Genomic DNA, 57,671 nt, shown 5'->3' on the forward strand with positions numbered 1-57,671 from the left:
GTGCGCAAGGGAATTTTGCTACACCGGGCCATCGATTCCTTTACTGATGAACATGCTGCTACCCGGGAAGCCAAAAACATTTTTAAATCCCATTACAGGTTATATAGTTCAGCTTTTATCGACGTATCGTACGATCACTTTCTGGCCAACGACAGCCAACAATTTAACGACGATTCCTCTTTGTCTGAGTTTTCCCGGCAGGTCTACATCTCCCTGGAAAAATACGTGGATGTTTCCCCCGAACCATTCAAAAAGATGTTTCCTTATATGAAACGGCACGACTGGTTATATAACTACCGTACCCGGCAGGGTATTGAGCGAAGTTTTGAGGGGGTGGTTCACCGGGCGGCTTATTTAACCGATAGCCAAACGGCCTTTAAATTATTTGAAGAAAACTACAACAAGCTGCAGCAATACTATATAGATTTCTTTCCGTCCCTGCACCAGTTTGCCTTTGACACCCTGCAAAGGATGTAAACGGCGTCTCCCCACTTACCCCAATTAAAATATCTTTAAAAGTGCTGCCCCTCCACAGGATTTTCTTACGTCAAAACGTTTAATGATAATAAATATGTTTTAGGGGAATCCATCTAACTTTTATTTTTGCCGATTATTTACCTGCATAGGGGATCTCCTGAACTAAATAGTCTTATTAAAACAATACGAAGATGAAGCAGCTGGTGGTGTTATTTTTTGCCGTAACCATAATCAATACAACCGTAGAAGCACAATTTAAAGCGCCTGCCCTGGACAAATCGCCCATGGACATGAGCTATTTCCCGGCCAATTTCCCTATTCTGAAGATCCAGAATAAAGCCATAGACCCACTGATGTGCCGGGTATGTTACAGCAGGCCGCAAAAAAACGGCCGGAATGTATTTGGGGATTTGATAGAATATGGCAAGGTTTGGCGCCTGGGCGCTAACGAAGCCACTGAAATTGAACTGTATAAAGATGTAAAAATTAATAACGACCGGCTGAAAAAAGGCCGGTACAGTATGTACGCCATCCCGTTCCAGGACAAGTGGACCCTGATCTTCAACAGGGAAACCGATATTTGGGGCGCATTTCAATATGACGAAAAAAAGGATGTGCTGCGTACCGATGTTAAACTGGAAAAACAACAAGACCCAATTGAGGCTTTTACCCTGGTTTTTGATAAAACCGATTCCGGCGCCAATATGATAATGGCCTGGGACGATGTGAAAGCCACCTTGCCTATAACCTTTATAAAATAAAATAATGTATCAAACCAGGCAACTTATAAAACTTTGCTGTTTACTCTGGATCATCGCTTTGACAATTGGTTGCGACGGGCCCTCCACTTCGGGCAATAATTCCGTAACGATCAATCCCAATACGTCAGCCAACCAACCAACTGAAAAAGATCTGCAACCGGGGCTCGATAAATCTCCTATGGATATGAGCTATTATCCGGTTGATTATCCCAAATTAAAAATGACCGGTTCCATCAGCGAACCGCCAATTGCACGCGTTATTTACAGCAGGCCACAAAAAAATAACCGGCTCATCTTTGGAGACCTCATAAAATATGGGGCTGTTTGGCGCCTGGGCGCTAATGAGGCCACTGAAATTGAATTCTTCAGGGATGTAACCATTTCCGACAAAAGGGTTTCAAAAGGCCGCTATGTTATTTACTGTATTCCCCAGGAAAATAACTGGAAACTGGTGCTGAACACCGACCTGTACACCTGGGGCCTGAAGATCGATTCTACCAAGGACGAATACAAATTTTCCATCCCCGTTTCCAAAACCCGCTTCCCTTACGAGCTGTTTACCATGGAGTTTGAAAAGGCAGGCAAGGGCATGCAACTGAATATGGAATGGGATAGTGTAAAAGCAAGCTTGCCGATTACGTGGTAATTGTTATCTTGTTGCCATGTGTGGTATCGCAGGTATTTTAACCAATCAATCCGGTCTGCTATCTGTACAACGCCTGGCGAAAATGACGGAGGCCCTGGTTCACCGTGGCCCCGATGGTGAAGGACACTGGATCAACGATAACCACACCACCGGCTTTGGCCATCGCCGCCTGTCGATCATTGACCTCAGCTCCACAGGTGCGCAGCCCATGCATTACCTTAAGCGGTATACCATTATTCACAATGGGGAGATATACAACTACCTGGAAGTAAGAGATACCCTGCTTCAAAAAGGCTATCAATTTCATAGTCAGTCCGACACAGAAGTAATAATGGCCGCGTATGATTGTTACCGGTCAAACTGCCTGCAATACTTTGATGGCATGTTCGCCTTTGCCATTTGGGACGAACAGGAACAAACCCTGTTTGCCGCCCGGGACCGGTTTGGCGAAAAACCATTCTATTATTATTTCGATGATAACCAGTTTGTATTTGCCAGTGAAATGAAGGCCTTGTGGGCGGTGGGTATTGAAAAACAGATCAATGAAAAAATGTTTTTCAATTATTTCACCCTGGGGTATACACAAAACCCGGCTACTGCAGAAGAAACCTTTTATACGGGCATCAATAAACTGCCTGCCCGCTCATTTATTGAATATCACTTACCCAATCGCCGGCTTACCCGTTCACTGTACTGGAACATAGATGTTGATTATACGGAGGAAGCAATAACCGATGAACAGGCTATCAGACAGTTCAACAACCTGTTCACCCAATCAGTGCAAAGAAGATTGCGCAGCGATGTGCCTGTGGGCACTTCCTTAAGCGGCGGGCTTGACAGCTCCTGCGTGCTGGCCACCATTCAAACAATGGCGCCCCGGCAATACGATACATTTTCCGCCATCTTTCCCGGCTTCAAACAGGACGAATCGGGCTGGATAAAAAAAGTAGCCGATCACTTTGCCACGCACAACCATGCGGTTCAACCCAATGCCGACCGGGTTATTCATGATTTTGAAAAAATATGTTATCACCAGGAAGAACCCTTTCAATCGGCCAGCATCATGGCGCAATTCTATGTGTATGAACTGGCCCGCCAGCACGGCGTTACCGTGTTGCTCGATGGGCAGGGCGCCGATGAAATACTGGCCGGCTATCATAAGTATTATCACTGGTACTGGCAGCAATTGTTCAGGGATAATAAAAACAGGCTGCACCACGAGTTGAACCATGCACGCTCATTGGGTATTACAGAACCCTGGGGCTTAAAAAACAAGCTGGCGGCGGCCATGCCCACCTATGCCGGCTGGTATCTGCGCCGCCAACGGTCGCGCCAACAGCTACGCCTGCACGATCTGAGCACTTCTTTTGTTGATGAATATGGCGAATCGTATTACGACATTGCCCATTTTGACGAGCTGAACAACATTCTTTATTACAACACCTTTGTAAACGGGCTGGAAGAATTACTTCGGTATGCCGACAGAAACGCCATGGCCCATGGCATTGAAGTGAGGCTTCCCTTTTTATCTCATGAGCTGGTGCAATTATTATTTGCTATTCCCGCACGCTTTAAAATGCGGGATGGTTACACCAAATGGCTGCTGCGTAAAAGCATGGAGGAGAAATTACCGGCCGGACTGGCCTGGCGAACTGATAAGATCGGGTTTGAACCGCCGCAGCAGCAATGGATGCATGATGCGCGGTTACAGGAATACATCCACGAATCAAAGCGCACACTCGTAAAACAGGGTATGCTGAAAGCACAGGCGCTACATAAAAAAATTCAGCCGCAGGAAGCTCATGCGGCTGATAATTACGACTGGCGCTATTTAGTGGCCGGTCAGTTACTGCGTTGAAATTTATAAAAACACCTTGAGCGTATAGCATGCTTTCACATAACCAATCCCTCAAGGTGTACACCAATTCTTCTACTATACTTTTTTGTACTTTTCAACTACCTGGCTGTTGCCCTCGGCATCAACCTTTAAGGTATACCAGCTGGTATTGTCTTCCAGCTTGATGTAATAAGCAAGGTTACCACCTACGGTAACTTCAGTTACTCCAAACAATTTCTTTTTGGAATTCTCCTGGCTTACTTTATTCAAAATGTGCAATGGCAGTAGTTGCGGGTTGTAGTAACGAAGGGAGCTGACCATATTCCCTTCCTTGTCGTAATTTACCTTAGCCCTGATGCCACCGCTTACAAAGCTAACGGCAAAGTATTTGGGAAATTCTTCCCAGCGCACTTCTGTGGCGGTGCTAAAGGTTTCATTGAATGCTTTCAGAACTCTCTCGTTCGGATCAAATGGACTAAATGCATACGTGCTGCAGGCTATCAGCGCAGCGGTGAGAATGGCTATCACTTTTTTCATGGCTTATATACTTTTAAAATGCGTGATTGATGAATCAAAAGTATAATGAACGAAAGCTGAAGTCAAGACAATTGGTACCGGCGGAGGGGTCATGACAAGATATACGAACATCTTCGCACATTTTGCATAGATCAGTAGATTCCCTACCGCCTGCAACGCAGGCCCATTAACGGTTTGCAGAATGTTTCACTTAATTTCAACCCCCAGGTTAAGCTTCTGTTAAACTGGAGGACCAGGATTAAATGGCACAAGGTTTAAAGTTCAGGATGTCTTAATCTTATCGGAATTTCCGAAATTCAAGGCTTGAGCCTTGATACTTGTGTCTTGTGCCCTGACTCTTGTATCTTGTGCCTAATATCCATACATTAAATCATTTATTCACAAGGAGAAATTATGAAAGCAGGAACTAAATTCATTCATGCCGGCGCTGAACCTGATCCATCAACCGGGGCTATCATGACGCCTATTTACCAAACCAGCACCTATGTACAGGAAGCACCTGGAAAAAATAAAGGATTTGAATATGCCCGCTCCCAAAACCCTACCCGGTTTGCCCTGGAAGAGGCCCTGGCGGTAATAGAAAACGGGAAATTCGGACTGGCATTCAGCAGTGGCGTGGCCGCTACCGATGCTGTAATAAAATTGTTACAGCCTGGTGATGAAGTTATTGCAGCCAATGACATGTATGGAGGCACTTACCGCCTGTTCACCAAAATATTTGAAAAGTTTGGCATTAAGTTCCATTACGTGAACATGCAGGAGGCAGAGAATATAAAGTCTTATATAAATAAGAACACAAAGCTTATCTGGACGGAGACGCCCACCAACCCACTGATAAATATTGTTGACATTGCAGCAGTGGCAGCTATTGCCAAAGCAAACAATATATTGTTGTGTGTAGATAATACTTTTGCGTCTCCCTATTTGCAAAACCCGATCGACCTGGGCGCAGACATTGTGATGCACTCTGCTACCAAATACCTGGGTGGCCATAGCGATGTTATTCAGGGTGCACTGGTTATGAATGATCAGGCCCTTCGTGATCAGTTATACTTTATACAAAAAAGCTGTGGCGCGGTACCAGGCCCCATGGATTGCTTTTTGGTCTTACGCGGTATTAAAACCCTGCATGTGCGCATGCAACGCCATTGTGAGAATGGAGAAAAGATAGCACACTTCTTACGCAATCATCCTAAAGTAGGCCATGTATACTGGTGCGGCTTTACCGATCACCCAAGTTATGCCATTGCCAAAAAACAAATGCGTGGCTTTGGCGGCATGATCAGCTTTACCTTAAAAGACGACAGCGTGGAGACGGCTAAGAAATTATTATCCTCTACCAAAGTGTTTGCACTGGCCGAAAGCCTGGGTGGAGTGGAGTCCTTGATCAATCATCCAGCAACCATGACGCATGCGTCCATACCACGCGAAGAACGCATCAAGAACGGTCTGAGCGATTCATTGATAAGATTGAGCGTGGGTATTGAAGACGCAGAGGACCTGATAGATGATCTCAACGCAGCGATAGGATAAATGATGAACGGTAACTAATCTACTTATTAATGTATGAAACAGCCATCTTTAAAAGACTTTCTGAATCGTAAAGCGGAGGAGTACAACCAACCTTCGTTTATTAAAGATGACCCTGTTTCCATACCGCATTTATTTACTCAACAGGCCGACATAGAGATTGCCGGATTTTTTGCTGCTGTATTTGCCTGGGGCAACCGCACTACCATTATAAAAAAATCACGTGAACTGATGCAGGCGATGGAGATGGCGCCGCATCAGTTCATGTTGCATCATACCGACAACGATCTGAAAAAACTGTTGTCGTTCAAACACCGCACGTTCAACACTACCGACCTGTTGTATTTTATTGAGTTCTTACAATTCCATTATTCAAAACATGCCAGTCTTGAAAGCGCTTTCACGCTTGGCCTGGATAAAAATGATGACACCACTGAAAATGGATTGTCCCGTTTTCATCACTACTTTTTTTCGCTGGAACATGTACCGCCCCGCACCCGCAAACACATTGCAACGCCTGAAAAAAATTCAACCTGCAAACGGCTGAACATGTTCCTGCGCTGGATGGTGCGCCCCAATGATGGTGGTGTTGATTTTGGCATTTGGAAAAATATTTCACCCGCACAATTGATCTGTCCCATCGACCTGCACGTGGCCCGGGTAGCCAAACGGTTTAACCTGTTGCCAAGAAAACAGATCGACTGGCAGGCAGCCATCGAGCTTACTACTCACTTGCGCAAGCTGGATCCCAATGATCCGGTGAAATATGATTTTGCCCTGTTTGGCCTGGGTGTGGTGGAGAAATTCTAATAGGCAAGGATGACTCACCCTTATTTAACTCCAAACTTTCTTATGTTATAAATAAAGCTTAACAGAAAGTATTGCTGCAATACCTGCGTTTGCCTGTCTTCAATAAAGGTTTGCGTAATGGTACGCGATACGCCCGCATTCTGTTTTAAAATATCGTATACAGCCAGCCGTAACATAGCCTCTTGCTTTCTAAACAATAATACATTGGCAGCCGCGCTCCACATGGTAACGCTTTTATTAAAGCCTGGCGCTATCTGGCTGTTGTAATTGTATTGCAGGTTATTTTCCAGTATCAGCCATTTGGGTTCGTTCCAGAAGGCGCTTAATGAAAATGTTTTGGTATTGAACGATGCGTCCTGCACCGACTGACCGGTGTAATGGGTTTTATTAAACCGGATGCTATAGGTGGGCATAATGCTCAGCACCTGTTTATACGTAAAATTCAGTCCCACGGACTCCGAAAGACTGTACGAATTGGAGGTTACAGGTTCCAGGTTGCTGAAAGTTTTATTGCGGCTATAATAGCCATTGCTACCCAGGTTCATTCGCAGCACTACCTCCCTTCTCTTCCAGGTTTTGCTGTACTGCAGGTTCCCCGACGTTCCATAGTTTCCATTTACATTCACCGGCTGACTGTACTGTTTCCCCACATCATCGAACCAGGTTTGGGTAATGATCTGGTTTTGCGTGCTGTTAAACCCAAAACCGGCAAACCAGTAGCTGTTCCCTTTTGATTCGCGTACCTGCATGTTTATGTTATGAAAAAATGAAGGCCGCAGATCGGGATTACCCAACTGTACATACAAGGGGTTGCTGTTATCGGGTACCGGTTGTAATTGTTGAATGGATGGCTGCTGGCTTCGGCCATTGTAATAAACAGCTACACTGCCGGTTTTACTGAAATTGTATCCCACGTTGGCAGAAGGCGTAAAGTTCAAATAATACTGATGCAGCAGATTCCCTGAAGTAATGGTAAGATTATCCTGCGTTAAGAACTGCACCCCTGAGCCAATAGCTGCGCGGTATTTATCCTTGTTAAAAGTAAAGGTTACATCAGGCGTATGCGTTATATTGGTATTACTATAAGCATTGGTGAAGGCGGTGTCTTCCAGGTCGTATTTACCGGTAACCGCATTAAACCGGTTGGTGAGCTTATCTGAATAATTATAATTCTTCGAATAATTATAGCGGAATATGGCGCTGATATACTTATTCACCGGTTCGGCATAGGTAGCAGTAAAATTCAGCATTTTGCCAGTGTTACTGCCGGTGCTTCGTTGATTTACCAGGTCGGTGCTATCAACCAGGTTGTTCTTGTAAAAATCATTTTGCCCTATATTATCACTCAGCGAGGTCTGATCGTTATAATTATAATTCAACCCAAGGGTTAGGCCCCGGCCCTGTTTGCGAAAGCGATGACTGATAAAGAGTTCGCCACTGATATCTTTGCCATTGCCTTTTGTACTATACGTATTCCCGCTGGTATTTATCAGATCGCCGTTTTCTGCTTTTGAATTGGCCACCTTGCCGTTTACCGAATTACTTATATTGGTATTTACATTTGAAGTAATGTGAACTTCAGTCAGCGTATCGATATTGTAAGATGCATTCAGCGTGAAGCGATGATTGCTGTAATCATTCACATTGTTGTCATCGGCATTATACCAGAAAGAAGTATCGGGTAAAATGTTTTTCCGTTGTGATCTTGAAAAGTTATCCGTATGGCTGTTGTTATAAAAATAACTACCGTTCAATTTTATCTGGCGGCCAATGTTATCACTAAAGTTCAAACCACCCGAAGCAGCGCGGGTAAGGCCGCCCCCGCCCCCATCGAGCGTACTTTGGCTGGTTGAAATATTAAAATCACTGCCTGAAATACTTCCGCGATTGGTATTATTGGCGTTCCCGATAATGCTGAACTGTTTAGTGCCATTAAAGAAATTCACCATGCCGCCCCCTTCATACCGGTCATTGGTGCCATAACCGGCGCTCAATCTTCCAAACCATCCTTTCTGCGCTTCCTTTCGCAGCGTAAGGTTTATCGCAAGGTCTTCATTGCCATTACTGGTTTTATTAAAGCGCGATTCCCTGCTTTTATTATCAACCACCTGAAGTTTATCAATGACATCTTTGGGCAGGTTCTTCAATGCGATCTTGGGATCGCCGCCAAAGAATTCCCGGCCATCAACCATCAGCTTCGATACCTTTTTGCCATTGATGGTAATGTTCCCGTCCTTATCAACTTCCACCCCGGGCAATTGCTTTAACAGGTCTTCGATCATGGCATTGGGCATGGTCTTAAAGGACGATACATTGAACTCCAACGTATCGGGCTTTACCGATACCGGCGGTCTGAGTGCCCTGACAGTGACTGCTTTTAATTCATTGTATGATTTAATCAACAGAATGGTATCGAGCACCAGTACTTTGGCGTCAGGCTTCAGACTAACCGCCATGGTAAACGTTTCGTATCCGCGGTTAGTAATAACAAGCGTACAGGAAGTGCTTACCGGAACGTCTTCGATGGTAAATTCGCCTTTTTGGGTGGTGAGCGCATGATTAACAAGGGAAGAATCTTTGGCTAAGTAAACGGCCACTGAAGAGGACTCGAGCGATCGACGGCTAAATGAGTCTACAACCGTACCTTTGATAACCCCATAATGGGTTCGCTGTGCCTGAATACAGGTACTAACCAATAAAAAGCATACAATTATCCCAGCACTCCAACGCATATCCTTCGAATAAGGTTAAAATGTTACTGTAGTGTGAGGGTCAATGAATGCTTTGAGTATCCACCATTCGCTCCTGGTGCATCCCGTTGTAAAAATAGTCAATTGACGCCACAAGAATAAAACCGCCTGTAAAAATTTATTCGGGTGACTAACGGGGTGCTGGTATTGCAGGATAATTTTATAATATAAAATGTACTTATTTACATATTTATGCAAATGCCTGAAGATAATATCTCTTTAGTAAAAGCGCAGCTGAGCGGGGATTTTAACCTTCCTGTTACAAATGATAAAGAACAGCTGGTAAATTCCCTGGCGGAAGGCATAAATCAGTTGATACAAACTGATTTTACGCGGCTTATCAACATATTATACCGGATAGATATTTCGGAAAAAACCCTGAAAGAAACCCTGGAAAAGCGGGCTGATGAGGATGCCGGCCTTTTGATTGCCCGGCTGATAATAGAACGGCTGCTCCAAAAACAGGAAATGCGGGCAAAATTCAAAACCCGGGACAATATTCCGGATGACGATAAATGGTGAATAATTCCTAAGTTCGCTCTATGAACCTGATAGAGGTAGCCAATTGGCAGCAGGCTCGTGAATTTATCGACCTGCCCAAAAGACTATATAAAAACGATCCGCACTGGATTTGTCCGTTGGATAGTGATGTGGAAGCAATTTTCGACCCTTCCCGTAATGTTTTTTTTTCCCATGGCCTTTGTAACCGCTGGTTACTGGCCGATAAGGATGGCCAGCTAATTGGCCGTGTAGCCGCCTTTATAAATTACGAAAAATCACATAAGAACCCCCAACCAACCGGCGGGGTGGGTTTTTTTGAATGTATACAGGACAAAAATGCCGCCTTTTTACTACTCGATACTGCCAAAGCCTGGCTGAAAAGCAAAGGCATGGAGGCCATGGACGGCCCTATTAATTTTGGGGAGAACGATAAATACTGGGGACTGCTCATCCACGGGTTTAAACCACCCAGCCTGGGCATGAATTACAACCCACCTTATTATAAAGAGTTTTTTGAATCATATGGTTTTACCAAACTATATGATCAGCTCACGAACTTTTTAGACGCCACTACGCCCCTGCCCGAGCGGTTTACCAAGATTGCCGACTGGGTAATGAAAAAGCCAGATTATAGCTTCCGGCACTTTGATAAATCGAAGTTTGACCAGTATGCTGCCGATTTTCGCGAGATCTATAACGATGCGTGGAGTAATTTCGAAAACTTCACACCTATTGAAATGGGCACCATCAAGGAGTCGTTCAGGCAAATGAAGGCAATTATGGATGAAAGGATCATCTGGTTCGCCTATTATAAAAATGAGCCCATTGCCGTAGTGCTTTGTTTACCCGATGTAAACCAGATCTTAAAACACGTACATGGCAAACTAAACCTGTGGGGTAAACTAAAATTCTTCTGGTACTCAAAAACCCAGCGGGTCGAAAGGCTGCGCATCATCATTATGGGTTGCAAGAAAAAGTTCCAGAACCATGGTATTGAATCAGCGCTTATTCGCTGTTTGCAGCTGGAGGTATTGCCGCGTAATACCATTACCGGGGTTGAACTGGCCTGGGTAGGCGACTTTAACGACAAAATGATCGCCCTGCATGAGGCTACAGGCGCCAGGCAGGATAAAATACATCGCACTTACCGATATATATTCAAGTAAAAAGTTGACCAGTTGACCAGTTAACCAGTTGATGAGTTAACTGGTCAACCGGTTAACTTTTAAACATTAAGTCTCTTACCTTCTCTTTATCTTCTTTTTCCTTTTGCAGATCGAACATGGTGCCGAAGACCCGGTCCCAGATAGTGGTGCTAACCCCATAACCCTTATTCTCATTCTTATAATGATGCAGGTGATGGTTGCGCCAAAGTGGTTTCATCCATTTAAAAGGCGGGTTCCAGGCGTGAATGGCATAGTGCATACTGCCATACAACAGGTAACCCAAAATAAAGCCCGGGAAGAACATAAACACATTTTCGCGCATTGCCAGGAACATCAATCCAAAAATAGCCGATGCCATAATGAGACTGGGTACCGGCGGCAAAAATAACCGTTGTCTGTCGCGCGGATAATGATGGTGATTACCATGCATGGTATATACAAACTTTTGCACCCGCGGGCTTTCGCTAACCCAATGGTACAAAAAGCGGTGAGCTATATACTCAAACAGGGTCCAGAAAAGCAGGGCCCCGATAAATGTAAGCGTAATGCGCAACGGAGTAAAGCCAAATCGATCATTGCTGTAATACAGCATATAGATGATCACCGGTATATACATACCCCAAATAACCAGCGGGTGTGTTTTGGTGAGCATCTCAAGGTATTGGTTCTGAAACAGCCGTGCCTGTCCTTTATTATGTATCTTCTCAAATTTCATAAACCAGTTGATATGTGGCAAAATTACATAGTTTCTTCAAAAATATCCTCTGTTACCCCATTCGTTTTCAACAACTGGTAATGTTTGCTTAATGAAGCCCCGAGAGAGTACTGCCGGTAAGGCAGGTTGTATTTTTCAGCATACTTTTTTAACAAACTGGTTACCTCAGGGTAATAAATGTGATTAACGTTCGGGAACAAATGATGCGCCACATGATAATTAAAACAGCCCATAAAAAACCGGATGAACCAGTTATCGTTGGTAACGTCATTGGTAGTGGTCAGCATGTGCATCATCCAGTGATGCGGCAAACTATTCGATTCATCGGGCAATGGAAATTCCGAACCGATATTGGCATGCGGACTTAACAACACCATCAATGAAAATACGCTGGCCGTAAGCAGCATTATTACAAACCCGGTTATTACCTGCAACCAGGTTACATCCAACACCAGTTTAGGCAGCACGATCAGGTAAAACAAAAAGAAAGCCTTGAATGCAAATAGTTTTACATATTCAACTCTGGGAAAGGTCACCAATTTCCAGATGGTTTTCTTCTTATTAAAAAAGTCTTTAAAATCCCGTACCAGCAACCAGTTGAATAAGTATAACGGGTACAGCAGGGGCATATAAATATGCTGAAACCGATGAATAGGCAGCGCACTGCCTGTAGGAAAGATACGCGCCAGGTTACTCTGTTCAATATCCGTATCCCAGCCATTCACATTGGGATAATTATGATGAAAACGAATATGCCGTTGTCGCCATACAAAGCTATTCGCACCCATCAGGTCGAACAGGTAAACATAACCCTGATTTAATTTTTTGTCGGGAAAGATGGTGTTATGAACCGCATCATGAATGATATTCAAAAAAATCATCACGAGGAAAACACCCAATAAGAAATAGCTGGGGTAAAAGATACCCGGCTGGTTACCGGCTACCAGGATGGCTGTATAAGTAAAAAGATACATGGCGGGGAAGAATACAGCTTTCAGTAAAATGCTGCCCCGGCGTTTTGGTTCCAATTGCTGTACTAGAATGCTTACATCCTGACGCAATTGGGAAAAGATGGCTTCATCGCCATTCTTCGCATAGCGTGGTTTGGTTACCTTCTCCATCAGGAATTCGCTTTATGATCTACTCCTATCTTAATAAATGCTTGCCAGGGTACCGTCGTATAGTTGGAAAGGTTGGTGCAATATTCATAACCCCATTATCAAAAAATGGTTCAACTACGTTTGAAAATTTTGTTCGCCTGATTTTCTATCCGAATTTTAATGACGACCGTTAGGGAAATATTTCCACAGTTCCAGCTACTGTAATAAATTATTGACGGTGGTCAAGGTGTATTTCCTTTGGCGGAGATAGTTAAGCAATGCAGGAAGCTGGTAATAGAATTTATCTGTACGGGCAGGATGTGTACCTATGTGTATCAGCAGGATAAAACCATTTAAACCGGTGAGGCTTCGTTGTTCATAATTAATAATTGAATCTAATATTGCCACACTGCTGCGGTAGTTCTTCATGTCGGGAGTGGTGTAATCAGCATTGCTGTAAGTGCCCGGGGTGTAATTCAACAGTTGTATTCCCTGTTGTTTGGCCCACACAGCAATAGAATCATTGTACCATTCATAAGGCGGAAGAAAATATAATGCATCTTTTTTATTGATACCAACCACAGCCATAGCCTTATAGTTATTGGCCAGGTCATGAGTAAATTGTTCATGTGTAACAAGCACACTGTCACGTTGGTTCCAATCGCAATATAACAGGTGTTGGTCAGAGTGAGGCCCCAGATAATTACCTTGTTTCCGCAACTGCGTTATGATCTGTTTGTTAGCCCCATTGCGATAAAACCGCCCGGTAAAGAAAAAGGATGCCTTACTATTTTCCTTTTGTAATAACCGGGCTATATAAGCACTGCCATCAGCATACTCGTCGCCGGTAAAAACAAGGGCCAGTTGCTTTTTATTTACGCTTCCCCGCGTAATGGCTCCGTGATCATAGGTAACAGTTGATTGTTTAACCTTCCCTATCTCTTTGGCGGCCAGTAAATAAACCAGCGAGGCCGTTCCATCCATAGTTGGTTCATTGGTGCTATAGTCGCCATAATCATCATGATACACAACAAGGTCGCTTTGGAATGCAGCATATTCATCGGGCTCATTCAATGTTATACCAATAAGACTTTTATAAATAGAACCATACACCGGTCCATCAACCAGCCCGCCATCTATGGGATAATGACCTATATGACTAAAAGCCGAATGCGGATCTGTTGGCGTATCGCCTCCGGCAGGTAACCCATACACCATACTGGTGCCCCAGGGATTGCAACCCAATAACCAGTCAAAGCAAGCCTGTTCCAGTTCGCTATAGGTAGCATCGCCGCTCAACTGGCGGTACCAATAACATTGTATGGCAAATGATGTAGTGAGGTTGTTACTGCACCAGATAAATGGCACGCCCCGGTAAAAGGCGTTTTTCCGGGCTTTCTGCCATACGCGTTCGATGCCTTGTTTATAATAATTTATTAGTGTGGCGCGCTCAGTACCTGTTGACAATTTTGCCAGTTCATAATGCCCGGTATTGATAAACGGGTACCACTGGTAATGGCGGGCAGTATCTGCCCCCAGCCAGGGCGTTATGGTTTCACCTTTAGCGTAAGTTTGAGCAGCGGCTGCATATTTTTTATTGGCCGCGTTTATAGCAGCAAGGGAAGCACCAGCCAGTTCCATATCATCTGTCCAGTTATCTTCTTCATAAAAATAAGGTGAGCGGCCTGGTGCGGTTTGGCAAACCCCGGGTTTTTCAACGCCGAGCAACCAGGCCGATAAGGCCCGGTTTTGCAACAACGTATCCTGGAATAATTGAGCGCCCAAAGCAAATGCACTGGCAAACTTGCCAGCTGTGGAAGCCAGTCCGGTTGACCGGTTCTTATACTTTCCAAAACCCTGTGGTTGGGTGGTACAAAAGTATACGGGCCGTTCAAAGCCACGGCCATAAAAACTATCTTCTTTGGGCAACCGCATTCCATGATGGTCGCGATCGTCGGCAATCTGGTTAAAAAGCCAATCCTTTTGAGGATGCATTTTAAGCAACCAGTTCAGCCCCCAGCGGGCTTCATCCAATACATCAGCCCGGTTATTTTTTCCGGGTAATCCATTTGCCAGGTACTCATCGCCAAATGCGGTGGGGAAATCGCGCGCCGCCGCCAGCAAATGCCAGGTGGCATTGGCGGAGGTTGTTACATATTGCAGATAATCGGAGGCATCGTGCCAGCCACCACTTACATCTATATGCGTGCTATCGGGCATGGGACCATACAGCGTATAGCCGTCATGCGTATGGCAGCTGTCTTTCAGGAATGGATTAAACCCACTGCGTTGCTGCCGCAGATATCGTAAACAAAAATCCGCAGCACCTTTATACACATCGGCCCCAATGGTAAATTCAGGGGAACTGGCCTCGCCTGCTTTTATAATATAGCGGCCCGGTTTTTTGAAGGCGGTAAAATTCAACCGGCCCGTTTGGATAAATGGTCCATACCCGCCATATGCCTTACCGGCTTTTCCGGTAAAAACTGTTTTTCCGCTGGCTACATCAATAATAGAAAAACCGGTAACAGCATTTTTCTCCTTGCTGCACCATACCGCTACTTTGGGGTTATCAGGTTTGTAGCCCAATAAATTTATTCGCACCCAACTTGTTTGCGTTTGTGCAGTAACGGTAAAACCAATGGTGGTTAACAGTAAAACAATAAGAATGCAAGGCAGACACTTCATCATACAATCAATTACGATAATCAAACTGAAAGGCGCTCAGGTTGGGCGAATACTTTCTTTTCCGTTTCAGTTCATATTGGTAAATAATATTTCCTACTTCCTTAAAAAAAGGATACCCCGTTTCTTCATACTCATATTTATCATCATTCAGCACCCCATCGCTGTTCACATAAATATTACCGCTTACCATGAATTCAATCTTATTCCTGAAATCCACGATATAGGCCACATCGGTTAAAAAGCCATACGACCAGCCCGTTTTATTAAATACCCGCATATAAGGCGGGATCTTGCTGCGCCAGGCCTTGAACATAAAGAATTTGGTATAGCTGTCGAAAAACTCGGTGGTGTCATAACGCGGGTAATCGCTTTCTGATGGCAGTTCGCTCATATACCGATGCAGGAATGTATAATCATCGGGTTGAAGGTGAAACTGTTTTTCAGCAGGTGTTACCTCGGGAAATAAGGCAGCCTGCAGTACCTGCTGCATATCTTCCAACGGGAAATTATTATGCGTGGTAAAGTCGAAAGGTTCTTTTATCAAACTGTCATACCGGTTAAAATGCGCCCGGCCAATCAATATTTTCTTATGAAAATCGAACGGGTCGGGGTTGTACAACGGCAATTGTTTATACAACAAACTATCACCCTGCATAAACCGGATGGGGTTGGTATGGCGGTTCTCATTCTCATCCATGGTCACAAAGCGGCGGGTAATACGCGTATCCTTATAACCCATTTGCCACAGGCGTTCATTCAATTGCTGCTGGCCAACAAATTCATACAAGCGGTTATAGGCATCATTATCGCTGACCAGAAAGACCTTCTTTACGTATTGGGCTACAGATGGCAGGTAGTTAGCGGCGCTGCTGTCGTATTTTACTTTTGTCTGGCGGCTGAAGGCGCTATCGGTAAGCATGGTGGTGTATTTGGTAACACCATACTTACTTAAGGTATTGATCTTTTCCAGGGCCAGCAAGGCCGTGGGTAATTTAACCATGGAGGCAGGGTTAAAGTATTCATCGCGGTTCACCCTGAAATAATAATTGGTAAAATGGGGTTTGTTATGTTTATCCCGGTCGATCTTTGTGTATATAAGCTGGTAATGAAACGTATCGGGCTGGTTCAACACATCTTTTAAAAAGGGCGAAGCCTGTTCACGGATCAGCTGTTCAAGCCATTTATCCGTTTTTCTTTGTGCACGAACCACGCCAACTGTTGCTAACAAGGCTGTTACTACCACCAATTGTTTCATGGGCAAAAGTTACAAACAAATGAAACCGGATGATAATTTTTTATACCGCAGATTCCGGCAATCGGCAATCGGCATTTTGGCCTCGCGACATTATTCAAACTCCTAATTTTTTAATCTTCCTACCTCATGCCTCTCTTATCAACTATATCAACTCCATCAACCCTATCAACCTCTTCACTTTTTACCTCCTACGCCTCACCTCAATCCCTGGTTAACTTGTCAACTTGTTAACTCGTCAACTTGTCAACCAGTTAACCTAAATTGCACCCCATTAAATACTGCCATACATGAAACTTATTTCTTACCTCAGCGAAGGTCATGACCGTGTAGCCATACTGGTAGACGGACTACTATATGATGCCGAAGTTTTACACCCCGATCTGCCGACAAATATGAATATGTTCCTTGTTTACTGGGAAGACGCCTATTCCATGGCGCTGGCTGGCGAAATGATGATCAAAGAAGGAAAGATCCCCAAAAGCAAGGGCTTTCCGTACGATAGCGTCACCCTTCTGGCCCCCGTTCCTTTTCCCCACTCCTGCCGCGATGGGTATGCCTTTCGCCAACATGTGGAAGCGGCCCGGCGTAACCGTAAAGTGCCCATGATCCCCCAGTTTGACCAATACCCCATTTTCTATTTTACCAATCACCATAGCATTCAGGGCCCCGGCGACATTCAATGTATGCCCGATCATTTTGAAAAACTCGACTTTGAGTTGGAAGTGGCCATTGTGATCAGCAAACCTGGCCGCAACATCAGGGCCGAAGACGCCGATGAATATATTGGTGGCCTGATGAACATGAACGATATGAGCGCCCGCCGCCTGCAAATGGAAGAAATGCTGTTGAACCTGGGACCCGCAAAAGGAAAAGATTTCTCCACCGTTATAGGTCCCTGGCTGGTTACTTTAGATGAATTACAACAATACGAAGTGCCTGCAAAAGCCGGCCATACCGGTAAAAACTTTAACCTGCGTATGCAATGCCGGGTAAATGGCAAACAGGTGAGCGATGGCAATATGAAAGATATGGACTGGACCTTTGCCGAGATCATTGAAAGAGCCTCCTATGGCGTTGATCTGAACCCCGGTGATGTGATCGGCAGCGGTACTGTAGGCACTGGTTGCTTTTTAGAATTGAATGGCACAGGAAAACTGAACGATCCCAATTACGTTGAACAATGGCTGCAACCCGGCGATGTGGTGGAAATGGAAGTGGACGGGCTGGGCATTCTCAGCAACACGATCGTACAGGAAGACGATGATTTTTCATTATTTGCCAGAAAAAAATCAGTTTAATTCGCTGCAACATGATCATCGATTTAAAAGACCTTACACCGGTGCTGAAACAAAATTATCTGCAACATGCCATAGCGCCCCGGCCTATTTGTTTTGCCAGCACCATCGATAACGCAGGCAATGTAAACCTGAGCCCCTTCAGCTTTTTCAATATGTTCAGCAGCAACCCGCCGATGGTGATCTTTTCACCCAGCCGGCGGGTGCGCGATAATACCACCAAACACAGTTTACAAAATGTACTGGAGGTGCCTGAAGTAGTGATCAATATTGTTGATTACGATATGGTATACCAAACCAGTTTGGCCAGTTGCGAGTTCCCAAAAGAGGTGAACGAATTCAGCAAAGCAGGGTTTACTGCCGAACCGGCTACGCTCGTAAAACCACCCATGGTAAAGGAAAGCAAGGTAAAAATGGAATGCAAAGTGCATGAAATAAAACCACTGGGCACCGAAGGCGGGGCAGGCAACCTGGTGCTTTGCGAGGTACTGCGCATGCATATTGCCGATGAAATACTGAATGAAAACGGCATGATAGACCAGCGCAAGCTGCACCATGTGGCCCGCCTTGGCGGCGACTGGTACTGCAAGGTGGATGAAACCAATCTTTTTATGGTTGAAAAACCCAATACCAAACTGGGTATTGGCATCGATGCGCTGCCCGCTCCCATTAAAAACAGTAAGATCCTTAGCGGGAATAACCTGGGCCAGTTGGGCAATGTACACGAAATGCCGGTTATTGACCCTTCCTTTGACGATGAGCGCCTAAAAAGCATTTTTCAGTACTATTCCGTAAATCCCGCCGAAATGGAAACCGAATTACATATATATGCCAAAAAGCTGTTGAGCGAAGGCAAAGTACAGGAAGCCTGGCAGGTGTTACTGGCGCTGAATTAGTTACCAGTTACCGGATACCAGTTACCAGGAAAACCGGTAACCGTAAACTGGTATCCGGTAACTGGTTTTCCCTACCTTTGCAGCCGCATTTGCAATTATATGAGTACACAACATTTGTCTGAACAGGAGATCATTAGACGCGAGAAATTACAGGAATTACAAAAGCTGGGTATCGATCCATACCCCGCACCGCTTTACCCGGTTAATATTACTGCTGAAAAAATAAAGCAGGAATACAAGGGTGAAGAAAATAAAGCCGATTTTGCCGATGTATGTCTGGCTGGCCGTATCATGAGCATTCGCGATATGGGCAAGGCTTCTTTTGCCAAAATGCAGGACAGCACCGGAAGTATTCAATTGTACGTTAAACGCGATGAGATCTGCCCTGGTGAGGACAAAACGCTGTACGATAAAGTATGGAAGCACCTTACTGATATCGGCGATATCTTTGGCGTGAAGGGATATGTGTTCACCACAAAAACCGGTGAAACCTCCGTGCATGTCACCGAACTCACCTTCCTTACCAAATCGCTGAAACCATTACCGATCGTTAAGGAAAAAGAAGGCGAAACCTTTGATGCCGTAACTGACCCCGAGTTCCGTTACCGGCAGCGGTATGTAGATCTGATCATTAACCCAACGGTAAAAGACACGTTCTTAAAACGCAGTCAGCTTATCAATACCATCCGTGATTTCCTGAATGCCCAGGGCGCCCTGGAAGTAGATACGCCGGTATTGCAGGCCATCCCCGGTGGTGCAGCTGCCCGTCCGTTCATTACGCATCACAATGCGCTGGACGTGCCTTTTTATTTGCGCATCGCCAATGAGCTGTACCTGAAACGCCTGATCGTAGGCGGGTTCGACTGGGTATATGAGTTCAGCCGCAACTTCCGTAACGAGGGTATGGACCGCACCCATAACCCCGAATTTACCGTGCTGGAATGGTATACTGCCTACAAGGATTATTTCTGGATGATGGAGATCACCGAACAACTGTTTGAGAAGATAGCCCTCACCCTGCATAATACCACAGCTGTTAAAGTAGGTGACAAGGATATTGATTTCAAAGCGCCCTTCAGGCGCATCAGCATATACGATGCTATTAAAGAGCATACCGGCTTCGACGTAAGCAACATGAATGAAAGCGAATTGCGCGAGGTTTGCAAAAAACTGAACATTCATACCGAAGCCAGCATGGGCAAAGGCAAACTGATCGATGAACTGTTTGGGGAGAAATGTGAAATGCATTACATCCAACCTACATTCATCATCGACTACCCGGTTGAAATGAGCCCGCTTACCAAAAAGCACCGCAGCAAGGCCGGACTGGTTGAACGTTTTGAGCTGATGGTAAATGGGAAAGAGATCGCCAATGCATACAGCGAGCTGAATGACCCCATCGATCAACGCGAGCGTTTTGAAGAGCAGGCTGAACTATTAAAACGGGGTGATGATGAAGCGATGTATATAGACAATGACTTCCTGCGCGCCCTTGAATATGGGATGCCGCCCACATCGGGTATTGGTATTGGTATCGACCGGTTGGTGATGCTGATGACCAACCAGCCCAGCATCCAGGACGTGCTGTTGTTCCCGCAAATGCGCCCTGAAAAGACAGGTGAGTAAAAATTATATTTTTAATTATACCAACAAAAAGGTTCTCCCATTGCAACGGGAGAACCTTTTTGCTTATAAGAAAAGATCGGGCATTAATTTTTGCGAAGGGTTTACAGCATAGTGCGTAAATTCGGTAATACCCTGCTGTATCAGAATATCCTCATCAATAAAGAAATTACCGGTAGACTCAGCTCCGGGCCGTTGCAGGATATAATAAGCCGCATCAGCCACTATTTCTGGTTTACGGCTGCGTTGCACCATTAAATCGCCCCCAACAATATTTTGAATGGCCGCCGTGGCAATGGTTGTTTTTGGCCACAGGGCATTCACCCCAATCCGGTGCGGTTTTAATTCTTCCGCCAGTCCCAATACACACATACTCATGCCGAATTTACTGATGGTATACGCCAAAAAGCGGCCAAACCATTCCGGGTTCAACGTTAAAGGCGGTGATAAATTCAGGATGTGCGCATTTGTACTCTTTTTTAATGCGGGAATACACGCTTTGCTCATAAAAAAGGTACCCCGGACATTTATATCATGCATCAGGTCCCAGCGTTTGGGCTCCATTTGTTCAGTGGGCGACAAATTAATGGCGCTGGCATTGTTGATAAGAATGTCAATGCCGCCTAATTGATCCACAGTTGTTTTTACGATCTGGTCAATGCTGTCTTCAAAACGAATATCTCCCTGTATAGGAACTACTTTCCCGGCGCCGGCTTTGGTAATTTCTTCGGCAGCTGTATAAATGGTCCCTTCCAGTTTAGGATTAGGTTCAGCTGTCTTTCCAACAATTGCAATATCGGCTCCATCGGCTGCTAAACGCATAGCAATGGCTTTTCCTATTCCCCGCGAACCACCTGTAATTAATATTTTTCTTCCTTTAAATGGCATGATATTTTCTTTTATCAGTGAATCATAATTGTAAAACCTCCTACAATTTATTCTAATTCAGCTTCAAATAGAAATTGAAAGTATAAGCACCTGCACTATTACGTAGTTCTACTATTGCATAGGTAATTTCTGAAATTTATAAATCGAGCGTTTATCCGCTTGCAAAGTCGATATTTTAACAATATGTTTGTAATCGTTAGATTGATTGATTCACAAGAACACCAATATCCAAAAAACCAGATCCAAAAATCCTGAGAAAAACCAATTCACAATCCAGAAAAACCAATCCCGCTAAAACGGGATGATCCAAGATCCAAAGTAAAGACCGAGTAAAACCAATGTTCCTGAAAACCGTACGTTCCTGAATCATTCAATTAGAACAAAACAAAATCCAGATCCGCTAATCCAATGCATCCTTTGAAAACAATTTAAAATTTGTACCTCCTGATGAACCCTGTTCCTTCTTGGTAAGGTTTAGTACAACTTTTTGACAGTCCCGGATTACCTCCGGGATTGTTTCTTTTTATACCCATCCCAAACATATTATAAAACCAAAAGTCCGAAAGAAGCGGGCCGCTTTCGCGGTTACTCCTTCCGGACTTTCATCCTTTGGACCTTCAGACATTTCAGCTATCGCATTGCTTACTTTCTAAAACATGTAACCTGTCTATTTTTACCTGTTGTCTTTGGGTCCTTTATCTCATCTATCTCTCTGCTTGCGATCTTTTAGTAGTTCCAGCCATATTCGGGTTTTCCAATAATTCTTTTAGTGCGCATCGGTAACGATAACCGGCTTCTTCTTGAATTTCTGCAGGAATATTACCGGGATCGCCGCCAGTACAAACACCCCGATGATCATATACATATTATCGTAGGTAACCAGCATGGTTTGCTTAATAACATTTCCTTCCATTATCCCGTTGCTCATTTGCGTTGCCTCCGCTAAGGAATGTCCCTGGCTCTGCGCCAGGCGGATCTGCCCGTCCCGCTGTTGTGTATAGGCCGGGTTATAAGGATTAATAAATCCTATGAGCACATTACGAACTGCCGCAGATTTCAGGTGAATGAGGGTAGTAAGAATGGCCACACCAAATGAACCTCCCAACTGACGCATCATGTTATTCAATCCCGTTCCCTGGCCAATTTGTTTACCCTGCAGGCCCTGTACGGCCAGGGTGGTCAATGGTACAAACAGGATGGCCATACCAATACCACGGATAATAAGCGGCCAGAAGAAATCACCGGTACCTGATTCCAGTGTACTGTTTGATAACATCCAGCAGAATATGAAGAACAGAATGAAACCACCGGTTGCCATAAACTGGGCAGGTACGCCTTTCTTCAACATGGTACCTACAAATGGCATACACACGATGGTGGCCACCCCACTGGGTAACATGATCAATCCCGTTTGCAGGGCGGTAAAGTGTAACAGGTTCTGACAAAATACCGGGAATATAAATACCGACCCGTATAAGGCGAAGCCAAGCGCAAAGGAGGTAACGATACCTATTGCGAAACTTCGGTCTTTCAGAATGCGAAAATCAACCACGGGGTGATCAGTGCTTAGCTCCCGCCATACAAAGCCAATGACAGACAGGATCGTAGTGAGGGTCAGCACAGCAATGTATGGAGTAGAAAACCAGTCTTCTGTTTCTCCTTTTTCCAACACCACCTGCAAGCTGCCCACACCGGTGGCCAGCAACAGAATGCCCCACCAGTCGATCGGTTTACCCTTAGCGAATTGAGGCGACTCCCGCACGAACATCGACACCAGGAAGGCGGCAATGGCGCCTACGGGGATATTCACATAGAATATATAAGGCCAGTTTGAATTTTCAACAATGTAGCCACCAATTGTGGGACCGATCGTAGGGCCTACTACCGCACCCAAACCAAACAGGGCGGTTGCCATGCCGATTTCTTCACGCGGCCAGGTTTCCATTAATATGGCCTGTGCAGTGGATAACAAACCACCACCCGCCAAACCCTGTAATAATCTGAACATGATCAGTTCAGTAAGGGTCGTTGCCTGTCCGCATAAATACGAAGCCAGCGTGAATATCAGGATGGAAGCGAGAAAATAATTCTTTCTGCCAAAACGATCGCCTAACCAGCCCGACATGGGTAAGATAATTACGTTGGCCACCGCATAACCCGTAACCAGCCAGCCCGCATCTTCAAGGGTTGCACCGAGGTTACCCATGATCTGCGGCAAAGCCACGTTCACGATGGTGGTATCGATCAATTCCAGCAGCGAAGCCATGATCACCGTAATGGTGATGATCCACTTCCTAAATCCATGTTCTGCCATTTTAAAATATTTTTACGTTATTGGCTAACTAACAATTCCACACTTATTTCTTGGTATCAACCACCACTTTGGCGCTTAAACCAGGACGTAATCGATTAATGAATTCTTTATCTGATTTATCCAGCTTGATACGAATCGGTACGCGTTGTACAACTTTTACAAAGTTACCGGTAGCATTATCAGGAGGCAGCAAAGAGAATTTGGCGCCGGTTGCACCTGAAAATGATTCCACCGTTCCGTTTATCGGATGATCGCCGAATGCATCGATATTAATATGCACGGCCTGACCGATCCTGATATTTTCAATTTGTGTTTCTTTGAAATTCGCTGTCAAATACAACCCGTTATCATTTACAATAGAGAACAATGACTGACCAGCCTGAACCAGTTGACCTGGTTGAATGGTTTTCTTTGAAATAATACCATCGGTGGGGGCAGTAATAAAAGTGTAGCTTAATTGCAATTTGGCATAATCTATATCTGCCTGACGCAAACCGATATTTGAAGCGGTAGCATTCACCTGTTGTTTGTTGGTGCTTACTTTTTCACTTACTACAGGCACCTGAGTTTCAGCTGCATGTAAAGCGGCTTCTGCTGCATCTTTTTCAGCCTTGGCTGCATCATACTGAGCCTTGGTGATGGCGTGGTCTTCATACAAAGCTTCGTACCGTTTGAAATCTTCCGTTGCTTTCCAAACCCGTACTTTGGCTGTTTCAATATTTGCCTGTGCAGTGGCAATACCGGTTCTAGCTTCGTTCACAGCATATTTCGATACATTCACCGATTGTTTGGCGACTGCCAGGGCAGCCTCGGCTTGTTGCAGCCTGATCTGGAAATCGCGGTCATCCAGCACAACCAGGGTATCACCTGCATGTACAACCTGATTATCTACAAAACGAATATCTTTAATATAACCGGTTGCTCTTGTAACTACCGGGCTGATGTCGGCATCGATCTGGGCGTTGTCGGTTTCTTCATGGCTTTGGCCATAGAAATATTCTTTAGCTGTAAACGCCAGGGCGCCTACCAATACAAGACCCAGGATAACAGGGAAAATGATCTTTTTTCCTTTACTGCTCTTTTTAACGTCGTTCATACAATATCTCTTTAATACTTTTTTAAATGGTTAGGGTTGAATGTGTCCGGTTGTTTTCAAAAGGGTATAATAAGCGGCAGTAGCATCAGCTTTCGCCAGCTCCAGATTTAAACGCGATTGATACAACAGGGTTTGCGCTTCAATCCGGTCGGTGGTTGTAACCAGGTTGTTCTTGAATTTAGATTCGGTTATTCTTTCATTTTCTGTAGCCTGTACCACAGCATCGTTCAGCAATTTGATCTTTTCCAGTGTTTGTTGGTATTCAACATAGGATTTGTTCACATCCATTTTCACCTGGTCGGTAATTACGTCGCGGGTAGCTGTTACTTCCTGTTTTTGTAAACTGGCTTCCGTTGCCTTGTTCTTGTTTTTGAAGAACCCGGTAATATCCCAGCTTGCATTAAGGCCTACTACAAAAGGAGCCAGGTAAGTGGCGCTTTTAGGGATCAACGCTTTGGAAGGGTTGATGTAATACAGATTACCGCCAATGCCAAGGGTAGGTAATTTTTCGTCGCGAATTTTCTTGATGTTGATATCGGCCAGTTTATCCTGGTACTTTAAGGAGCCAAACTCCTTTCTATCTTGCAGGGCCTGCTTCATGTAAACATCCGAGCCTTCAGTTATATCCAGTTTGTAAACAACGTCCTGTACCTGTACCATTGTATTGTCAGGCAGACCCAGCAAGATATCCAGGTTATAATTCACCACCTTACGGCTATGTTCCAGTTCTACTTGTTGTATTTGAATATTCGATTTTTCTAATTGAAAACGTAATACATCGTTCTTGGTAGCCAGTCCCTGGCTTTCAAACTTTTTGATCTCAGTTAATTTCTGGTCAACGTCTTCCATGTTCTGCGCTATGATCTTCAGGTTCTGCTGAACTTTGTAGAAGTTGATATAGGCGCTGATGATGTTGTACACAATTTCATCTTTGTCCTTATCTGCATCCAGCTTGCTGCTTTGGATCAGGATGTTGGCTGATTCTTTGGCATAACGGAACCGGCCCTGCGCAAAAATGGGTTGATTAATACTGAGGGTTCCCTGATACAAGGTGTTATCAAAAGGGAACTTCATGCTTTTGGGGTCGCCGCCACCATCTGAAGGCAAAGCAAAACTTCTCGACAACATCAGGGCGTGGCTGTATCCTGCGCTCACTTTTACAGTGGGCATTGTTTCGTCTTTTGCCTGATCCAGTTGTGAAACAGCCTGTTCAATTTTATTTTGAGCCAGTTTTAATTGTTTGCTGTTTTGCACCCCCAGGTTAACAGCTTCTTCCAGGCTAATGGTTCTGGTTTGTGCTTGTGCAGAAAAAATGGTTAGTAATAAGGCTAATCCCGATACTATTTTCTTTGTGAAGTTCATGCGTTCTATATTATAAATGTTATTCTTCATTTTTTATATCCAGGTGCGCCCGCAACATTTGTTTTAAATGCGTCTTTAACCGGGTCGACATTTTTTTACGGTACGTGGCATCATCTGATTCCTCTATTTTCATGAGGCGGCTATATAAGGCGGCTGAATTCACCACCTGGGTCAGCGTTCCAAACACACTCGCCATAGTAAGCTCCACATCTACTTTACCGAATATCTTTTTCTTTTGTCCGTCGGAAATTACTTTTTTTATCTCCTCCAGGTTCCGCATTTTGATATTGATAATAAGCTCTTTTATTTCGGTTGACCGGGTTTGGCAGTACGTCTGTGACATGATACAATGAAACCGGTAGTTGTTCATTATTTTTTCAATATAGAACTCAACCAGGCGGTCTATTTTATCCCAGGGAGTAAGCGTTTGGTTTTTAGCTAATTCCACCAAAATACCCGTTGTATACCCGGCCCGGTCTTCGATCAATGCTTCCAGTAACTTCTCTTTTGAACCGAAGTAATAAGAGATCATGGCAAGATTTACGTTCGCGCGTTGCGCTATATCCCGCACAGAAGCCCCATCAAATCCATTTTCTGCGAACAGCTCCTCTGCAATCGAGAGGATGTGTGCTCTTTTATCTACTTTTTCTGTGAGTGACATATATAACCTCTTTCTTTTGGAACCACAAAATTAAACAAACGTTTAAATTAAACAAACGTTTAAATAACTTTTTCCCGAAACGTCGTTGCAATTATTAAAAAAGCAGGCCACGGGATCTAACTGTTGATGACATTATAGAATTGATTGTAAAGAAGATCAGCCGGACCATTTCATAAAAATTGCGATATGGATCAGCAGGCTGCCGATAACAATTAAATAACAAACAGCCCCGCCAGGCTTGCGGTGGAGCACCCGCCCGAAAATGAATAGCAAAGATTATAATGATATCCTCTGCCATATGTTAGCCCCTGAGTACGAATCTGTACCGCATCCGGTTCAAAAATGTACTGTATCAAAGATGCCTATCCGGTTTACACTGTACGGTACAATTTTGAACTTCTTTATATTCTTTTTATGGTTAAACGCAGACCAAGCCCAGACCAAGCCCAGACAAAACCCAGAGAAACCCCAGACTTTGGGTGGGTTAAAACTGCGTTTTTTCTGGTTTAAACATCAATTTTGAATGGGTTAGTATTTAAAAAGCCCTGAAGCAGGCCCTGAAAAGAACATGCCCCGATGTAGTACATTTTTGATTTTGTACACATCGGGGCGGTCAATTTTGTATCACCAGCAGGCAAGGTTCCCGGAGCGCCAAAACGCTGAAACCTACGCCCAACCGGCGCACCAACATTGTTTACGGGTAATTATGTAGTAGTAATAAAATTTATTGATACCGGATAATAATTGAAACGTATTATCGTTTCAATGGTGTTTTTACTAGTTCCGGTATCTATACATGCTGTTACCTATAACCCGTTTAAGGCTATAGTGAAGAAAGGATGTAAGAGGCTGAACATAGGTTATAACACAGTCACTTAGTTCTCATTTAATAATATCAGGGTATGAACCGGCTTCTCTAAGCCGGTTTTCTTATTTATACCCTCACTTAGTTTTTTGAGGCGGCTTGTGCTGCTGAACTTTAGCAAGAAAATAATGCCGCCCTTGAAAAAAGGCGGCCTTTTTGCCCTATGCACTATTTAACCCCTATTAGAAAGTTTATATAACTTAAATTTCTTTTTTTCGGTAGCTATATGATAAGAAACAACGAAAGGGGTAGATATCTTAAGTAATTCTTTCAGATTTTTTTTATCGGGATATCCGCTGCTGTTTTTTCAAAAAGGGAATAGTAATAATACCGATATTCAATACACTTTTTTCCTGCAATAGCATTATTACTTAGGATCATTCTATGTACATGTCACCGTTAGATGCTGAAATTACCAGCAAGTACAATCACGCATTAAAAAAAATACCCCGGGGTTACCGGGGCATACATGTTCTTTGTGGATTTATTTATTGAACCGCCTATGCAAGGTCCATCTGCGGCTTGTTCTGTAAAATATTTTCTATTTGCTCCTGTACTTCGGGTGTCAATACTTTCAGCGCCTCCAATGCTTTCAGGTTCTCCTGTAATTGTTCGGTTTTGGTAGCACCCAGGATAGCCGTGGTCACATTCGGATTTTTTATAGTCCATGCAATGGACAGGGCCGCCAGTGAAACATTCAGTTGTTTGGCCAGTTCGGTAAGCTGTTTTACCTTTTTTAATTTTTCATCCTGGATCCATCTGTCCTTTAACCAGCCAAAGCCTGAAATGGCCAGCCTTGAATCGTCAGGAATGCCTTCATTATATTTTCCGGTCAAAAAGCCGGCTGCCAGCGGGCTCCAGATGGTGGTTCCCAGGCCCACATTCTGAAACACGGGCAGGTAATCCATTTCCATTTTATGCCGTTCGAACATATTGTATTGCGGCTGCTCCATCACAGGGCCTATAAGACAATACTGTTGCGCCACCCGGTGCGCTTCCATAATTTCGGCGCCGCTCCACATGCTGGTTCCCCAATACAAAACTTTGCCCTGTTGTATCAGGTTGTGCATGGTCCAAACCACTTCTTCAACAGGCACCGTAGGATCGGGGCGATGGCAGAAATACAGATCGAGGTAATCCTGCTGCAGTCGGCCCAGCGCTTCATGGCAGGCCTCTACAATATGTTTTCTGCTTAAGCCTGTCTGATTGGGTTTGCTGTTCTTCCGCCAGCCAAAAAATACTTTTGAGGACAACACATAGGAGGTACGGTCCCAGTTCTTTTGTTTCAGCACGCGGCCCATCATTTTCTCACTCTCACCCAACGCATAGCCTTCCGCATTATCAAAAAAATTAATGCCCGCATCATACGACATGCCCATTAAGGTATCTGCTAGACTATCATCTATTTGTTTGTGAAATGTTACCCAGCTGCCAAAGGAGAGAACGCTCAGCTGAACGCCCGACCGGCCCAATCGTCTGTATTCCATAAAAATGTGTTTAGGAACCAAATGTAAGGCTGAAGGGCTTTAGCCAACAAAACTTTATTGGGTCTATTGCGGCATTCCATTTTGAGGCACCAGCATGGGGCCTGAACTGCTGTAAAAAGTGTAGGAAGTAAGATCCTGGGCGGCGCGCAACCCGTTTTTGGCAAAGATTATTTTATCCCGCTGGTATACGTGGGCGGGTTTATCGGTGTAGAATTCTTTTTTATCCTGGTCCCACCAAAGCTCCTGGGTGCGTAGGGTATCGCCATTTTTAAGGCTTTGCACCAGTACACTGTCGCGCAACAGTACTTTATGGTCATACTCAACATACTTGGCATAACGGGAATCCACCGTGCTTTCTACAACGGTGCTGTCATTATAAAAATCAACATGCATGGTACGGGGAAATTCCATATAGGGCGAATCAGCCTGTACCCGTAACATATACGGTGAGGTGAGTTTGGCTTTTACGGTGCCCGACTGACTTAAATAGCTTTCAACATTTCTGGCCTCTTCAACAGCTACCTGCTTTTTAAAGAATTTGTCAACCTCTTTTTCATCGTTCTCACAAGCCGTAAATACAAAAAAACAACCCATCAACAGGGTTGCGGTAACAAAATAATATGTAATCCTGGTTCTTCGCATATTTCGCCTGCTAACAACTACATTCTATTATACATTATTGTGTTCGCTGATAGCATAAAGTCCCTTGAAAATCAGGTCGGGGTCTGCAAATATCCTGTTTTTCAAATGATACACAAAATAGGGTGCATCGCCCCCGGTTAAGACCACGTTAAAGTTCCTGTACCGCTCTGCATAGGCGTTTATCATGCCATCTATTTCCTTGGCCATTCCCAGAATAACGCCACTGAGTATATTGGTACGGGTATCGTAGCCTATCAGGGGTAAATTCCAGTCCTTTTCAACCAGGGGAAGTTTGGCGGTAAACAGCTTTAATGATTTAAACCGCATTTCCATACCCGGTGATATTCCACCCCCCAAAAACTCTTTATTCTTATTAACGAAATTATAGGTGATGGCGCTCCCCAACCCTATTACCAGATTGTTATGTGTGGGAAAAAGATCAACGGCGGCGGCCATCAGCGCCAGGCGATCGGCCCCAATATCCGAAGGCTTACCAACAGGTGTGGTGATGGGTATTTTTGACTGGTGATTGAGTTTATGGAACCGGGAGGCTGCAGTCAGCAGCTGCTCCATTTCAGGATTATGATTTACTACTGATGACAGTATTGATTTGGCAGGTTTATAAGTAGCAATCAGGTGTTGTATGGTGTCATTGCTATCATTTTCCAGTATCAGCACCTCCTGTAATTCCCTGTTATTAAACACGGCACATTTCAACCGGGTATTGCCGAAGTCAAAGCAAAGCGTAGTTGTATGAACCAATCTGTATAGATTTAAACGGTTTCCTGGATCAAATACAGGATGAAGAAATGTGATTTTTTTGTTTCCGCCAAAAAAGATTCTTCAGGAACTACAGATCGAAGTCAAACGCCGATAAATTCCGGAAATGCCCGTTCAGTTTTACTTTTTCTTTTAACTGTTCCATTTCCAGTAACATGGGCAATACTTTTTGTAAATGCCGTTTTATAAACTCCTGCCGTTGCAGTTCTTTCATCAACCCTAAAAACTCATATTCTTCCTCGAGCGACATACCCGCATGATGCCCCACATCATAAGACCTTAATTCCTCTTCGGGCTTTTTAAAATCTTTTGAAATATTCAACAGGCGATGCATTTCCTTCACCCCTTTCACTACTTTTTGCATCAGCTCCCGGTTGCCGGCATCATCATTTTCGGGATAGTTTACAATGGCGCCGCTGTATAATTTATCGGGCACCTGTTTAATTACCTCCAATACCCGAAAAATGCGCAACCCTTCTGTCTTGATATCCATTTCGCCGTTCTCATATGTTTGCACTATCTCGTTCACCTGCACCAGGGTGCCCAATTCCTGCAACCTGTTATTTACAACCGACGGAATACCAAAGGTTTTTTTGGATTCGAAGCATTCACTTATTAATTGCTTATAGCGAGGCTCAAAAATATGGAGATGTACTTTTTCACCTGGAAAAACTACTACGCTCAGGGGGAATATGGGAATAAAATTTGTCATAACACTTACTCTTTTTTCACTTATGACCGCAATCTACCACTTTGTGATTATTTCATAAAATTGAACAGTATTCAACTATTTTTGTTCAAAATACCCTGTCATTGAAAAATATTCCGCGCAATATTATTATCAGTCGAACCGACAGTATTGGCGATGTAATACTTACACTGCCTGTAGCGGCGGTGTTAAAACAGCATTTTCCCAATACCACTATTGCCTTCCTGGGAAAATCATATACACGGCCCGTTATTAACGCCTGTAAGCACGTGGATGTTTTTATCGATGTTGAGGATTTTTTAAACAATCCTGTTTTAATTGCAGGAGAAAAGCCTGACTGCATACTGCATGTTTTCCCTGTTTCGCGCATTGCGAAAAGGGCCAGACAGTTAAAAATTCCTTTGCGCATAGGCACTACCAATCGTCTTTATCACTGGTTTACCTGCAACAAGCTGGTAAAATTAAGCCGTAAAAAATCAGACCTGCACGAAGCACAATTGAATCTGAAATTGTTAGAAGCGTTCGGCATTAACGAAAGTTTTTCGCTGCAACAAATTGGGCAATTGTTTGGACTAGAAAAAATACAACCGCTGCCTGCTGCGCTTACTTCACTGATACAAATAGAAAAGTACAATGTTATCCTTCATCCCAAATCGCAGGGAAGCGCGCGGGACTGGCCATTGGAAAATTTTCTACAGTTGATTGAAACGCTCAATAAGGATAAATTCAACATTTTTATTTCGGGCACCGCGAAAGAAAAAGAACGTATGCAATGGCTGTTTGATAAAGCAGGCAGCCAGGTAACGGATATTACCGGCAAAATGAGCCTGCCCGAATTCATTGCTTTTATCCAACATTGCGATGGGCTGGTGGCCAACAGCACAGGCCCCATTCATATTGCCGCCGCCCTGGGTAAAGATGCGTTGGGCATCTACCCGCCTATGCGCCCCATACATCCCGGGCGGTGGGCGCCGCTGGGTGCAAATGCGCAGGTTTTTGTTTTGAATAAAGAATGTGTTGCGTGTAAGGGTAATGTTAATCCCTGTCAATGTATTATGGATATTCCCGCTGCCTGGATAAGCGAAGCACTTAATAAAAGATACCAGCATAAATTGGGTAAATCATGAACTGGCAATCGTTATTAACCCGGCTGCAACAGGGCGATATGAAAGCCATTGCCCGCAGCATTTCTTTAGTGGAGAACGAAACGCCCGGCTATGAAATATTGCTGGGGGCATTGCCTGCTACCTCGGTTCCTATCATTGGTATTACCGGTCCTCCAGGGGCTGGCAAAAGCACCCTCACCGATGCGATGATCGGCGAATGGGTAAGCCAGGGAAAAAGAGTAGCCGTGCTTTGTGTGGACCCTTCCTCTCCTTTTAATATGGGCGCTGTACTGGGCGATCGTATTCGCATGAGCGAATGGTATATTAATCCGAATGTATTTATCAGGTCGCTGGCTACCCGTGGTTCGCTGGGTGGATTACATCCAAAGATCATCGAGATCACGGAATTGCTGAAAGCAGCGCCCTTCGATTTTATTATAGTTGAAACTGTAGGCGTTGGACAAAGTGAAGTGGAAATTGCCGGCCTGGCCGATATGACGTTGGTAGTGCTTGTTCCCGAAGCTGGTGATGATATTCAAACTATGAAGGCCGGTCTTTTAGAGATCGCCGATCTGTTCATTGTAAATAAATCCGACCGCCCCGGCGCCGACCAGTTTGTAAAAAACTTACTGGGTATATCATCGATGGGGAACCGCCCTATTCCTGTGCTGAAAACCATTGCGCATGAAAGAAAAGGAATCGCACCTATCATGACGGCTATCAGCGAACATCAGCAACAACCCCACCACATAGATAAAAATATTCAGCTGCTCACCCAGCGCGCCCTGCATCTTATTCAACATAAACGCATGCAGGATATAAACAGGCAGGCGCTTTACACCGAGATAAAAAACGCTTACCTCGAGAACAGGTTCAACCTGTACCAGCTGGTTGCACAATACGCCTGATCCCGGAAGAAATATAAAAATTATTTGCCTTTGTGCTAAAACAGGGTATTTTTGGCCAAATCCCACTGATTCATGAAAGTGACCGCATTTTCCTATATAAGAAACGGGTTTATTTATGACTATCCTTTTATTGAGTCCATACAATCGGTGTTGCCGCTTTGCGATGAGTTCATTATGGTAATAGGCGATTCTATCGATGGTACCCGGGAAGCGGTTGCGGCCATGAACAATCCCAAGATCAAGATCATAGATACAGTGTGGGACGAGCAAGCGCGTGCCAATGGATTGGTTTTCGCTCAGCAATCAAACATTGGTCTCGATCATGCCACTGGCGACTGGGCCTTTCATATCCAGGCTGATGAGGTGATCCACGAAAAAGATTACCCCGCCATCAGAAAAGCCATGACCGATTATCTGAATGATAAAAGTGTAGATGGCCTTTTATTTCGTTTCATCAATTTCTTTGGTGATTATAAACACTACGGTCCCTCAAGAAGATTTCATAATAAAGAGATCCGCATCATTCGCCCCCTGCCTTCCATTCGCTCCTACCGCGATTCGCAAGGATTCAGAAAATACAATGACCCCGCCAATTTCCTGGAAGAAAAGGGGGAGAAATTACAGGTGAAGCTGATCGATGCAACAGTTTACCATTACAGTTATGTAAGAAATCCTGAAAAACAGGCGAAGAAAACAATTGAAATGGCCAAGCGATATCACGACGATTCCAAACTGCTTGAGTTAGGTGAAAAGTTTAAAAAGGGTTTTGATTTCACCCTGGTTGATGTATTGGAAGAATTTAAAGGCTCACATCCCGCCATCATGCAAAACCGCATCAACAGCCAGGACTGGGTATTTGATTACAAGCCTGTCAAAAACAATATGTCCCTGAAGGAAAGAGTGTTGTATGCCATTCAAAAATTAACGGGGAAACAACTGTTCACTTATAAGAATTACCGCATCATTTAAAGCGTAGGCTTTTAGTTATTGTCCTTCCACCAGCGGTAACCAATATAGCCGATGATTAAAAATGGAGTAAGCCCCAGGTAAATAATGCCCCAATTAAGGGCTTGGGCAGGCCTTTCGCCTAATTGCTGGGCGGTCCTTGTGCAAATGGAGCATTGAGCCCACAAATCGGCAGGTAGAAAAAACAGCAGCAGCAATAAGATCACGATCAAACTTCCTCTTGCCATAGCAAATAAATTACGGCGCAAAAATACAACGAAAAACTTTTACTGCTTTATATATTAAATTTCCGCATTCAGTGGGCTTAGCGCTTATTTTTCCGCTGCAGGTGCAGGAGTTTGGCGTATTTGGCCAGGGTGGCATGTGACGCGTAACGGGCAATGATAAAGCCGTTGTAGCCATCGAGAAAGCCGCGTTTGAAGATATACCCTGAGATAAATGCTATAAAGGGATTGATGACCAGTTTTACCAGGCTGGCTCTTTTCCCCTGTTCATACATGGCCTTTGACTGAATAGTGGTGAACTTGTTCGTCTGTTCCATTATCTGATCAATGCTGTCATAGGTATAATGCAACATATCGCCCTTTAATTGTTTCAGCGTGGCGCCCTCATTCATCTCTATTTTATCGTGCGGATTCACCCCACCCCATTTTCCCTTTTTCCGGCTGATGAGGCGGACCTTCCGGTCGGGGTACCAGTTACCATGTTTGATCCATTGACCACAAAATGAGCTGAGCCGGTTCATTCTGTAACAATCGAAAGTAAGTCCCTTCTCCTTTTCGATAAGGATACTCTTTTTCAATTCTTCGGTAAGACATTCGTCGGCATCGAGCGATAATGCATACTCATGTGTAGCGTTGTCCAGGGCAAAGTTCTTTTGTTCAATATAGCCCAGGAACCGTTGCTCTATAAAGGTAACGTTATAGGATGCACAAACGGCTTTTGTTCCATCGGTCGAAAGGGAATCTACCACAATAATTTCGTCGGCAATATCCTTTACGCTTTCCAGGCAGCGGCCAATATTTTTCTCCTCATTAAAGGTTATGATAACAACGGAAAGTGGTGTCATGATGGTCTGGTATTTTGGATCTTAATGGCAGTGGCAGGCTATATCTTTTTTTTAAACGCGGCATTCAATCGTTTGTACAAATTGCGCGCTCTTAATTTAAAAGAAGTGGCTGCTTCCTGTGCAGGTCCCTGGTAAATTTCACCCAGGCGCAGGTAATTCCTTTGAAAAATGCGCGTGCTCATTCCCCACTTATTGATAAACATATAGTAGCCGTCGTTCTTTTTTATCCTTCTTGTAGACGTTCCGGCAAAATGGTACACGCGGCTTTTGCTTATCCCTTTATGTATTCTTATTCCCAGTTTCCAAAGCTTCATGGAGAAATCAGGATCTGAGCTCATGCCAGGTGAAAATTCAATGCTATAACCTCCTACCAGGTCCCAGATATCTTTATGCACCACGTTTGGCGGCCAGCTCGAGCCCTGCCAATCCTTCTTTTCATAGGAATCAAATTCCTTTAAAAAGTCTGCCTCACGAAACGTTTCAAGCGATGTTCCATAATTGACGCAGATGCAACAGGGGTTTTGTGATTCCGGTTCAAACTGGGTGGCTGATAAAAAGAAGTATTTATGGCCTATGCCCTGTATCTCATCGTACAAATGCTTATCCCAGCCGGGACAAACATACATGTCGTCATTGATATAAAGCAGGTAGTCGGTTGCCATCAGTTGACGGCAGTAGTTTAAAGCATAACATATTCCAACGTTCTTCTCGCTGTATGTATAATCAACATCAGGCTGGTCTTTTAACCAATCGAGCGTGCCATCTTTTCCCTCGTTTACATGAACAATGATCTGGTGTTTCAGGGATGAGTTCTTACGTATACTCTCAATGCAAAATTTCAGGTATGGCAGGTTGTTCCAGGAAGGGATTATAATGGAAAATATTCCTTTTTTGCCTGCTGAACTACGAACCGTTTCAATATGTATACTCATGTTTAATGTAATGATTGAAGACAACAGCCAGGTTGTAAAAATACAACGAAAATCCAGATGCCATTGCAAATAAAAAGGAGCTGCCTTTGCAGACAACTCCTTTCCATTATAAAAACTTATATAAGTATTATTAAGCTTCCGCCTTCATTGACTTCGCCTGTTTCTTTCTTTCTTCTTCATTGAGTATGGTTTTACGCATACGAATGAAGTTAGGCGTTACCTCGATACACTCATCCTGTTGAATGTATTCCATACATTCTTCGAGTGTCAACAGCGTTTTCGGAGTAATATGAACAGTACCATCGCTACCACTGGCGCGCATGTTGGTGAGTTTTTTTCCTTCGGTAATTTGCACTACCAGGTCGCCTGGTTTAATATGCTCGCCAATGATCTGGCCGGCATATATTTCTTCACCCGGGTCAACGAAGAAAGCACCTCTGTCCTGTAATTTATCGATGGAGTACGCGGTAGTAGATCCGTTTTCTTTGGCCAGCAATACACCGTTGTTACGACCGGGGATAGGGCCTTTCCAGGGTTTATATTCACTGAAGCGGTGGGCCATTACAGCTTCACCTTGCGTGTTGGTCAACATTTGTGTACGCAACCCGATCAAACCACGTGAAGGAATTTCGAACTCCAGGTGTTGCATTTCACCCTTGGTTTCCATTACGTGCATTTCGCCTTTACGACGGGTTACCAGGTCAATTACTTTTGAAGCAAATTCCTGGGGAACATCTACCACCAGAATTTCATATGGTTCACATTTCTTACCATCGATCTCTTTTACGATAACCTGGGGTTGACCTACAGTTAATTCATATCCTTCACGACGCATGGTCTCGATCAAAATACCCAGGTGCAGGATACCACGGCCATATACCATGAAGGCATCACCACCTTCGGTATCTACCACTCTTAATGCCAGGTTCTTTTCTGTTTCTTTCATTAAGCGATCACGCAAGTGACGGCTGGTAACGAATTTTCCATCTTTACCATAGAATGGTGAATTGTTGATGGAGAATTGCATGTTCATGGTTGGCTCATCTACACTGATAACCGGTAATGCTTCGGGGGTTTCAAAATCAGCGATGGTATCGCCAATGTTAAATCCATCAATACCTACTACGGCACACAGGTCGCCGGCCATTACTTCAGTTACCTTTTTCTTGGCCATGCCTTCAAACACATATAACTCGCGTACACGTGTCTTTTTTATGGTGCCATCGGTTTGCATCAATGAAATGGGCTGATTTTCTTTAATCACTCCACGGGCAACTCTACCTACGGCAATACGACCCAGGAATGAAGAATAATCCAGGGAAGTGATCTGCATTTGCAGGGTGCCTTCGCTAACCGCTGGCGGTGGTACGTGTTTAATGATCCCATCCAGCAATGGCGTAATATCTTCACATTGAGTTAATGAATCGTTGAACCAGCCATTTTTACCGCTACCGTAGTAAGTAGGGAAGTTCAGCTGCTCTTCAGTAGCGTCGAGGTTGAAGAATAATTCAAATACCGCATCATGCACTTCATCGGGACGGCAGTTGGGTTTATCAACTTTATTGATGATCACAATCGGGCGCAGGTTCAATTGCAGCGCCTTTTGTAATACGAAGCGGGTTTGTGGCATGGGTCCTTCAAAGGCATCAACCAGCAAACACACCCCATCCGCCATTTTCAGTACGCGTTCTACCTCACCACCAAAGTCGGCGTGGCCCGGGGTATCAATTACGTTGATCTTAACGTCTTTGTACGTTACAGCCGCGTTCTTACTAAAAATGGTGATTCCTCTCTCTCTTTCCAGATCATTACTGTCCATGATCAGTTCACCAGTTTCCTGGTTATCACGAAACACTTTGGTAGCGTGTAAGATCTTGTCTACCAGGGTTGTTTTACCGTGGTCTACGTGGGCAATAATGGCGATATTTCTGATATCCATAAATTCCTTTTTCCTGACGGGAAATGTTTTTTAAATTCTTAATAATGAATGCCTTTGATTGCTTTTACGAAAGCAATGGCAAACGAGGCGCAAAGGTACGCCAAATCAACGGGCGGGGCAAGCAAAAGCGGAAACTTTATGTATAATTAATTAACGTCAATACGGGTTTTTATGGATAGAAGTGCTAAACCCGGATGTAAATTTTTCTCTTATCTAAAATCAAGCCTGTAAGCCAGCACATTAGCATAAACCAGATGGCAAACAACAGGGAACCGGTATACAAGCCGGCTACGATAAAAATATGGTTAAATATCCATTTGTACAAATGAGTCGCCCGCAACAGGATGGCCATTACTTCTGACAACAGATAAATAAACAGGGCATTTTTGCCAAACATTTCAAAAAACCAGGTCCAGCGGGTTATATTTAAAAAATCAGTTATGTAAATTATGCCGGCCAGCAGTAAACAATCCAGGCCTACGGAGTACAACACAAAAGAGCTGGTCCACAGATTTTTGTTGATGGGGAAAACAACATTCCAGCAAAGCCCCAGCACCGTCAATATGGCTCCTGCTGCTATTAACCAGGCAAGCATTCTTTTTGTTTTGCCTGCGGTTTGAATATACCAGCCTGCCAGGTAACCTGCTACCACATTGGTGATGGCAGGCAGGGTGCTTAATAATCCTTCATGTTCAAAGGGTACTACTTCGCCATGGTTCATATGATTGGGGCCCAGCAACCACAGGTCTAATTTTGTTACCGCATTACCTGCCATCTCCAGTTCATGGCCGGGTTCACCAAACCACAGCAGCATGAATTGATAGGCGATCAGGATGAGAACGGAAACGATCAGCGCGCCTTTGGGCTTTAGGTAATAAATCATTAACGTCGCCATGCCATAACACAACGCTATTCGCTGTAATATGCCCATTATGCGTGTTCCGGCAAAGGATTTAAAGGCAAGATGCCCCTGGTCATTGGTTTCAAAGAACGGGAACCAGTGCAGCAGGTAACCTATTATAAATAGCAGCAGGGTGCGTTTGCCTATTTTGGCCAGCACCTGGCCCTGCGTCATGGTCTTCCATTTTTGCATGGAAAAGAACAGCGCATTTCCCACAGCAAACAGGAAAGAAGGAAATACCAGGTCGGCGAGGGTAAAACCATTCCAGTCAGCGTGTTCCAACTGGGCAAAATTAGTATCGTGACTGCCGGGTGTGTTTACAATAATCATCAAACAAATGATGAGGCCACGAAATACATCCAAAGAAATGAACCGGTTATTAGGGATCATACAAACAATTAATAAAAATAGGGGCTGTTCAGGGTTCTTCTACAGGAAGGAAAGCGCAAAGGAATTAAAAATTTATCAACTATGTGTGATATTTGTTACAGGAACCTGCGAATGATACCAAGCACCACCGTTACAATAACGCTAACCAGGATCATAGTGGTAATAGGAAAGTAAAAGCGGAAATTCTCTTTTTCTATCCGGATATCACCCGGCAAATGACCGATCCAATGCAGTTTATCATGAAAGAAATAGATCACCAGGCCTATGACCACCACAGCGCCGCCAACGATCATCAAATACCTGCCGGTGTCTGAATTCATAAAAATATCATTTTAATTATCACTCAATGCTTTTACGGTAGATAAAAAGCCGTTAATTTCAGCACCAAATTTACGATATGCGTAAAATAAAATGGGTCCTTCTGATTGTAGCAGTTTTAGCCCTTGTATACTTGTTAGGGCCCCACCCTTCCAAACCTGTTTATTCTAATACTATGCCGGCTGTTCCGGCTGAACCCGCTGCCCTGGTCAGTTATGTTCAGCAACAGGAAGCAGGTCATAAAGTTAAACCCGATAATGAAGCCCGGATCGTATGGGCCAACGATTCACTGAAGAATAAAACCGAATATGCGCTGGTATACCTGCATGGCTTTACAGCTTCGCAGGGGGAAGGTGATCCCGTTCACCGCGACCTGGCCAAAAAGTTCGGTTGTAATTTATATTTATCCCGCCTGGCCGAACATGGCATCGATACTACCGAGCCCATGGTTAACTTAACGTCCGACAACCTCTGGGAAACTGCCAAACAAGCCCTGGCCATTGGCAAACAACTGGGCAATAAAGTTATCCTGGTTGGCACTTCAACCGGTGGTACACTGGCGCTGAAACTGGCGGCTGAATATCCCGATGTATACGCATTGATTTTACTATCGCCCAATATCGAGATCAATGATGGCACTGCCTGGATCTTGAACAATCCCTGGGGTTTACAGGTGGCCAGAATGGTGAAGAAATCACAATACCTCGACTCAGATGATCCCCGCGAAGCTTATCGCAAATACTGGACATACCACTACCGCATTGAGGCGGCGGTTAACCTGGAAGAGTTGGTGGAAACAACCATGAAGAAGGAAACATTTGAAAAGGTAAAACAGCCTACCCTCACATTGTATTACTATAAAGACCCTGTTCACCAGGACAGCACCGTGAAAGTAAGCGCTATTAAAACCATGTTTGCGCAACTTGGCACCCCCAACGATAAAAAACGTGAAGTGGCTATGCCTAAAGCCGGCAACCATGTAATTGGTTCCTGGATAAGATCGAATGACGTACCGGGCGTTGAAAGAGAAACTGAACGCTTTATGACCGAAGTTCTGGGCATAAAGCCATTATAAATATAGCAGCTTATTAAAGCGAAAAGGGTCCTGACTTCAGTCGGGACCCTTTTTCTTTTTATTCACCCTTATTAATGTCTTCCGTAATTGTTGTTCCTGTTATCGTGGTCGTTGTAACCTTTGTTATCATTGTAACCTTTGTTGTCATAACGATCATTATGGGTGTTACGATCGTTCCGGTCAAACGGGTTGTTGTTTGAAGTTTTAACAACTACCTGGCCATTACGGTTAATGTCGATGTTGATCATTTGACCAGGAGCTACTGACATAGTGCTGTTATAAATTGTCTTTTGCATTTTTCTAAATCCAAATTTTTCTAACTGGATAATACTGATATTGTGATAACCGGTACGAATGTTATCTAATACAAAAGTGTTATTCAGGTTGTACACAGCACCGTCAATCTTAACCTGGGTTTCAGTACGGTTATTGTTTGAGATTGCTATTTTAGAAGTTTTAGGACCGGGAGCGGCAAAAGAACTAATACTAAACAATACTGCGATAAAGGTAAAAATCTGTTTCATATACTGTTTCCTCCAATTGTTTGTTTGTATAATAGAAGGCTTTGGAAACAGGTTGTTTACTAAGGGAGTGTTAAAGGCCTCCTTCGGCTCCACTCCCGATTTATACATTACCTTTGGCAACTGATACACGCAATCCTTAGGTAAAAAATAAATCATATGTCAATACAAAATGCCATACTCGCTGGTGGATGTTTCTGGGGCGTTGAAGAACTCATCCGCGCGCTGCCGGGGGTAAAAGAAACAAGGGTAGGTTACAGCGGCGGCGATGTTCCCAATGCCACTTACCGTAACCATGGTACACATGCGGAAGCCATTAAGGTAACATTCGACGACAATGTGCTGACCTATCGTAAGCTGCTGGAATTTTTCTTCCAGATCCACGATCCTACCACCCTCAATCGCCAGGGAAATGATATTGGCACCTCCTATCGTTCGGCTATCTTTTATAACAACGAGGAGCAAAAGCAGGTAGCCGCTGAACTTATCAATGAACTGACGGCAGCCCATATTTATTCCAGACCCATCGTAACAGTTGTTACCCCGGAATCGGATTTCTGGGATGCAGAGGAATATCACCAGGACTACCTGCAAAAAAATCCCGGCGGTTATACCTGCCATTTTATCCGTCCGGAATGGAAACTGGAGGAAAAACAGCTGTAAGCTATAAGCAATACAATTATGGTATTATAAAAGAAAATGCCTCCCGATTTACCGGGAGGCATTATTATCTGATTTAGAGTTTAGTGTCTGTAGTGGTCGTCACGGTCATTATATACGGGGCCACGGCTATTATCTCTGTCTCTGTCATATCCACCTCTGTCGTAGCCGCCTCTATCGTAACCACCCTGGTTATATCCGCCTCTGCGGTCATCGCGATCAAACCGGGTTTGAACATTTACACATTCAAAACGATCGATGTTGATGTTCAGCGATTCCCAGGGCTTAACAAAAGTTACATTGCTGTACACTCTTTGTGGACGTCTCCTGAACCTGCCATAGTTATCTATCTTATAAACTTCAATCTGGTGGCGGCCAGAGCAGATGTTATCAAAGGCAAACCCGTTTTGATTTACGTTATATTGTTTACCATCGATAAACACCTGGATGTAAGCATCGCTAAAACTTCGGATAGCTACTTTACTATCATTGGGACCAGGATATTCAGCTGCAAAAGTTGTTATGCTAAACAGGATGGCTGCAAGTGTAAAAATCTTTTTCATAATCTGTTTCCTCCATTTTGTTTTTATACTGTAATAGATGGGAAACAGTGAATGTCGTTTACAAAGGGTATGTTAAAGCCCGATTCCTGTATTATAGCCGCATTAACAATGCTTTAGCAGGTATCAACCGGCTTATTTTCCTTTCTTGAATTCTTCCAGTATTTCCATTTCTCCCTGGCAAAGTTTTACTTTTTTCCATTCATTTTCGCCCTGCAGATTTACTATGTATACGGTGGGATGATCGGGGGTTTCTATTTCCTGGACAACATAGATCTTATAGTCGTAGTAAGTGCTTTTTACCTGTGCACGAATATTGCGGGGCATGCGGCTTTCTTCATAATACTTCATTATAAAACTTAAGTCGCCGCGGCTGCTGTATATAACGCGGTGCTGTACACTATCTTTAAAAAACACGGCCACATAAGTATCATTACTTCTATGCCATAGTACATCTGCTACATCACCATACCGGCTTACAAAATCGCGCATGGCGCGTATATTAACATCGTTCAGGTACTGATTGGCTGGCTTTAATGCTCTTATTTTGGCAGCTGCCAATGTATTGCCTTGTTGGGAGTAGGCACACCCCGTTAGCGCCACAACAGTTAAACCGGTGGCCATAATTAATTTTTTCATCGCTATACTTTATTTAGGTTAAACAATCCAGTGCAATGTATTCGCTTATATAAGCGGTTGCTTTGAAATGGTATTGGGGCTCCGCACATGATAAGCTAATGTTCAGCGCTTGAATAGTTCAATTGTTAATATGATAAATTTTAGTGTCCCAGATCCGCTCCTGCACAGCATTTGCTGAATGTTTCAGTACGTTACGTATTTGCAGTTAAGATTCTGTTAATTGGGAATTATGGAAAAACAATCGCGGCAATCAGAATATGTATAAAAAACGCTTATTAGTATCTGTCCGCTGCCCAAACGCATATTGATAAATTATATTGGGTTGAGTCATTGTTTTATTTTGAAACTTTGACGTTGCTGCGGTTAATTATGTTACAGTCTTTTTAAAACAAAATGCCCCCTCCTTTCCTCCTCCGCCAGCTGGCGAAGAGGTTGGTGGGGACTTATCACTACACCGGTCTGAATAATTGTCAGAGATTGCTTTTCATGTACTCCAACATTACTTCCATTTCCCTTTCACAAACGCGCACATTCTTTAACGTAGTGGCATCTTCCAGGTGTACCACATATACAGGTGGCCGCCGGGTTTCCTCAATCTGTTCTACCAGGGTAATAGTATAATCGTAATACTGGCTTTTTACAATATGCCGGATGTCGCGCGGCATTTGATTTTCGCAATACTGCCTGATGGTATAAACAAAATCACCTCTGTTGTTGTATACTGTTCTGCAATTGCTGTTGTTCTCATCGGTATACTTTGCTACATACCCGGTTTCAACGATCATCCAATCAACATTAGAAGCTGTTTTATCGCGTTTTAGAAAATCGCGCACGGCTCGTACATGCACCTTGCTGATATGGAGGGTATTCATTTGCAACGATTGCATACCTTCCGTTGCCAAAGGCCGGTTTACCTGTTGGGCGGTTGCAGATCCTGTTATCAGGGTCACCGTAATAATAGTTGTTACAATAACATTTTTCATGGCTATATTATTTATGATGAGATGAACGTTTTACTCAACAAAGCAACCTGTTAATTGGGCATGCAATTTTTTATTTAGATGAACCTGGCAGCTTTTCGGCAACCGGGAAGAAAAAGACAATGGTGGCGTTCGGCTGGTAAAATGGCTGTTTGTCGAAAAAGGAAGTTTGTCAGCAAAAAGAAGAAAGTTAACCTATCATGAATCCCGGGGCTATTATCTTTGCCCTTTGTAATTTGATAACATGCAGCGAAAGATTATTTATCTTATTAACCCTATTTCCGGTACCAAAGGCAAATCTTCTTTAAAAGAGTTGATTGCCCGTGAAACCCAAAAACGTGGGATCCCCTTTGAAATACTGCCTACAACGGCCGATGCCAACTATGATTTTGTGCAGGAAAAAATTGAAAAGGAGCAGGTTACCGATGTAGTTATCTGCGGGGGCGATGGAACGGTGAACCAGGTGGTTAAAGCATTGGCCCAGACGGGCGTGCAGTTTGGTATCATTCCCATGGGGTCGGGGAATGGACTGGCGCTGGCCGCCGGCATTCCCAAAGCCAGTGCAAAAGCGCTGGAGATCGTTTTTACCGGCAAAGCCATTTTAACCGATGGTTTTATGGTGAATGAACATTTTGCCTGTATGCTTTGCGGACTGGGTTTTGACGCCCAGGTTGCGCACGAGTTTGCCGATCAACCTAAACGGGGTTTGGGAACCTATGTATCGTTAACCACCCGCCATTTTTTACGCGCAAAACCTTATCCTTTCCGGGTTAATGCCAATAAACTGGAATTTTCTACTGAAGCTTTCTTTTTGAGCATTGCCAACAGCAACCAGTTTGGCAATAATTTCACAATAGCCCCCAAGGCTGTTTTAAGCGATGGTTTGCTGGATGTGGTGATCGTAAAAAAGATAGCCAAGCCGTTACTGCTGTTAACCGTTATGCGGCAGGTGCTCACCGGCCGTATCAGGCGCATCGAAAACTCCATGAGATCGCCGGTGATCTATTTTCAAACAGATGAATTAGTCATCAGCAACCCGGCGGAAGCACCCATTCATATTGACGGGGAACCGTGGGAATGCCAGCGGCATTTACATATAAAAGTGTTACCGCAGTATTTTAAACTGATCCATGCGGCTAACGTATCGTAAGCGAATGAGGAGGCGTTTTTATTAACTGGCTAAACTTCTCGAATGCCTGCTGATTGCCCGGGCTGCTCAATGCACTGGCAATATCTTTCTTCTCGCTTTTGGTAAGATGGAAATTTAAAGCGGCCCTTGCCTCACTTTTTTCAGGCACGTATACGAAAGTTACATTGTTAAAGTAATTGCCCATCATGGACTGCGCCAGTCCCATCAGGTCGTTCTGGCTATACTCCTGCATTTTATACCAGTTGTATTCCAGCAGCAACATGGGTTTGGTAGCCAGTTCTGTTATATTGGTGGCTTCATAGGGATGCTCCCAACCGCCCGTCTTACGGTCACGGATATGGATGAGCACTACACCTGAGGTGTTGTCGCGGATCCATTGCTGAAATACCTGTATAAAGCGTAAGGCGGTTTCCTGGCCATAATTATCGCGCAAACCGGCATCCATCACATCCACTACCGGGTCGCTGGGTAACCAAACATTGGGCAACACGTAGGGGAAGGTTGCATTCATGCGCAGGGCAGTGAGCATGCGCAGATTCAGCGGGTCCTGTTTGGCAAATAACGCCTGGTAATCCACAGCGTCGGGATCAGCATCCTCCATATGGCTGCTATCATACCCGGGCCGCATTAAAAAGCTCATGGGTTGCGTGCTGATGATCATTTTACGGCCATCGCGTGTAACCACCGAGTTAAACAACATCAATGGTATACGGGCTTTCTTTTCATCCTCGTACCAGTCTTTCAACGTTTTGTTCAGCATGCCCCGGGTATTGGCGTTCAGCTTTTGTTCAAAAGCATAACCGCGGTCTTTTATATATTCATACGGACCAACCTTAAACCGTTGCGCAGGGGCCGCGAGATCGCGGGCCACAAACGAAGTAAACAACGGGTTTAGCAGGTCGTTTGAAATATCGTCCTGGTACATTTTATCCTGCACATTGATGTGCCTGCCTTGCGACCTGGCCCGGCATAATTCGCGGAAATAGGTAGCGCCCAGCATACCGCCTGATGCACCGGTAATAAGCACCGTTCTGTTCATCAATTCGCCATGCGTCAGGCTATCCAGGTGTTGCAACACATTCATGGTATAGGTGGCGCTGCGATTACCCCCACCGCTAGTGGTTATCACATACATCAATGGCTTTGCTTCCGGTTGTTTCTTTTTCCAGTTCTCCAGTACGGAGATAAACTGTTGTTTATCGCGCCCCATTTTTTCCGGGGTGCACAGCGACAACAAATTTTCGGAAGTATATAACGGCCGTTCGTTTTTGTTTTTATAATTCAGTCCGTAGGCTTTATTACTGGGGTCAATTATTTCGTAACGGTATAATACGTTCGTTACAACAAATAACATTACCAGGAAGGGAATGCTCCAGCTCTGCAGAAAATAGGAGAAAGCGCCCGATACGGCGATCAAAATCGCAAAGAAAAGCGTTATGCCCGAAGCGGCGGGCAGCTGAAACAAGGGATTATCCAACCAAAAACCCATTATAATAAGCCCGATAAAAGCAATGAAAATAGAGACCACCGCCGCAAAGTGGTGCCGGCTAAAGATGGTTTCAATAAACTCCCGGCTGTAGTGCGACACGTCGCGCACTTTTTTGATCCTGAGCATGGCATTCAGGTAGGTTTCCACTTTTATCAACCGGCTGTGGTTGAGTCTCATTTCATCCTTCTTGAACTGCGCTTTGAATAGCTGGGGGTTACTGATAACCGGGGTAAGCCGCCGGATGATATTTTTATCGGCCCTGAAAAAATAGAAGAGGGAAATAACAACGATCAGGGTCAGCCCGCTCAAAAATCCCAGCACCAGCAGGGTAACTTCCCCAAACGTCATCAGTTCTTTGTTTCGCTCGAATTCCATTGCCCTGAAAAAATAAAAGAGCAGGAATACGAGTGGTATTATCACATTGTTAATACAATATTTTAAAAAGGGATTGCTGGTAGTGGCCAGGAACCTGAAATGGCGGCTGAATAAAATAAACGTGGTAATATTCCAGCTCATAATAAACACGCCAATGGCCAGGCCTACAAACAAGGCAGCCAGCATGCTTACATTGCCCAGGTATTCGGGCGCCAGGTACAGGGAATCGGCGCCGAATGATTTCATAAAAGTACCATTCACCGTGCTGAACAAAACGAACCAGAAGATGAGCAGCACCTGAAATTTCTTAAAATGCAGCATCACCAGCTGTACAGGAAAAGAGTAATATAATCCCTTCAAAAAAAGTTTCATTAAAATAGTCTTAAACGTGAGCCGCCCGAGTAAACCGGCTTCATGCCCAATTTACTACTAAAACGAAAAGACAGTGCCAAGATTATGAAGGTTGCTTAAAGAATGATTGCCGGGTAAGAAATACCATGGCAACCAGGCTCAGCAGTAATAACATGCCTGTAATCTGGTGCAACTGTGCCAGCCACTCAAACGTTCCCCAGTGATTGGGTATTATACCGGTACTGGTTAACACCGATAGAATGCCTAATAATACCTGTAGCGTTACCAATATCAAGGGAATACGGCGGGCTTTAGTGAAAATTTCGCTGGTTGATGGTATGCGGAAAACTTTTGCGGAATAAATTATTATCAAAATTAATAACGCGTATGCCAGCCCCCGGTGCACAAAATGGATGGTGATCTTGTTCTCGAAAAAATTAAGGGTTACCGGTTCTTCTTTTAACATACCGGCTGGCACCCAGCTGCCATTGATGGTGGGCCAGGTAGGCGCGGCCGTGGCGGCTTTGTGACCTGCCATTAAGGCGCCAAAAATCAACTGCACAAATAAAAGAATGACCAGCGCCCAGGACCATTTATGTATACCGGGGAGATTGGTGCGTTTGCCGGCAGGCACTTTTAACTGTAATCCCTGCCAGAAAGCGTAACTGATTAATGCGAGGGCAAAAATAAAGTGCATGGCCAGTTTGGTGGGACGAACGTATACCGCATCGCCGGTGAGGCCGCTGGCCACCATGATCCAGCCAATGGCTCCCTGAAGGGCGCCAAAGATAAAAAGGATGAGCAGGGGCTTCACCATCTCTTTTTTTATGTGCTTTTTTGCCAGCAGGTATATAAAACCTACTACAAATGCCACGGCAATCAACCGGGCCCACAGGCGGTGAAACCATTCCCAGAAAAAGATGAATTTAAAATCGGCGAGGGTAAAATCGGAGTTCAGCAACCGGTATTGCGGTGATTGCTGGTATTTGGCAAACTTTTCCAGCCACTGGTGTTCGTTCAGCGGGGGCAGAAAGCCGGTAACTACATCCCATTCGGTAATTGATAAGCCTGAACCGGTTAGGCGGGTAACGCCGCCCAATACCACCTGCACTAATAACATAATCACCCCTAAAAATATCCAGTTGGATACTGCCCGGTTGGCCCGTTGTTCATTAGATATGGTATTCATTGCGGCGCAAAGGTAATACCGGAAAGCCACAAGTTTCAAGATTTCAAGGCACAAGACTACTACCTTGGGGCTGCTGTTATTGCGAACTGCCTTTCCAGGTTACAAGTTACAGGTTTCAAGTTCCAGGTGGCAGGCCCACTACTGAGCCACTTTAATATACCCCCATCCTTCGTGCTGCTTTGTCACAATTTCATAAATGGCATCGGGTACTACTTCTACACCAGCTAACAACTGGCTTTTATCGATGTTGTTGCGCTTCATGGTGGCGGCGCAAGCTTTAAAACTGGCTTTTTTGCTGCTGCTTAATTCCTGGATGGCATCGGCAATGATCGATTTGTCTTTGATGACCATTGGCAGCGCATCACCATAAATGGCCACCTCCAGCTGGGCGTCTGGCCGCGACTGTGATATGCCCCGCACTTGCCTGATCACTGTTTTGTAAGCAGCGGTATCGCCACTCGTAATATCAAAGACCACTTTGTAGGCCCCTGTTTGGGCAAGCGTAAACACCGGCATCAGCGCCAGTGCAACGATCAACATTTTATTCTTGGTCATACCCGTTGATTTAAAAGTCAGGTAATAAGATGTTTACTTTTTCTTAGCAGCTTTTGCTATAGGATCGTACGGACCGTACTTATGTTGTTGAACTGAAAAACTGTCTGCATACGGACCAAAAGGATAATCGATGGGTTTGGTATTTTTCTTCGGCCAGTCCTTCGACAGGTCTTTATGCGGATGTGGCTGGGAATTAATAAAGGCGGCCACATCCCAGGCCTGTTCATCTGTTAACTGCGTATTGCTATATGAAGCCCCAAACGGCATATTGTCTTTTACATAACCGGCCATTCGTGATAACCTGAACAACCCCGCCCCTATATTATAACTTTCGGTTCCCCATAATGGTGGATATATATAACCGATACCCGTAACAGTATCGCGCATGCCCCCACCATTGGCGCCATGGCAGAGCTGGCATTTTTCAATGAATACCATTTTCCCCTTTTCCTGGTCTGCCGGGCGGTTGAGGTTCTTCAATGAATTAATGCCCGAGCCCAATGGCTTTTTACCTTTTGCTACCCCGGTTCCCAGCCAATGCATATAGGCTACAATAGCCTGCATTTCGCGGCTGTTGCTATCGAGTGCTTTGCCATTGAGGCTTCTTTCAAAACAATCGTTCACTCTTTTTTCAATAGATTCTATGGACCCGCTGCGGTCGCGGTATTTGGGATAGGTAGAAGCTACGGCGCTGTAGTTATTTCCCCAGGGCTTGGTGCCTGCCGCCAGGTGGCAGTTCTGACAGTTCATTCCATTGGAGATATGCGCTACTGTTCCTTTAGGGCCCAGGTACCGGGAAGTATGGGCAATAAGGTCGCGGCCATAACGGATCTGTTCACCTGCCGGCGTGCCCGGGATAGTATTACTATCAGGCGGTTGCCAGGGCATTTCGGGTGCAGCTGAAGCCACCGCGGTTGCTTTTTGTTGTATGTCAACCGGCGTGTGGTATTTAATATTCACCCAAATGGCAACAGGCACTGCTATCGCCAATAATCCAATTAGCAAATTACGGTTCATGATATAACAAGCAGATCGTTCTAACAGTAAATGTTGCATACCGGACCTAAACCCGGCATGCAACATGACACTTGTATAATAGACGGGGTTAAGAAAAGGGGGATCATTCCATTTAACAGCTTAGCCTAACCAGCAAAGCAATAGGAGCAGCCATGTTCCTGTGCGCGGCCTAATGCCCAAACACCGGAAGGCACTACCTGGATGTTCGGCAGCACGGCGCCCAGCCATTCTTTTTTCACGGCTGCAGCATCCATTTTCATCATGTCTGCCGCTACAGCACTATAAACTGTTATAGCCATTTCGCAAGCGCAGAACATAACCCCACTATCCTGTAGTTCATTAATACCAATAGCCACATTGCCAATACCTGGCACTTTAAAATCACCTTCTTTTGGTTTCCAGAAAGGATTACGGGTAGCCGGCGCTTTTGTAAGTGGGTCATTGGCTTTCATGAGCTCGCCGAGTTTGTATTTTTCCCACATTTCGTTTTGTAAAGCATAGCCCACCGCTTCATGCCGAAGCACTACTACTGCACTGCAATCCTTTTCAGGCGTACCGGTAGCAGCATTCGTCAATAAAAAAACCTTTGGCCAGGCAAATGGCATCAGATCATGCGGTTGTGTAGCATCAAATACAATGCGGTGTTTTCCTTTTATCTTATTGAACCATTCTTCAGCACCGATATATTCATGGTCTGCTGATTCAGGAAAGGCCTGTGCGGTAAAAGGAGCCAGGGAAACAGTACCCAGTGCAGCTGCGCCCGCGGCGATCTTTCCTAAAAAGTCGCGGCGTGATGCTGCAGTTGAATTGTTGGTTTGCATATACAGTCAATTTTAGTTAAAGCAATGGAAAGACTGAATAGTCCGGTATGAACTATGGTTAACTCATTCATAGAGTATGCACAATGCTTCGCAACATCCTTTGTAGTACAATAATTCCGCAGAGTAATTAATCCCGACTGTGGTATTTCAGTAGAACGGTGACGGCTGGGTTGGGGTATTAAAGATACTTATATTACATATTAGCGACCAAATTAATGTGGTAATTTTTCACGCAGGCTGCCATACACCCAGGTACCTGCAATGGCGCTTAATAAAGTGACAATGATTACGGTAGCGCCTGTTCCTATCAATGCATACAAAGGCCCGGGGCATGCACCGGTCATTGCCCAGCCGGCGCCAAATAACAGACCGCCATAGATCTGCCCTTTATTGAATTGCTTGGGATGCAAATCAATAGGTTCGCCATATATTGTTTTAATCTTGAATTTTTTGATGAGACCAACAGAAATAATGCCTGTTACTACAGCAGAACCAATTACGCCATACATATGAAAGCTTTGAAGGCGGAACATTTCCTGGATGCGGAACCAGGAGATCACTTCTGCTTTAACCAGCAGAATGCCAAACAACAAACCCGCAATTAAATATTTTAACGAGTGCCACCACGTGTGCTCTATACGTGACTCGTTGATGCAAATTGTATCGAGCGAGCGTACTTCAAAATCGGTATTGGTTTCCTTTGCTATTGTTGGTTGTGTTATTACGTCTTTCGTTTCCATAGTCAATGCTTTACAGGTGTAAGATGGCAGGTAAAATGAGGTTGGCAGTAATAAAACCACCGATCATAAAACAACAGGTTGCTACGAGAGAGGGCCATTGCAGGTTTGAAAGGCCCATGATGGCATGTCCCGATGTACAGCCACCTGCATAGCGGGTACCAAAGCCTACTAAAAATCCGCCGCCCACGAGTAAGATAAATCCGCGCAGCGTTAATAAAGCAGGCCAGTTAAACAGGTCTATAGGAACGATGGAGGAATAATTATGAATATTATACTGCTGCAGCTCATTCACCAGTTTTGGATTCACCACAATGGGTTTGCCGCTATTTAACCATTGGGTGGCAATGATGGCGCCCAGCAGGATACTGGTTACAAAAAACAGGTTCCAGGTTTCTTTTCGCCAGTTGTATTTGAAAAAAGGAATATTAGCCGGTATACAGGCTGCACAAATATGCCGCAAGGAAGAAGAAACCCCGAATGATTTATTACCCATGATCAACAGCAGCGGCACTACCAACCCTATCAACGGGCCCGCCACATACCAGGGCCAGGGTTGTTTTATCCATTCCAAAAATTGCATGATGACTAATTTTTTGTAAATATGGTGCTTTCAAAAAAAAAGCTGTGCGACATAAATCACACAGCTATAAGTTACTAAAATTTTTCGAGGTGCGGTTACAACATCGTGTTTGGACAAACATAATCAGTTATCGTAAACTTACCGGAGTCTTTAAGTGCTTTAAATCCGCCCTTTATATCAACCAGGTTATCGAACCCGCGCGCTTTTAATACAGAGATAAAGATCATGGAGCGGTAGCCGCCTGCACAATGCACATACCAGGTTTTATTTTTATCCACCTGTTGCATGCTGTCGTTGATATAATCCAGACTGGCGTTTACCGCACACTTCACATGTTCCGCTTCGTATTCACTTTGCTTACGTACATCCAACACGTTTATATTGCCATCGGCTTCCTGTATAGCCGCCAGTTCGGTGGCTGTTATAGAAGTAATGGTATCGATCTCTTTTCCTGCTTTTTTCCAGGCGTTAATACCGCCCTGCAAATACCCAATGGCATAATCGTAACCCACCCTGGCGAGGCGGGTAACCACTTCTTCCTGGCGGCCTTCCTCCGCTACGATCAAAATGGTTTGTTTAATATCAGGGATAAGCGCCCCCACCCAGGGTGCAAAATTGCCATCGATACCAATATTGATTGAATTGGGAATAAATCCATTTGCAAATGTTTGCGGGTCGCGCGTATCGAGAATAAGCGCATCGGTTTCATTGGCTGCTGCTTCAAACGCTTCTACACCCAACGGATGCGTACCTTTTTTCAACACTTCATTGATGCTTTCATACCCCTGTTTATTCAACTGCACATTCAAAGGAAAATATTGTGGCGGCGCCGTTAATCCCTCGGTAACTTCTTTTATAAATTCCTCTTTGGTCATATCGGCACGTAAAGCGTAGTTCGTTTGTTTCTGATGACCCAACGTATCGGTAGTTTCCTTACTCATGTTCTTGCCACAGGCGCTGCCGGCGCCATGTGCAGGATATACGGTCAGCGTATCGGGCAGGGGCATTATTTTATTACGCAGTGAATCATACAGGAAACCAGCCAGGTCTTCCTGGGTAATATGATCCGCTTTTTGCGCCAGGTCAGGACGGCCCACATCTCCAATAAACAAGGTATCGCCGCTGAACAATCCTACTTCTTTTCCCTGTTCATCTTTCAACAGGTAACAGCTACTTTCCATGGTATGGCCGGGCGTATGCAATACGGTAATAGTTATGTTGCCTATTTTAAATATTTCACCATCGGTAGCAATGTGTGCAGCAAACGTGGGCGTGGCAGTGGGACCATATATAATAGTAGCGCCGGTTTCTTTTGCCAGATCAACATGGCCCGAAACAAAATCAGCATGAAAGTGCGTTTCAAAAACATACTTTATAGTGGCGCCAGAACGATTGGCTTTTTGAACATATGGATCTATTTCGCGCAACGGGTCAATTACCACAGCTTCTCCCTCGCTTTCGATGTAATATGCTCCCTGTGCCAGGCAACCGGTATAAATTTGTTCTATCTTCATAACAATGCTGTTTAAATGATCAACGCAATTTCTGTAGAATGGTTTTAATAGAATATGACTTTTATCACAGAGCGTTTTAAGGGTTATTTTTTAACTAAAAAAGAACAGTTCACGCACCAGTATAAATAAGCCAATCGCCAGCACAAACCAGCCAAATCCCTTTTTTAACGATTGGCCGGGTATTTTATCTGAGAAAGCGGTTCCCACAAAAATTCCCAACACCGCAATAGCTGTAAACAACAACAATTGCGACCAGTTTATTGTATAATGCGACAACGTGCTGAAAAATCCAAAAAACGAACTGATGGCCATAATGGTAAGGGATGAACCCACCGCTATTTTCATCGGCAATCTACTGATCAGGACCAGTGACGGGATAATCAAAAACCCGCCGCCTGCACCCAATAAACCCGTAACAGCGCCCACCAGTAAACCCTGGATCAGCAATCCGCTTTTCCGTTCTTTGGGTACACCTGGTGCTGGTGGTTTGGTACCTGATTGTATCATTGAGGTGGCTGCTGCCAGCATCAATAAGGCAAAAAGGACCATTAAAAAAACACCTTTATCGACAACAAGTTCACCCACGGTGAATAAATGATCGGGGATCATGGGCAACACAAACCGCCGTACAATAAATACCGATAACAGTGAAGGCAGCCCGAAGTACAGCACTACCTGAAAATCGATCAGTCTTTTATAGTAGGAACGCACACTCCCCACCAGGCTACAACTGCCCACCACAAATAACGAATAGGTGGTGGCCAATAGCGGGTGCACATGCAACAGGTACACAAACACGGGTACGGTAAGTATTGACCCACCGCCTCCTATCAACCCTAATGATACGCCAATTAAAACGGCTGCTAAATAACCGGATATTTCCATTTAAATAAATAATTCAGTAAAACAACAACAGACAGGTTTTAAATGATCATGCAACAGCGAGCCGGGCATTGGCGTCCTGAATCATGCAATCATTGGGTGAAGATGCGGGAAATAAAAAGCCTGATAGGTGACGAAGGTCACAATTGAATAATTTCAATAGCATTCCGGTTGAGCTTTACTTTGCCAAATTGTTCCATTTTCTTAAGCAGGCGCGAAATAACCTCCCGGGAAGAATTGAGTTCATTGGCAATTTCCTGGTGATTGAGCGGAATGAGATTCGTACCAAGCGTTTCCTGGTGTTTTTTCAGGTAGAATTCCAGCCGCTCGTCCATGCCGCGAAACGCAATATGATCGATGGTGCTCAGCAATTCTTCAAAACGCGAACGATATGTACTAATTACAAATTGGCTCCAGCTTTTGTATTTTCCCATCCATTCTTCCATATACTCCAATGGAATGGCAATAATTTCTGTGTCCTTCACCGCCTTTGCCATTATGGCGCTTTTTTTATGTTCCGCCGCACACACCATTGACAATGCGCATGCCTGACCCGGTTGCAGGTAGTACATAAAAAACTCATTTCCATCATCGTCTTCCCGGTAAATTTTCACCAGACCGTTCAGGATCAGCATGGTTGAACGGAAATACTGGCCGGTGCGCATCAATTGCTCGTCCGTTTTGAACGACCGGATCTCGCCCTGCTCCTGGATTTCCAATTGCAAATCCTTTTCAAAAGCGGGGAAGGCGAGGGCTATTGTGCTTAATTCCATATTGGGAATGTGATGTGTAAAAAAACAAAGTTGATAAATAATATTTAAATAGTGGCATCCCTTATTTTTGGGCTCAAATACACCCCTTGCTAAAACTCTTTTACCAAACTGAACGCATTGAAGCCGGCTGCGATGAAGCAGGCCGCGGCTGTTTAGCAGGACCCGTATTTGCGGCTGCAGTTATTTTACCCGAAGGTTTTTACCACGAAAAGCTGAATGACAGCAAGCAGGTGACCGAAGAAGACCGGTATGAATTGAGGGAGTTTATTGAAAAACATGCCATCTGCTACCAGGTAGGCAGCGTAGATCATGAAGAAATTGACCGCATTAATATCCTGAACGCATCTTTTAAGGCCATGCACCTGGCCATTGAGAAACTGACGACAAAGGCGAAATTCCTAATCATCGACGGGAACAGGTTCACTAAATACAAGCGCATTCCCCATCAGTGTATTATTAAAGGCGATTCGGAATACGCCTCCATTGCTGCAGCCAGCATTCTGGCCAAAACCTACCGCGACGATTTTATGCGCAACCTGCATCCTGATTTTCCGCAGTATAAATGGATCACCAATAAGGGTTATGGCACGGCCGAACACCGCAAAGCCATTGAAGAATTTGGCCTCACGCCCTATCACCGCCGCTCGTTTTCGCTAACCAGCAACCAGCTGGAGCTGGATATGTAACGCTGATCGGGAAGGTGGGATCAATTATTTATATCATTTCCGGGAAAAAGTTCATCTTCCTTTCTTCCCACTCACTTCTGATGATGCTGAAATAAATGGAATCGCGCCGGCGGTTATCGTGCATGAGCATATGGCTGCGTAAAATACCTTCGGGCTTCATACCCACTTTTAACAGGGCTGCCTTGGAGCGTTCATTCAAATTATCGGTTTTTACTTCCACCCGTTCCATTTTCATCACCTCGAAAGCAAAGGACAGCAGGGCAAACTTTGCCTGGCGGTTCACACCGGTTCCTATAAACGAAGTTCCCAGCCAGGTGCTGCCTATCTCCAGGCGCTTGTCATAAAAAGAAATATTCAAATAACTGGTGCTGCCCACAATTTCGTTGGAATGCTTGTCAATAACGGTGAACGGCATTCTAAGGCCCGCCCCTCTTTCACTAAATGATTGCTGCATCCAGGTTGATAGCTCCTGTTCATTGCTTAGGTCTTTTGGGAAATATTTCCAGATCTCCTTGTCCCGGGCAAGGGGTAAAAATGCCTCATAATCGGCAGGGGTCATTAACCGCAATAATACGCGGGGTGTTTCCAGGGTAAAATGATCGGGGAAGAATTTCTGATATTCGGTCTTCATATATGCAAACGAGCTTTTTCTTAAAATTTGACTTGCGTGCCATTAACAATACCAAGTAAGAAGTACGAGGTAAGAAAATTCGCGAGCTTCCTACTTCTTACTTCAGCCTGTTTACCTTCAAATTTATTAAAGACATTAAAGTTACAATTAACCACAAAAACCTCAATCTACGTCAGCCGTATCCCACTCCCCGGCTCCCTGGCGGATCAATACGGGTTCGTCACCGGTGCAATCAATAACGGTGGAGGGCATCATGCCGCCGATACCGCCATCGGCCACCACATCAACCAGCTTTTCGAAATTATCATGCATGAGCTCGGGATCGGTGTATTCTTCAACCATGGTTCCCGGTAATGTAGTACTTAATATCGGATGGCCCAGCTCTTTTACAATGGTGCGGGCGATCAGGTTATTGGGGATGCGCAACCCTATGGTATTCTTTTTGCTTTGCAGAATTTTGGGAACTTCCTTACTGGCTGGTAAAATAAAAGTATACGGACCCGGCAGGTAATGCTTTAACAGGCGATACATGGGGGTGCTGATGCTTTTCGTATACCGGCTCA

General features: G+C 44.4%; 55 protein-coding genes (1 of these 55 running past the window's edge). 18 read left to right on the forward strand and 37 right to left on the reverse strand.

All coding sequences use genetic code 11. The features are described from left to right. The 4 genes from ACJ751_RS24950 to asnB form a co-directional block, all read left to right on the forward strand. Positions 1-477 (forward strand): ACP phosphodiesterase (locus ACJ751_RS24950; RefSeq protein ID WP_407748249.1); only part of this gene is annotated, 477 nt, incomplete at its 5' end. A gap of 191 nt (positions 478-668) precedes the next feature. Continuing rightward, complete coding sequence (locus ACJ751_RS24955) at positions 669-1,238, forward strand: DUF2911 domain-containing protein (RefSeq protein WP_407748250.1); 570 nt, start codon at positions 669-671, stop codon at positions 1,236-1,238. A gap of 4 nt (positions 1,239-1,242) precedes the next feature. Further along, positions 1,243-1,884 carry a DUF2911 domain-containing protein gene (locus ACJ751_RS24960; protein ID WP_407748251.1) on the forward strand — a complete coding sequence of 214 codons (642 nt, stop codon included), beginning with the start codon at positions 1,243-1,245 and terminating at the stop codon, positions 1,882-1,884. A 16-nt stretch (positions 1,885-1,900) separates the two neighbouring features. After that, positions 1,901-3,742, forward strand: a complete 1,842-nt coding sequence (gene asnB, locus ACJ751_RS24965; RefSeq protein ID WP_407748252.1) for an asparagine synthase (glutamine-hydrolyzing) — start codon at positions 1,901-1,903, stop codon at positions 3,740-3,742. Positions 3,743-3,817: 75 nt separating this feature from the next. Here asnB and ACJ751_RS24970 read toward each other — a convergent pair whose 3' ends face one another. Beyond that, the gene (locus tag ACJ751_RS24970) at positions 3,818-4,258 is read right to left on the reverse strand and encodes a hypothetical protein (protein WP_407748253.1); all 441 of its coding nucleotides are present in this window, start codon (positions 4,256-4,258) and stop codon (positions 3,818-3,820) included. Between the two features lie 393 nt (positions 4,259-4,651). Between ACJ751_RS24970 and ACJ751_RS24975 the strand changes: the two genes are divergently transcribed. Both ACJ751_RS24975 and ACJ751_RS24980 read left to right on the forward strand, forming a co-directional pair. Further along, positions 4,652-5,791: a cystathionine gamma-synthase gene (locus ACJ751_RS24975; RefSeq protein WP_407748254.1), complete on the forward strand. Its 1,140-nt coding sequence runs from the start codon at positions 4,652-4,654 to the stop codon at positions 5,789-5,791. A 33-nt stretch (positions 5,792-5,824) separates the two neighbouring features. Further along, on the forward strand, positions 5,825-6,598 hold the full coding sequence (locus ACJ751_RS24980) for a TIGR02757 family protein (protein ID WP_407748255.1): 774 nt from the start codon (positions 5,825-5,827) through the stop codon (positions 6,596-6,598). Positions 6,599-6,618: 20 nt separating this feature from the next. Here the strand turns inward: ACJ751_RS24980 and ACJ751_RS24985 are convergent, their stop codons facing one another. After that, a complete protein-coding gene (locus ACJ751_RS24985; protein WP_407748256.1) occupies positions 6,619-9,330 on the reverse strand; it encodes an outer membrane beta-barrel protein in 2,712 nt (903 codons plus the stop codon). Positions 9,331-9,540: 210 nt separating this feature from the next. Between ACJ751_RS24985 and ACJ751_RS24990 the strand changes: the two genes are divergently transcribed. Together ACJ751_RS24990 and ACJ751_RS24995 are read left to right on the forward strand one after the other, a co-directional pair. Next, positions 9,541-9,870 (forward strand): hypothetical protein, encoded by a 330-nt coding sequence (locus tag ACJ751_RS24990; RefSeq protein ID WP_407748257.1) that lies wholly within the window; start codon positions 9,541-9,543, stop codon positions 9,868-9,870. Positions 9,871-9,890: 20 nt separating this feature from the next. After that, complete coding sequence (locus ACJ751_RS24995) at positions 9,891-11,015, forward strand: GNAT family N-acetyltransferase (RefSeq protein ID WP_407748258.1); 1,125 nt, start codon at positions 9,891-9,893, stop codon at positions 11,013-11,015. A gap of 52 nt (positions 11,016-11,067) precedes the next feature. Here ACJ751_RS24995 and ACJ751_RS25000 read toward each other — a convergent pair whose 3' ends face one another. The 4 genes from ACJ751_RS25000 to ACJ751_RS25015 form a co-directional block, all read right to left on the reverse strand. Then, a complete protein-coding gene (locus tag ACJ751_RS25000) occupies positions 11,068-11,730 on the reverse strand; it encodes a sterol desaturase family protein (RefSeq protein ID WP_407748259.1) in 663 nt (220 codons plus the stop codon). A 23-nt stretch (positions 11,731-11,753) separates the two neighbouring features. Continuing rightward, on the reverse strand, positions 11,754-12,851 hold the full coding sequence (locus ACJ751_RS25005; protein ID WP_407748260.1) for a fatty acid desaturase family protein: 1,098 nt from the start codon (positions 12,849-12,851) through the stop codon (positions 11,754-11,756). Between the two features lie 195 nt (positions 12,852-13,046). Next, positions 13,047-15,521: a glycoside hydrolase family 9 protein gene (locus ACJ751_RS25010; RefSeq protein WP_407748261.1), complete on the reverse strand. Its 2,475-nt coding sequence runs from the start codon at positions 15,519-15,521 to the stop codon at positions 13,047-13,049. 4 nt (positions 15,522-15,525) lie between these two features. Further along, complete coding sequence (locus tag ACJ751_RS25015; protein ID WP_407748262.1) at positions 15,526-16,773, reverse strand: serine hydrolase; 1,248 nt, start codon at positions 16,771-16,773, stop codon at positions 15,526-15,528. Positions 16,774-17,060: 287 nt separating this feature from the next. On the opposite strand from ACJ751_RS25015, the gene ACJ751_RS25020 reads away from it, so the two are divergent. The 3 genes from ACJ751_RS25020 to lysS all read left to right on the forward strand — a co-directional run bounded on the left by ACJ751_RS25020 (position 17,061) and on the right by lysS (position 20,590). Further along, positions 17,061-18,071, forward strand: a complete 1,011-nt coding sequence (locus ACJ751_RS25020; protein ID WP_407748263.1) for a fumarylacetoacetate hydrolase family protein — start codon at positions 17,061-17,063, stop codon at positions 18,069-18,071. An 11-nt stretch (positions 18,072-18,082) separates the two neighbouring features. Next, a complete protein-coding gene (locus tag ACJ751_RS25025) occupies positions 18,083-18,964 on the forward strand; it encodes a flavin reductase family protein (protein ID WP_407748264.1) in 882 nt (293 codons plus the stop codon). A 99-nt stretch (positions 18,965-19,063) separates the two neighbouring features. Further along, entirely contained in the window at positions 19,064-20,590 is a 1,527-nt protein-coding gene (lysS, locus tag ACJ751_RS25030) for a lysine--tRNA ligase (RefSeq protein ID WP_407748265.1), read from the forward strand. Between the two features lie 63 nt (positions 20,591-20,653). Here lysS and ACJ751_RS25035 read toward each other — a convergent pair whose 3' ends face one another. The 9 genes from ACJ751_RS25035 to ACJ751_RS25075 form a co-directional block, all read right to left on the reverse strand. Continuing rightward, positions 20,654-21,475: an SDR family oxidoreductase gene (locus tag ACJ751_RS25035; protein ID WP_407748266.1), complete on the reverse strand. Its 822-nt coding sequence runs from the start codon at positions 21,473-21,475 to the stop codon at positions 20,654-20,656. Between the two features lie 766 nt (positions 21,476-22,241). Next, positions 22,242-23,789, reverse strand: a complete 1,548-nt coding sequence (locus ACJ751_RS25040; RefSeq protein WP_407748267.1) for a DHA2 family efflux MFS transporter permease subunit — start codon at positions 23,787-23,789, stop codon at positions 22,242-22,244. Between the two features lie 43 nt (positions 23,790-23,832). Next, positions 23,833-24,885, reverse strand: coding sequence for an HlyD family secretion protein (locus ACJ751_RS25045; RefSeq protein WP_407748268.1), 1,053 nt, complete (start codon positions 24,883-24,885; stop codon positions 23,833-23,835). Between the two features lie 30 nt (positions 24,886-24,915). Then, complete coding sequence (locus tag ACJ751_RS25050; RefSeq protein WP_407748269.1) at positions 24,916-26,277, reverse strand: TolC family protein; 1,362 nt, start codon at positions 26,275-26,277, stop codon at positions 24,916-24,918. Beyond that, positions 26,267-26,908, reverse strand: a complete 642-nt coding sequence (locus ACJ751_RS25055) for a TetR/AcrR family transcriptional regulator (protein ID WP_407748270.1) — start codon at positions 26,906-26,908, stop codon at positions 26,267-26,269. The genes ACJ751_RS25050 and ACJ751_RS25055 overlap by 11 nt, the downstream gene beginning before the upstream one ends. Positions 26,909-28,273: 1,365 nt before the next feature. After that, positions 28,274-29,260 (reverse strand): potassium channel beta subunit family protein, encoded by a 987-nt coding sequence (locus ACJ751_RS25060; RefSeq protein ID WP_407748271.1) that lies wholly within the window; start codon positions 29,258-29,260, stop codon positions 28,274-28,276. A gap of 63 nt (positions 29,261-29,323) precedes the next feature. Next, on the reverse strand, positions 29,324-29,902 hold the full coding sequence (lptC, locus tag ACJ751_RS25065) for an LPS export ABC transporter periplasmic protein LptC (protein WP_407748272.1): 579 nt from the start codon (positions 29,900-29,902) through the stop codon (positions 29,324-29,326). Between the two features lie 27 nt (positions 29,903-29,929). Next, positions 29,930-30,664 (reverse strand): type III pantothenate kinase, encoded by a 735-nt coding sequence (locus tag ACJ751_RS25070; protein WP_407748273.1) that lies wholly within the window; start codon positions 30,662-30,664, stop codon positions 29,930-29,932. Positions 30,665-30,752: 88 nt separating this feature from the next. Continuing rightward, entirely contained in the window at positions 30,753-31,394 is a 642-nt protein-coding gene (locus tag ACJ751_RS25075) for an LON peptidase substrate-binding domain-containing protein (RefSeq protein WP_407748274.1), read from the reverse strand. A 101-nt stretch (positions 31,395-31,495) separates the two neighbouring features. Between ACJ751_RS25075 and ACJ751_RS25080 the strand changes: the two genes are divergently transcribed. The 3 genes from ACJ751_RS25080 (at position 31,496) to ACJ751_RS25090 (ending at position 34,374) form a co-directional block, all read left to right on the forward strand. Continuing rightward, positions 31,496-32,518 (forward strand): glycosyltransferase family 9 protein, encoded by a 1,023-nt coding sequence (locus ACJ751_RS25080; RefSeq protein WP_407748275.1) that lies wholly within the window; start codon positions 31,496-31,498, stop codon positions 32,516-32,518. Beyond that, positions 32,515-33,405: a methylmalonyl Co-A mutase-associated GTPase MeaB gene (gene meaB, locus ACJ751_RS25085; protein ID WP_407748276.1), complete on the forward strand. Its 891-nt coding sequence runs from the start codon at positions 32,515-32,517 to the stop codon at positions 33,403-33,405. Before ACJ751_RS25080 ends, meaB begins: the two co-directional genes overlap by 4 nt. Before the next feature lie 72 nt (positions 33,406-33,477). After that, the gene (locus ACJ751_RS25090) at positions 33,478-34,374 is read left to right on the forward strand and encodes a glycosyltransferase (RefSeq protein ID WP_407748277.1); all 897 of its coding nucleotides are present in this window, start codon (positions 33,478-33,480) and stop codon (positions 34,372-34,374) included. Positions 34,375-34,385: 11 nt separating this feature from the next. Here ACJ751_RS25090 and ACJ751_RS25095 read toward each other — a convergent pair whose 3' ends face one another. The 6 genes from ACJ751_RS25095 to ACJ751_RS25120 all read right to left on the reverse strand — a co-directional run bounded on the left by ACJ751_RS25095 (position 34,386) and on the right by ACJ751_RS25120 (position 39,922). After that, complete coding sequence (locus ACJ751_RS25095) at positions 34,386-34,598, reverse strand: hypothetical protein (protein WP_407748278.1); 213 nt, start codon at positions 34,596-34,598, stop codon at positions 34,386-34,388. A 77-nt stretch (positions 34,599-34,675) separates the two neighbouring features. Then, complete coding sequence (locus ACJ751_RS25100; protein ID WP_407748279.1) at positions 34,676-35,440, reverse strand: glycosyltransferase family 2 protein; 765 nt, start codon at positions 35,438-35,440, stop codon at positions 34,676-34,678. 38 nt (positions 35,441-35,478) lie between these two features. After that, positions 35,479-36,372: a glycosyltransferase family 2 protein gene (locus ACJ751_RS25105; RefSeq protein ID WP_407748280.1), complete on the reverse strand. Its 894-nt coding sequence runs from the start codon at positions 36,370-36,372 to the stop codon at positions 35,479-35,481. 130 nt (positions 36,373-36,502) lie between these two features. Then, complete coding sequence (gene typA / locus ACJ751_RS25110; protein WP_407748281.1) at positions 36,503-38,311, reverse strand: translational GTPase TypA; 1,809 nt, start codon at positions 38,309-38,311, stop codon at positions 36,503-36,505. Positions 38,312-38,495: 184 nt separating this feature from the next. Continuing rightward, on the reverse strand, positions 38,496-39,602 hold the full coding sequence (locus tag ACJ751_RS25115; protein ID WP_407748282.1) for an acyltransferase family protein: 1,107 nt from the start codon (positions 39,600-39,602) through the stop codon (positions 38,496-38,498). A 95-nt stretch (positions 39,603-39,697) separates the two neighbouring features. Beyond that, on the reverse strand, positions 39,698-39,922 hold the full coding sequence (locus tag ACJ751_RS25120) for a DUF2905 domain-containing protein (protein ID WP_407748283.1): 225 nt from the start codon (positions 39,920-39,922) through the stop codon (positions 39,698-39,700). Positions 39,923-40,095: 173 nt separating this feature from the next. On the opposite strand from ACJ751_RS25120, the gene ACJ751_RS25125 reads away from it, so the two are divergent. Further along, the gene (locus ACJ751_RS25125; protein WP_407748284.1) at positions 40,096-40,995 is read left to right on the forward strand and encodes an alpha/beta hydrolase; all 900 of its coding nucleotides are present in this window, start codon (positions 40,096-40,098) and stop codon (positions 40,993-40,995) included. Between the two features lie 71 nt (positions 40,996-41,066). On the opposite strand, the gene ACJ751_RS25130 is transcribed toward ACJ751_RS25125, so the two are convergent. Beyond that, complete coding sequence (locus tag ACJ751_RS25130; protein ID WP_407748285.1) at positions 41,067-41,519, reverse strand: hypothetical protein; 453 nt, start codon at positions 41,517-41,519, stop codon at positions 41,067-41,069. A gap of 156 nt (positions 41,520-41,675) precedes the next feature. On the opposite strand from ACJ751_RS25130, the gene msrA reads away from it, so the two are divergent. Then, the gene (gene msrA, locus ACJ751_RS25135; RefSeq protein ID WP_407748286.1) at positions 41,676-42,179 is read left to right on the forward strand and encodes a peptide-methionine (S)-S-oxide reductase MsrA; all 504 of its coding nucleotides are present in this window, start codon (positions 41,676-41,678) and stop codon (positions 42,177-42,179) included. A gap of 80 nt (positions 42,180-42,259) precedes the next feature. On the opposite strand, the gene ACJ751_RS25140 is transcribed toward msrA, so the two are convergent. The 3 genes from ACJ751_RS25140 to ACJ751_RS25150 form a co-directional block, all read right to left on the reverse strand. Then, positions 42,260-42,739 (reverse strand): hypothetical protein, encoded by a 480-nt coding sequence (locus tag ACJ751_RS25140; RefSeq protein ID WP_407748287.1) that lies wholly within the window; start codon positions 42,737-42,739, stop codon positions 42,260-42,262. Positions 42,740-42,871: 132 nt separating this feature from the next. After that, positions 42,872-43,375 carry a hypothetical protein gene (locus ACJ751_RS25145; RefSeq protein WP_407748288.1) on the reverse strand — a complete coding sequence of 168 codons (504 nt, stop codon included), beginning with the start codon at positions 43,373-43,375 and terminating at the stop codon, positions 42,872-42,874. Between the two features lie 470 nt (positions 43,376-43,845). Continuing rightward, complete coding sequence (locus ACJ751_RS25150; protein WP_407748289.1) at positions 43,846-44,358, reverse strand: hypothetical protein; 513 nt, start codon at positions 44,356-44,358, stop codon at positions 43,846-43,848. A 241-nt stretch (positions 44,359-44,599) separates the two neighbouring features. On the opposite strand from ACJ751_RS25150, the gene ACJ751_RS25155 reads away from it, so the two are divergent. Continuing rightward, positions 44,600-45,505: a diacylglycerol/lipid kinase family protein gene (locus ACJ751_RS25155; RefSeq protein ID WP_407748290.1), complete on the forward strand. Its 906-nt coding sequence runs from the start codon at positions 44,600-44,602 to the stop codon at positions 45,503-45,505. On the opposite strand, the gene ACJ751_RS25160 is transcribed toward ACJ751_RS25155, so the two are convergent. The 10 genes from ACJ751_RS25160 to ACJ751_RS25205 all read right to left on the reverse strand — a co-directional run bounded on the left by ACJ751_RS25160 (position 45,492) and on the right by ACJ751_RS25205 (position 55,791). After that, positions 45,492-47,741 (reverse strand): hypothetical protein, encoded by a 2,250-nt coding sequence (locus ACJ751_RS25160; RefSeq protein ID WP_407748291.1) that lies wholly within the window; start codon positions 47,739-47,741, stop codon positions 45,492-45,494. The genes ACJ751_RS25155 and ACJ751_RS25160 overlap by 14 nt on opposite strands. An 82-nt stretch (positions 47,742-47,823) precedes the next feature. Further along, the gene (locus ACJ751_RS25165) at positions 47,824-48,909 is read right to left on the reverse strand and encodes a COX15/CtaA family protein (RefSeq protein WP_407748292.1); all 1,086 of its coding nucleotides are present in this window, start codon (positions 48,907-48,909) and stop codon (positions 47,824-47,826) included. A gap of 138 nt (positions 48,910-49,047) precedes the next feature. Then, positions 49,048-49,464 carry a DsrE family protein gene (locus tag ACJ751_RS25170; RefSeq protein WP_407748293.1) on the reverse strand — a complete coding sequence of 139 codons (417 nt, stop codon included), beginning with the start codon at positions 49,462-49,464 and terminating at the stop codon, positions 49,048-49,050. 33 nt (positions 49,465-49,497) lie between these two features. Continuing rightward, positions 49,498-50,481 (reverse strand): c-type cytochrome, encoded by a 984-nt coding sequence (locus ACJ751_RS25175; RefSeq protein ID WP_407748294.1) that lies wholly within the window; start codon positions 50,479-50,481, stop codon positions 49,498-49,500. Positions 50,482-50,606: 125 nt separating this feature from the next. Continuing rightward, positions 50,607-51,302: a twin-arginine translocation signal domain-containing protein gene (locus ACJ751_RS25180; RefSeq protein ID WP_407748295.1), complete on the reverse strand. Its 696-nt coding sequence runs from the start codon at positions 51,300-51,302 to the stop codon at positions 50,607-50,609. A 212-nt stretch (positions 51,303-51,514) separates the two neighbouring features. Then, positions 51,515-52,042 carry a DUF6691 family protein gene (locus tag ACJ751_RS25185; protein ID WP_407748296.1) on the reverse strand — a complete coding sequence of 176 codons (528 nt, stop codon included), beginning with the start codon at positions 52,040-52,042 and terminating at the stop codon, positions 51,515-51,517. Between the two features lie 10 nt (positions 52,043-52,052). Next, positions 52,053-52,622, reverse strand: a complete 570-nt coding sequence (locus ACJ751_RS25190; protein WP_407748297.1) for a YeeE/YedE family protein — start codon at positions 52,620-52,622, stop codon at positions 52,053-52,055. Between the two features lie 95 nt (positions 52,623-52,717). Continuing rightward, positions 52,718-54,136 (reverse strand): MBL fold metallo-hydrolase, encoded by a 1,419-nt coding sequence (locus tag ACJ751_RS25195; protein WP_407748298.1) that lies wholly within the window; start codon positions 54,134-54,136, stop codon positions 52,718-52,720. A 90-nt stretch (positions 54,137-54,226) separates the two neighbouring features. Beyond that, complete coding sequence (locus ACJ751_RS25200) at positions 54,227-55,021, reverse strand: sulfite exporter TauE/SafE family protein (RefSeq protein ID WP_407748299.1); 795 nt, start codon at positions 55,019-55,021, stop codon at positions 54,227-54,229. Between the two features lie 137 nt (positions 55,022-55,158). Further along, the gene (locus tag ACJ751_RS25205) at positions 55,159-55,791 is read right to left on the reverse strand and encodes a Crp/Fnr family transcriptional regulator (RefSeq protein ID WP_407748300.1); all 633 of its coding nucleotides are present in this window, start codon (positions 55,789-55,791) and stop codon (positions 55,159-55,161) included. Positions 55,792-55,877: 86 nt separating this feature from the next. Here ACJ751_RS25205 and ACJ751_RS25210 point away from each other — a divergent pair, with 86 nt between their 5' ends. Beyond that, the gene (locus ACJ751_RS25210) at positions 55,878-56,477 is read left to right on the forward strand and encodes a ribonuclease HII (protein WP_407748301.1); all 600 of its coding nucleotides are present in this window, start codon (positions 55,878-55,880) and stop codon (positions 56,475-56,477) included. Positions 56,478-56,505: 28 nt separating this feature from the next. Here ACJ751_RS25210 and ACJ751_RS25215 read toward each other — a convergent pair whose 3' ends face one another. Beyond that, a complete protein-coding gene (locus ACJ751_RS25215; protein WP_407748302.1) occupies positions 56,506-57,108 on the reverse strand; it encodes a GNAT family N-acetyltransferase in 603 nt (200 codons plus the stop codon). Between the two features lie 162 nt (positions 57,109-57,270). After that, positions 57,271-57,671: the 3' portion of an L-threonylcarbamoyladenylate synthase gene (locus ACJ751_RS25220; protein ID WP_407748303.1), read on the reverse strand. Its footprint extends 220 nt past the window's final position; only the last 401 of its 621 coding nucleotides appear in the window; the start codon falls outside the window, past its right edge; it ends in the stop codon at positions 57,271-57,273.

The sequence above is a fragment of the Niastella sp. genome, assembly GCF_045805085.1.
Lineage (GTDB): Bacteria > Bacteroidota > Bacteroidia > Chitinophagales > Chitinophagaceae > Niastella.

Bases quoted from the DNA above. Each gene is read 5' to 3' on its own strand.
- ACJ751_RS25215 (WP_407748302.1), bottom strand. From the start codon at position 57,108: ATGAAGACCGAATATCAGAAATTCTTCCCCGATCATTTTACCCTGGAA.
- ACJ751_RS25190 (WP_407748297.1), bottom strand. From the start codon at position 52,622: ATGCAATTTTTGGAATGGATAAAACAACCCTGGCCCTGGTATGTGGCG.
- lptC (WP_407748272.1), bottom strand. From the start codon at position 29,902: ATGCGAAGAACCAGGATTACATATTATTTTGTTACCGCAACCCTGTTG.
- ACJ751_RS25200 (WP_407748299.1), bottom strand. From the start codon at position 55,021: ATGGAAATATCCGGTTATTTAGCAGCCGTTTTAATTGGCGTATCATTA.
- ACJ751_RS24970 (WP_407748253.1), bottom strand. From the start codon at position 4,258: ATGAAAAAAGTGATAGCCATTCTCACCGCTGCGCTGATAGCCTGCAGC.
- ACJ751_RS25035 (WP_407748266.1), bottom strand. From the start codon at position 21,475: ATGCCATTTAAAGGAAGAAAAATATTAATTACAGGTGGTTCGCGGGGA.
- ACJ751_RS25185 (WP_407748296.1), bottom strand. From the start codon at position 52,042: ATGGAAACGAAAGACGTAATAACACAACCAACAATAGCAAAGGAAACC.
- ACJ751_RS25140 (WP_407748287.1), bottom strand. From the start codon at position 42,739: ATGAAAAAGATTTTTACACTTGCAGCCATCCTGTTTAGCATAACAACT.
- meaB (WP_407748276.1), top strand. From the start codon at position 32,515: ATGAACTGGCAATCGTTATTAACCCGGCTGCAACAGGGCGATATGAAA.
- ACJ751_RS25055 (WP_407748270.1), bottom strand. From the start codon at position 26,908: ATGTCACTCACAGAAAAAGTAGATAAAAGAGCACACATCCTCTCGATT.
- ACJ751_RS25020 (WP_407748263.1), top strand. From the start codon at position 17,061: ATGAAACTTATTTCTTACCTCAGCGAAGGTCATGACCGTGTAGCCATA.
- ACJ751_RS25175 (WP_407748294.1), bottom strand. From the start codon at position 50,481: ATGAACCGTAATTTGCTAATTGGATTATTGGCGATAGCAGTGCCTGTT.
- ACJ751_RS24960 (WP_407748251.1), top strand. From the start codon at position 1,243: ATGTATCAAACCAGGCAACTTATAAAACTTTGCTGTTTACTCTGGATC.
- ACJ751_RS25150 (WP_407748289.1), bottom strand. From the start codon at position 44,358: ATGAAAAATGTTATTGTAACAACTATTATTACGGTGACCCTGATAACA.
- ACJ751_RS24955 (WP_407748250.1), top strand. From the start codon at position 669: ATGAAGCAGCTGGTGGTGTTATTTTTTGCCGTAACCATAATCAATACA.
- ACJ751_RS25170 (WP_407748293.1), bottom strand. From the start codon at position 49,464: ATGACCAAGAATAAAATGTTGATCGTTGCACTGGCGCTGATGCCGGTG.
- ACJ751_RS25115 (WP_407748282.1), bottom strand. From the start codon at position 39,602: ATGATCCCTAATAACCGGTTCATTTCTTTGGATGTATTTCGTGGCCTC.
- ACJ751_RS25100 (WP_407748279.1), bottom strand. From the start codon at position 35,440: ATGACACCACTTTCCGTTGTTATCATAACCTTTAATGAGGAGAAAAAT.
- ACJ751_RS25015 (WP_407748262.1), bottom strand. From the start codon at position 16,773: ATGAAACAATTGGTGGTAGTAACAGCCTTGTTAGCAACAGTTGGCGTG.
- typA (WP_407748281.1), bottom strand. From the start codon at position 38,311: ATGGATATCAGAAATATCGCCATTATTGCCCACGTAGACCACGGTAAA.
- ACJ751_RS25040 (WP_407748267.1), bottom strand. From the start codon at position 23,789: ATGGCAGAACATGGATTTAGGAAGTGGATCATCACCATTACGGTGATC.
- ACJ751_RS24975 (WP_407748254.1), top strand. From the start codon at position 4,652: ATGAAAGCAGGAACTAAATTCATTCATGCCGGCGCTGAACCTGATCCA.
- ACJ751_RS25120 (WP_407748283.1), bottom strand. From the start codon at position 39,922: ATGAATTCAGACACCGGCAGGTATTTGATGATCGTTGGCGGCGCTGTG.
- ACJ751_RS25105 (WP_407748280.1), bottom strand. From the start codon at position 36,372: ATGAGTATACATATTGAAACGGTTCGTAGTTCAGCAGGCAAAAAAGGA.
- ACJ751_RS25005 (WP_407748260.1), bottom strand. From the start codon at position 12,851: ATGGAGAAGGTAACCAAACCACGCTATGCGAAGAATGGCGATGAAGCC.
- ACJ751_RS25180 (WP_407748295.1), bottom strand. From the start codon at position 51,302: ATGCAAACCAACAATTCAACTGCAGCATCACGCCGCGACTTTTTAGGA.
- ACJ751_RS24985 (WP_407748256.1), bottom strand. From the start codon at position 9,330: ATGCGTTGGAGTGCTGGGATAATTGTATGCTTTTTATTGGTTAGTACC.
- ACJ751_RS24995 (WP_407748258.1), top strand. From the start codon at position 9,891: ATGAACCTGATAGAGGTAGCCAATTGGCAGCAGGCTCGTGAATTTATC.
- asnB (WP_407748252.1), top strand. From the start codon at position 1,901: ATGTGTGGTATCGCAGGTATTTTAACCAATCAATCCGGTCTGCTATCT.
- ACJ751_RS25060 (WP_407748271.1), bottom strand. From the start codon at position 29,260: ATGGAATACAGACGATTGGGCCGGTCGGGCGTTCAGCTGAGCGTTCTC.
- ACJ751_RS24990 (WP_407748257.1), top strand. From the start codon at position 9,541: ATGCAAATGCCTGAAGATAATATCTCTTTAGTAAAAGCGCAGCTGAGC.
- ACJ751_RS25160 (WP_407748291.1), bottom strand. From the start codon at position 47,741: ATGAAACTTTTTTTGAAGGGATTATATTACTCTTTTCCTGTACAGCTG.
- ACJ751_RS25205 (WP_407748300.1), bottom strand. From the start codon at position 55,791: ATGGAATTAAGCACAATAGCCCTCGCCTTCCCCGCTTTTGAAAAGGAT.
- ACJ751_RS25075 (WP_407748274.1), bottom strand. From the start codon at position 31,394: ATGACAAATTTTATTCCCATATTCCCCCTGAGCGTAGTAGTTTTTCCA.
- msrA (WP_407748286.1), top strand. From the start codon at position 41,676: ATGTCAATACAAAATGCCATACTCGCTGGTGGATGTTTCTGGGGCGTT.
- ACJ751_RS25130 (WP_407748285.1), bottom strand. From the start codon at position 41,519: ATGAAACAGATTTTTACCTTTATCGCAGTATTGTTTAGTATTAGTTCT.
- ACJ751_RS25095 (WP_407748278.1), bottom strand. From the start codon at position 34,598: ATGGCAAGAGGAAGTTTGATCGTGATCTTATTGCTGCTGCTGTTTTTT.
- lysS (WP_407748265.1), top strand. From the start codon at position 19,064: ATGAGTACACAACATTTGTCTGAACAGGAGATCATTAGACGCGAGAAA.
- ACJ751_RS25000 (WP_407748259.1), bottom strand. From the start codon at position 11,730: ATGAAATTTGAGAAGATACATAATAAAGGACAGGCACGGCTGTTTCAG.
- ACJ751_RS24980 (WP_407748255.1), top strand. From the start codon at position 5,825: ATGAAACAGCCATCTTTAAAAGACTTTCTGAATCGTAAAGCGGAGGAG.
- ACJ751_RS25045 (WP_407748268.1), bottom strand. From the start codon at position 24,885: ATGAACGACGTTAAAAAGAGCAGTAAAGGAAAAAAGATCATTTTCCCT.
- ACJ751_RS25155 (WP_407748290.1), top strand. From the start codon at position 44,600: ATGCAGCGAAAGATTATTTATCTTATTAACCCTATTTCCGGTACCAAA.
- ACJ751_RS25165 (WP_407748292.1), bottom strand. From the start codon at position 48,909: ATGAATACCATATCTAATGAACAACGGGCCAACCGGGCAGTATCCAAC.
- ACJ751_RS25195 (WP_407748298.1), bottom strand. From the start codon at position 54,136: ATGAAGATAGAACAAATTTATACCGGTTGCCTGGCACAGGGAGCATAT.
- ACJ751_RS25145 (WP_407748288.1), bottom strand. From the start codon at position 43,375: ATGAAAAAATTAATTATGGCCACCGGTTTAACTGTTGTGGCGCTAACG.
- ACJ751_RS25090 (WP_407748277.1), top strand. From the start codon at position 33,478: ATGAAAGTGACCGCATTTTCCTATATAAGAAACGGGTTTATTTATGAC.
- ACJ751_RS25025 (WP_407748264.1), top strand. From the start codon at position 18,083: ATGATCATCGATTTAAAAGACCTTACACCGGTGCTGAAACAAAATTAT.
- ACJ751_RS25010 (WP_407748261.1), bottom strand. From the start codon at position 15,521: ATGATGAAGTGTCTGCCTTGCATTCTTATTGTTTTACTGTTAACCACC.
- ACJ751_RS25050 (WP_407748269.1), bottom strand. From the start codon at position 26,277: ATGAAGAATAACATTTATAATATAGAACGCATGAACTTCACAAAGAAA.
- ACJ751_RS25125 (WP_407748284.1), top strand. From the start codon at position 40,096: ATGCCGGCTGTTCCGGCTGAACCCGCTGCCCTGGTCAGTTATGTTCAG.